Origin of the sequence: Pampinifervens navoyensis, from assembly GCF_046159715.1 — a bacterium.
In the GTDB taxonomy this organism is placed as follows: domain Bacteria; phylum Aquificota; class Aquificia; order Aquificales; family Aquificaceae; genus Pampinifervens.
The window spans coordinates 1-53,615 of record NZ_JBJXCT010000008.1; the positions used below are offsets into that span (position 1 = coordinate 1).

Here is a 53,615-nt window from a genome sequence, read left to right on the forward strand (position 1 = left end):
GCTGTTTCTAACAGGCAGGAGATAGCAAGGAGGCTCATGGAGGTGGGTAGGAGTCCAGATGAGCCTGTTGCCTTTGTAGAGAGGGGGACAACCTCTGGGCAGAGGGTTGTGATAACAAGCCTGAAGGAGCTTTCTGAGAACCCTCCTGAGGTAAAGCCTCCTGCGGTTATGGTGGTGGGAAAGGTGGTGGGCTTGAGAGATATAATGAACCTTGAGGGGTTAGCTCATTCATACACGCCCTAAAAGCCATAGAGACAGCCAGAGAGAAAAGAGAGTTCCGAGAAGCACAGGTGGTGTAAGCACAAAGCCTACCTTCATGTAATACCACCAGCCTATGTGTATGCCTCTATGCCGTAAAACATGAAGCCACAGAAGGGTTGCCAGTGAGCCTATTGGGGTGAGCTTGGGTCCTATGTTGGTTCCCACTATGTTGGCAAGGGCGAGGGCACGGGTTAGCTCCTCGCTTAGCCCAGCCTCTGATATGGCAATGTTCATGGTCATGACCGTTGGCAGGTTGTTCATAACCGCAGAGAGGGATGCAGACAAAAGGCCCGTGCCCAGAATTGCAATCAACTCTCCATAGTCTGAAAGCTCCCTTATTATCCAAGAGATGCTGTCCGTATAGCCCACCCTCTTGAAGGAATAGACCACTGCATACATACCTATTGAAAAAAACACGATGTTCCAGGGCGTAAAGAGAAAAACTTCTTTCAGTCTGACCTCTTTGTTTTTGAAAGTGGAAAGAGCAAGAAGGAGAGCACATCCCCCGAGCACTACAGAGACAGGCACCTCTATTCTAAGGAGCTCAAGGCAGAGGAAGGCAAGACCCAGAAGCCCCGTGACCACAAAGCCCATGCGAAAGATAAAGCCGTCCCTTATGGCATACCCTGGTGGAAGGCTCTGGACAACCTCCTTATCGTACGTCTTTATGAGGTCTCTGCGGTAGAAAAGGTAGAGCACCAAAAGACTAAGCAGCACGGACACTGCGTTGGGCAGAAGCATATAGAAGGCATACTCCCAGAAGCTTATGCGGAAGTAGTGGGCGGTTATTATGTTGGTGAGGTTGGATATTACAAGGGGAAGGCTTGCTGTGTCAGAGATAAAGCCTGCACCCATTATGTAGGGGAGTATGTGTCTTCTGGGAAGGTTCAGGTGCTTTATCTTGGAGTAAATGATGGGCGTGAGCATAAGGGCTGAGCCATCGTTGGCAAAGATGGCGGATATGAGGGCTCCAGGGAGCATGAGGGACAGGAAAAGGTACATTCCCTTCCCACCCCCCATATGTATGGCTTTCAGAGCAAACCACTCAAAAAAGCCAGCCCTGTCAAGGATTATGGAGATGAATATAAGAAACACAAAGGCAAGTGTGGCGTCCCACACTAGTCTGGCGATGTAGAGGATATCCTCAGGACTTATAAGACCAGAAACAAGGGCAAGACCTGCACCCAGCCATGCAGACCAGCCTATACCAATACCCCATGGCCGGGCTAATACAAGAAGGAGTGTCAGAAGAAAAATGGCAGGTGCCAGAAGTATTTCCATTCACTTCTTTTCTTCGTAAGGCTTACATCCAAGGTTGTTTATGAAAAAGCTTTTTCCATCCCTTGTGGTGCACCTGTAAACCTGATAGGCAGGGCAATCCTCTGCGGGAGTTATCACAAGTCTGCCCGCTTCCACCTTTATGTGGCACTTGCCACACACTGCAGGTCTAAGGGCATCCCTGCCGAGCACGGGCTCACAGGAGACCACATGACTGCCCTCTATCATTGAACAACCTGTGAGCGCGATGACGAAGGGAAAAAATGAAAATCTCATTATCCTTATTGTATCATAGCTCTGAAAGAGAAACCTTTTACAACCCAAGAAGACGGGGCAAGTCCCTCACAGAATCTATAAGGAAATCCGGCTTTCCCTTGGTCAGGTCCTCTGGTCTGAACTTACCAGTTTTGACAAGACATCCCTTCATGCCAAGCCTTTGAGCTCCCAGCACATCGTATTCTATGTCGTCCCCCACCATGAGTGCTTCTTCTGATGACACATCTAACTTCTCCAAAACAATCCTAAAAAAGTCTTCAGAAGGCTTCCCAAGCACCCTTGCACTCTTTCCTGAGGCGTATTCAAGAGCCTTGCAGAAGGGTCCTGCATCGAGAGAGAGCTTGCCGTCAGTGTCCATAAAGTATCTGTTTGGTGCAGAAACGAGAAGTTCTTTCCCTTCAAGGAGAAGTCTGAAGGCTGTGTTGAGGTTTTCGTATGTAAAGCTCTTATAGGCATCCGCCACGAGCACATATTTTAGGGGGTAGACTTCCAGACCTCTGAACTCTTCCATGACTTCATCTGTAGCAAGTATAAAGGCGCTGGCGCTGTTCTTCGAGAGGAATATCCTGGAGACTCTCAGAGCTGTATAAAGTTCTTCCTCTTCAACCTTAAAACCCAGAGACCGCAACCTTGTAAAGGTTGTTCTGGAAGACACCCTTGTGGTGTTGGTGACAAGGGCTACTCTAAAGTGTTTTTTTATCCTTTCAAAGGCTTCAGGTGCACCTTCTATCAGCCTGTCCCTTATACACAGAACTCCATCAATGTCAAAAAGAACCGCCTTTACCATAGTTTAATAAGACAAACCTCACATACTCTTCAATCACATTTAAAAAACACCCCCGGGAAGGGGGCAAGGCGCGGCACCTCAGAACAGGAAGCCTACCTCCAGTCCCAGCCTTGTCTGACTCTTTTTGTTGTTTGAGGTAAAGGGGTTGTCCGCCTTTACATAAGAGACTTCACCCCTTACCATGAGAGGACCCTTCTGGTAAGCAGGCGTGAGGGTAAAGGTCCATCCTTTGTTTCCATCCCCTAAACCCACAAGGTCTATGCCTCCGGCATCCGAGTTGTCCTTTACATACTCCACCCTTCCGGATAATTTAATGGGCTTTAGGTCATAAGAGAAGTGCAAACAGCCTCCGCTTGCCTTTGCCTTTGCAGGCACTCCAGCTTCAGCGTCTCTGGGCGCTTCCACATACATAAAGTCCATACCAAAGGAGAGCCTATCAAAGGTATAGGCGGCAAGAGCGTTAAACTCTCTCTTGTTGGCAGGGAAGGCGGTATCGTTGGGTCTTGAGCTTTTATCTGGGATTATAAAATTAAAAGACAGGGAAGCGTCCTTGATGGGCGTTATTCCTATACTTCCTTCAAAGGCTGGCTTTGGATGTGTTGTGCTGAGAGTATAAAAGCCATCGTTTACACCCACCTTTACCGTAAAGAGGTCTGTGCTGTAGGTGAGTCTTACACCGTTGTTTATGACGGGTTGCATGTTCCATATGAGTCCTCTCTGAACGTAGTTGTTAAGGTATGTAAAGGCAGACTCGTAGCCTATTATGGTGGGTAGCTTTCCTGCCTGAAGGGAAAGTCCCTTTATGGGTGCGTATTCAAGGTAAGCCACGGGAAGAGGACTGAACAGGTCGGTGCTGTCTGAAGTCTTTAAGAGTCCCACTCCCACTACAGGGGTCGCATAGGCACCGCCAATAAGGGTAAAGCCAAAGGGTTCTGCAGGCTTTGATATGTTTATGAGGGCTGAGCCCACATCGTAACGGGTTTTCTTTGTGTCAGAGGTGTTGTTGCTGTGGAGCATATAGCCCGTCAGGGCTCCGCTTATGTTGAGGGTGCCGAGAAAGTCGGTCTTTAGCTCAAGGGCATTGCTGAGGCTGAAGCCTCCAAGAACTGCGGTAATTAAAGCAAGCTTCTTCATGTCTATACCTCCTTATGAGATGTTGTATGCACTTTCTCCGTGCTGGGACCTGTCAAGTCCTCCAACCTCTTCCTCTTCTCCAACCTTGAGGCCGGTAAGAGCCCTGGCTATGAAGAGGATTATGGCTGTCATTACACCGCTGTATACTATGGTCACCACCACAGACCACAGCTGTATAAACAACTGTCCCGGATTTCCATAGAGAAGCCCTTTACCTGCCTCGTTTATGGATGGGTCTGCAAAGACTCCGGTAAGAACCGCACCTATTATGCCAGCCACTCCATGTATACCAAACACATCAAGGGCGTCATCGTAACCCAGCTTTTGCTTTACCTCTGCCACCATAAAGTAGCAGACAATTCCTGCGATAAGCCCTATTATGAAGGCTCCCACCACGTTCACAAAACCTGCTGCTGGGGTGATTGCCACAAGTCCTGCTATGACTCCAGAGGCGAGCCCGAGGACGGTGGGCTTTTTCCTGTGAAGCCACTCGGTGAACATCCACGCAAGGGCGGCAGTTGCGGTGGCTATGTTGGTGTTGAGCATGGCAACCGCCGCAAGCCCGTTAGCACCCACAGCGGAGCCTGCGTTAAAGCCAAACCATCCAAACCAGAGAAGGCCCGCACCAAGCACCACAAGGGGCAGGTTGCTGGGAAGAAGCACCGCATCCTTCCGCCTGCCAAGTATAAGAGCACCCACAAGACCGGCTATACCTGCATTTATGTGCACCACAGTTCCACCAGCAAAGTCAAGGGCTCCGTCCTTTGCCAGAAAGCCACCGCCCCAGACCCAGTGGGCTATGGGAACATAAACCAGGCTCACCCACAGAAACACAAAGACCACCCACGCTGAGAACTTTAGCCTCTCCACAAAAGAACCGCTGGCAAGGGCAACGGTTATGGCTGCGAAGGTCAGCTGGAACATGACAAAAAGAAGCTCGGGGATAGTCCCCTGCAGACTGCTCACTCCCACACCGCTCAGAAAGAGCTTGCTGGCGCTGCCTATTATGCCCCCAATATCCTCTCCAAAGGCAAGGCTGTAGCCGTAGGCAAACCATACAAGCGACGCAATACAGTAGGCGACAAAGGACATGGCTATGGTGTTGAGGGTGTCCTTTTTCTTTGCCATGCCTCCGTAAAAGAGGGCAAGACCGGGCAGTGTCATGAGCATGACAAGGGCGGAAGACACAAGAAGCCACGCAGTGTCTCCAGTGTCCAACTTTGGAGCCTACTCCCCTGCAAAGGAGAGGCTTACCAGAAGTAGTGGTATAATACTTCCTGCGCGACGCATTCTATCTCCTCCTTTGCCCCGCACTGAGGGCGGGGCGGTTTTTTACTTAAATGTCAAAGTAAAGCTCAAACTCTTTCGGATGGGGTATGAACCTTATCTCGTCTATCTCTTTTTTCTTGGAGCTTATCCATGTTTCTATAAGCTCCTCGGTAAAGACCCCACCCTTGAGGAGAAACTCGTAGTCGTTTTCCAGCGCCTTGAGAGACTCCTCCAGTGAGCCCGGAAGCTGAGGTATGTCCTTGAGCTCTTCTGGAGGCAGTGAGTATATGTCTTTGTCAAAGGGCTCTCCAGGATGTATGCGGTTTTCAATACCATCTATGGCAGCCATGAGTATGGCAGAGAAGGCAAGGTAGGGATTTGATGTGGGGTCTGGGAAGCGTATTTCAATTCTCTTTGCCTTTGGAGAGGGAGAGTAAGTGGGTATCCTTATGGCGGCAGAGCGGTTCCTTGCAGAGTAGGCAAGCCTTACTGGTGCCTCAAAGCCGGGCACAAGCCTGTGATAGGAGTTAATTGTGGGGTTTGTAAAGGCGGTAAGGGCTGGTCCGTGCTTGAGAACACCACCTATAGCATACAGACATATTTCTGAAACTCCTGCGTATTCAGACCCCGCAAAAAGGTTCTGACCTTCTTTCCATATGGAGAAGTGGGTATGCATACCAGAACCGTTGTCGTTGGGAAGCACTTTGGGCATAAAGGTGGCAAACTTTCCATACTTGTGGGCCACCATACGGACTATGTATTTATACAGGAAAAGCTTGTCTGCCTGATTGACTAGAGAGTCGTAGCGAATGTCTATCTCTCCCTGTCCTGCGGTTGCCACTTCATGATGATGGAGCTCAACTACAATGCCCAGCTGGGACATGATGGAGACCATCTCGTTCCTGAGTCCATGGACCTTATCCAGGGGTGGCACAGGGAAGTAGCCCCTCTTGTGGGGTATCTTGTAGCCAGAAGAGGTTATCTCTCTGTTCCACCAGCCTTCCTCTGAGTCTATCCTCCAGAAGGCATAGTTGGCAGATGTGCCAAACTCCACAGAGTCAAAGATGAAAAACTCCGCCTCAGGTCCGTAGTAGGCGGTGTCTCCTATGCCGGTTTGCTTGAGATACTGCTCTGCCTTCTGGGCAATGTAGCGTGTGTCCCTGCCATACCTTTCTCTTGTGATGGGGTCGTAGATGTCGCATATCATCACCAGAGTTTTGGGCTCCATGAATGGGTCTATGAAGGCGGTTGCGGGGTCTGGGAAGGCAAGCATGTCTGACTCATGGATGGACTGCCAGCCCCTTATAGAAGAGCCGTCAAAGCCCCTACCTTCCTCAAAGGTATCAAGGGACAGCTCGTAAGCCGGTATGGTGAGGTGTTGCCACTGACCAAAAAGGTCAGAAAACCTCAGGTCCACATACTGGACCCCTTCCTGTTCGATGAGGCTCAGCACCTCCGCTGGTGAATACTTTGGCATGTTGGACCTCCTTTATAAGATTTTCATATTGCCTGCTCTCCTCTTTCTCCCGTGCGTATCCTTATTACGTCCTCCACGGGTATGATGAATATTTTCCCGTCTCCCACCCTGCCCGTCTGTGCGGTTTTCATGATGGTTTCCACCACCTTCTCCACCTCTTCATCCCTGACTATAACCTCAATCTTTACCTTGGGCAGAAAGTCAATCACATACTCCGTGCCACGGTATATTTCCGTGTGTCCTTTCTGCTGACCAAAGCCACGCACCTCCGTGACCGTCATACCACCTATACCTATCTCTACCAGGGCATCCTTGACCTCATCCAACTTGAAAGGCTTGATTATGGCTTCCACCTTTTTCATCCTTCAACCTCCTGCAGTTTGTTATTGCAAAAAACATGCCAGCCCTGCACCGCTGGCTAAGGGTTAATTTTACTATCTTTCAGAGGGATGGGTCTCTGGAAGTTGCGTAAAATTGTTTACAAAATTGTTAAATTGTTCACTACTGCCGGGCACAGCTTCTGAGTTCTATGGTGATGTGGGCTATCTCTTCAAAGTGGGATATTATTCTGTGATAGTATTCAAGGTCATGGTTTCCATAGGTCTCAAGCCCCACTATGCAGGCATAACGGTTGCTATGGATTTTTAGAAGGTGGATGTCATAGACCTTGCTCTCACCGTCCTCCTCAAGAGCCCTTACTATATCCTGAAGGAGTGGATTTCTGCCCTCCCTGTCAAGCAGGATAGGTGCGGTTTCCTTCATAAGCCCCAGCGACCACCTGATTATGAGCCCAAAGCCCAGCAGTCCCATAAGGGGGTCCATGAACCACAGACCAAGGTATTTTCCAGCAAGCAGGCCCCCTATTGCAAGTATGGAAGTAAGGGCATCTGCAAGCACATGTAGATAAGCACCTCTCAAGTTGAGGTCATGATGTTCATGATGTTCGTGGTGGTGATGGCCACCGTGAAGTATGTAAGCACTCAAAAGGTTGATACCCAGACCCAAAAGAGCTACAAGCAGAGCTTCGTCGTATTTTGTTTCTCCTCTGCTTACAAACTTTGAAAAGGCCTCCTCAAGTATGAGAAAGGAAAGGAAGAAAAGAAGTATACTGCTTGTGTAGGCTCCCAGCACTTCCACCTTCCATGTGCCAAAGGTAAAGCTTCCCTCCCTTGCCCACCTTCTGGCAAAGAAGTAAGCCATGTAGGCTATGGCAAAGGCAAGGGCGTGGGTTGACATGTGAATTCCGTCCGCAAGGAGAGCAACGGAGTTGAAGATATAACCTGCCAGTATTTCAATTGCCATGGTTATGAGTGTGATAAGAAAGACTACAAGGACTCTCTTCTGGGCTCCTGTGCTAGGAGTGTAAAACTCGTGCTGGTGCTTGCAGACCATAGGGAAATTATAAGTTTTGAAAGAACCGTCAGCTATGAGAGAACTCAACCAAGGGAGTCATCTATCCACTTGAGATAGTCCTCGTTTCCTGCCACTATGGGAAGGGCGATAATCTCAGGCACCGTGTAGGGGTGCACTGACTTGACACCTTTAAGGAGCTCCTGAAACTTTTTTGCGGAGGTCTTTACCACCAGAAGGCTCTCTCTGTCCTTTTCTATGTTTCCCTTCCACCAGTATATGGAGTTGACCTCTGGCACCACGTTTACGCAGGCACCCAGCCTGTTCTGAATGATAAACTCCGCAAGCTCCTGCCCCTTCTCCACCGGCACCGTTATGAAAACCACATAGTAGCCCAGCATAGTTTATATTTTAAGGCATGGAAAGCAGAGGCACACTTCCTTCCCTGTCAGAAATCATGGAAAAACTGGAAAAAGGTAAAGGGGATGAGAGACAGGCCGGCTCATACCTACTTTGGAGTGGACTACGAACTTCTCTGGCGGATGGTAAAGTAGGAACCTCCAGAGCTTGGAAAGGTGGTAAAAGACATGCTTCAATCCAGTTTGCCCAGATAGGCAAGCAGCGCGGTTATTGTGGCAGGCGTTATGCCGTCAATTCTTGATGCCTGTCCCACCGTGATGGGTCTGAACTTCTTGAGCTTTTCCCTTGCCTCGTTGGTAAGACCCGGCACCCTGTCATAGTCCATATCCGGCGGGAGGGTAATACCTTCAAGCCTTTTCAGCCTTTCGTTGAGCTTCTGCTCCCGCTCTATGTAGGGCTCATACTTGAGCTGAACCTCCACCTCTTCCTTCACATAGAGGTGTTCTGGCACCTCAAAGCCGAGGTTCTTGAGGTCATCTATGGTATATTCTGCAGTGAGCAGTTGCGATGGTGTGTAGCTTTTGGTGTCAGAGCCCACCGCCACCGCCACCTTCTGAGTCCTGTAAAACTCAAGCCAGCTTTCTATCTCCTTCTGAAGTTCTCTGACAAGTCTATATTGTTTCTCTGTAAGCAGTCCGAGCTCAAAGCCCAGCTTTGAAAGTCTCAGAATGGCGTTGTCCTGCCTGAGCTGAAGCCTGAACTCTGAACGGGAAGTAAAGAGCCTGTAGGGCTCCATCACTCCTTTGGTCACAAGGTCGTCCACCATTATGCCTATGTAGCTCTCATCCCGACGCAGGTATATGGGCTCTCTTCCAAAGGCTCTCAGGGCTGCGTTTATGCCCGCAAGTATGCCCTGACCTGCTGCCTCCTCGTAGCCCGTGGTGCCGTTTATGTTTCCCGCATGGAAAAGACCCATTATCTTCTTTGTTTCCAGCGTAGGGTAGAGCTCTGTGGGTGGGACCATGTCGTATTCTATGGCGTAGGCAGGGCGTATGAGCTCCACCCTTTCAAGCCCCGGAATACTGCGATACATCTCCCACTGCACCTCTTCCGGCAGAGAGGTGGAGAGCCCGTTGGGGTATATCTCTATGGTGTCCCAGCCCTCGGGCTCAAGAAAGACCGTGTGCCTTTCTTTGTCTGCAAACTTTACCACCTTGTCCTCTATGGAAGGACAGTACCTGGGACCTATGCCCTTTATCAGACCCCCGTAGAGTGCAGTCCTGTGCAGGTTTTTGCGGATTATCTCATGGGTTTTTGGTGTGGTGTAGGTTATCCAGCACAGAGCCTGCTTTTTGCCCCTCTCAAACCAGTAAGTGCCCGTAGGCTCTGTCCAGAAGGAGAATTTGGGTGGCGGGTCGTCCCCCGGTGCTGGCTCAAGGGCGGAAAAGTCTATGGTTCTTCTGTCAAGCCTTGCGGGGGTGCCGGTCTTGAACCGCCAGAGGGGAAAGTCATGCCTTCTGTAAAAATCCGCAAGACCCGTGGAGGGAGGCTCCCATGCCCTGCCGGCGGGGAAGGTTTTGTCCCCGATGTATATAAGACCGTTGAGGAAAGTGCCGGTGGCTACCACCACCGCCTTAACTCTGTATTCCAGTCCAAGCTTTGTCCTGACTGCGACCACCCTGCCGTTTTCTACGATGATGTCCACCACCTCATCCTGCTTTATGTGGAGGTTTTCCTGAGTTTCGCAGACCCTTTTCATGTATTCCCTGTAGAGCTTTTTGTCCGCCTGAGCTCGGGGAGACCAGACCGCCTTTCCCTTGCGTGTGTTGAGCATCTTGAACTGTATGCCCGTATGGTCTATAGCTTTTGCCATCTCACCACCGAGGGCGTCAATTTCTCTGACCACTATGCCCTTGGCTATGCCCCCTATGGCGGGGTTGCAGGACATCTGACCTATGGTGTCTGCATTGAGAACAAACATGACCGTCTTTGCACCCATGCGTGCGGACGCCAGTGCCGCCTCTATGCCTGCATGACCTCCGCCGATTACCGCCACATCAAACTCGTCCACCAGCATGGAATAAAAATATAGCCCTCAGAAGTGTTCCCTGCTCTGAAGCTCCTCTACAAGATTACCATCTTTATCGTAAATCCTCATGATTGCTTTTGTGCGCCTTATTTCTACCTCACTCCTCCTTACATTATCAGCATACTGCACTACCCTCTGTCTTGTGCCGTCCTGTGTGTAGTATACCTCTGTAGTAGCCTGCGGGCCCTTTATAACCATCTTGCACCAGTTTATGTCCTCGTAGTCCACAATGCCCTCTATCTTTGCATAAGCACCCACCTGAAGCCCCTGAGGACACCAGTCCTGCACTGGTGCCGGTTTTTCTGCCTTCTGGCTTGTGCAAGAGAACAACATGGCAAGTCCCATGAGATATGTAAGCCTTTTCATGGAGAAAATTTTAACCCTTTTAGAACTCAGGAAAATAGGACCTTTCTCATAAGCCCCACGTGGTCTGTTGCCACACCATCCACACCCCTTTCAAAAAGTTCCATTACCTTTTCTGGCTCATTTACAGTCCACGCCACCATCTTAAGCCTGAGCCTGTGGGCAAAGTCCACCGCCTTCTGGGTGGCGAGGGGATACTTGGGAAGCACAAAGGTGCATCCGAGCTTTTTGGCTTCTGGAATCATCCCCGGCGGTTTTGCGTAGACCAGCCCCGTGGTTATCCTGCCCCTCACTGCCTCAAGGGCAGCGGGGTAAAAGCTTATTATGGCAGTCCAGCCTGTTGCCTGAAAGCTCTCAACCACATCCAGCACAGCCTTAGCATCCTCGGGATGTTTCACCTCAAGAAACATACCCACCCTTCCGTTTACAAGCTCAAGGGCTTCTTCCAGCCTTGCAAGTCTGTAGCCATCTCTGTGGACCTTGCTGAGCTCTTCCCAGCTGGACTCTCTCACCTTTATACTCACACCAAAGACCCTTTGAAGGTCATCATCATGGCTCAGCACAAAGACCCCATCTTTTGTCCTCTGCAGGTCCACCTCCACCACATGGGCACCCAGCTCAATGGCTCTCTGAATAGACTGAAGCGTGTTTTCCAGTTCAAGGGCTGGAATGCCCCTGTGTCCCACAAGGAACCTCTCAAGGCTTTCAAAGAGGGACATGCTACAATTTTACAGACCTGAAGGATGAATGTAAACCTCAAAGAGCTTGAAAAAGTTCAGCTTGAGTGTGCCAGAAAAGTCCTGCAGAGGGATGACTTCCAGAAGGTAGAGCTCATAGGAGGCATAGACCTCACCTTTGAAAGCATAAAAGAAAACCCCACTCGGGCGTGGGCATCCCTCGTGGTAGTCAGGTTACCGGACCTGAAGGTGGTCTATCAGAAGGTGGTGGAAGGCGTGGTGGATTTCCCTTACATCCCCACCTTTCTGGCTTTCAGAGAGCTTCCCCTTATGCTAAGTCTATACAATGAGGCGGAGTTAAAGCCGGATGTATTTTTTATTGACGGACAGGGAATAGCCCATCCCAGAGGCTGTGGGATAGCGTCCCACTTTGGGGTGGAGACTGACTCTGTGAGCGTGGGTGTGGCAAAGACAAGGCTCTTTGGCTACGGAAAGGAGCCGGAACTCAAAAGGGGTAGCTATTCATATCTTACCTACAGGGGCAGCGTGGTAGGGGCAATCCTGAGGACAAAGGACCACACAGAACCGGTATATGTCTCTGTGGGGCACAGGATAAGCCTGAAGACTGCCATTGAGCTGGTTTTGAGGACTTCCATCTACAGAATCCCCGAGCCCACAAGGCTGGCTCATAACCTTCTGCAGAGGGTGAGAAAGGAGTTAAAATAATCCCCATGTATTTTCAGGACATTATCATGACCCTGCATCGCTTCTGGGCGGAGAGGGGATGTGCAGTGTGGCAACCCTACGACATAGAAACTGGAGCCGGGACAATGAACCCTGCCACCTTCCTCAAGGTGCTGGGCAAAAAGCCCTGGAACGTGGCATATGTGGAGCCCTCCAGAAGACCGAAGGATGGCCGGTATGGAGAAAACCCCAACAGGCTCCAGCACTACTACCAGTTTCAGGTAATACTAAAGCCCGCACCGGACAACCCTCAGGAGATATACCTTGAGAGCCTCAGAGCCCTTGGCATAAAGCCAGAGGAGCATGATATAAGGTTTGTGGAGGATGACTGGGAATCTCCCACTCTGGGCGCGTGGGGGCTTGGATGGGAGGTGTGGCTGGATGGTATGGAGATAACCCAGTTTACCTACTTTCAGCAGGCGGGTGGTCTTGACCTGGAGGAGATATCGGTGGAGATTACCTACGGACTTGAGAGAATAGCCATGTATCTTCAGGATGTGGACAGCGTGTATGACATAAAGTGGAACCATTGGCTCACCTATGGGGAGGTTTTCAAGCCCTCAGAATATCAGTGGAGCGTCTACAACTTTGAAAAGTCAGACCCAAAGGTGCTCTTTGAACTCTACGAGATTTATGAAAGGGAAACAAAAAGGCTTCTGGACGAGGGACTTGTGCTTCCTGCTTACGACCAGCTTCTGAAGTGTTCCCATACCTTTAACCTGCTTGATGCAAGGGGTGTGCTTTCTGTGCAGGAAAGGGCAAGATACATAAGGAGGATGAACAGCCTGGCTCAGAGGGTTGCCAGACTGTACCTCCAGACCATGGCATGAAAGTCATCCCATACGGTGGTGCAAAAACTGTAACAGGCAGTTGCTTCTATGTGGAAGCAAGGGATGTAAGGCTTTTAATTGACTGCGGGATGTTTCAGGGGCTTGAGGAAAGGAGAAACCACGAGCCCTTTCCCTTTGACCCCAAAGAGATTGACTACCTTGTTCTCACTCATGCACACATAGACCACTGTGGAAGAGTTCCAGTTTTGGTGAAGGAAGGTTTTAGAGGGAAGGTAATCTCCACAGAGCCAACTGCAAAGCTCTCAAGGCTAATGCTCCTTGATGCCAGCAAGGTCATGTATGAAAACTACAAAACCGCCCTTAAAAAGCTCCAGAGAACAGGCAGAGTGCCAGAACCGCCCCTTTACGAAGAATACGACGTGCTGGAAGCCATGGAGTTTTTCAGGGTCAGGCTTCCTTACAATCAAGACTACAGGCTCTCAAAGGGCGTGAGTCTGAGGCTCAGAGACTCTGGGCATATACTGGGCTCCGCCTTTGTGGAGCTTGAGGTCTATGAGGATAAGAGGCACAAAAGGGTAATCTTCTCTGGAGACCTTGGAAACAAGAACAAACCCATAGTCCACGACCCAGAAAGCCCATCGCCTGCAGACTACATATTTATAGAAAGCACTTACGGAGACAGGAATCACAGGAGCTTTGAAGAATCAAAGGAAGAACTGCTTCAGGCTATCCAGTATGCCATTGGCAGGGGAGGAAATGTGATAATTCCCTCCTATGCCCTTGAGAGGGCTCAGGAGATACTCTACGTGCTGAGAGAGTTCCATGAAGAAGGAAGGCTTCCCAAGTGTGAGATATTCCTTGATAGCCCTCTTGCCATAAGCATTACAAGGCTTTTCACCTCACACCCAGAATTCTATGATAGAGAAACCTACAGAGTTTTCCTCCAGAGAAACCCCTTTGAGCTACCCAACCTCCACTATACGAAGGAGGTGGACGAGTCAAAGGCTATAAACTCTGTAGGCTCAGGTGCCGTGATAATCGCCGGCTCTGGTATGCTGAACGGTGGAAGGGTTCTTCATCACCTCAAATACAACCTGTGGCGTGAGGAGTGTGCCATAGTCTTTGTGGGCTATCAGCCTCAGGGAACGCTGGGAAGGAGGATAATAGAGGGTGCGGAGAGCGTCAGGGTCTTTGGAGAGGAGATAGCAGTCAGGGCAAGGGTCTTTACCATAAACGGCTTCTCCTCCCATGCGGACCAGGCGGGTTTGCTGGAGTGGCTTTCTTATGCTGGAAAACCCGAAAGGGTTTTTCTCATACATGGAGAGGAGGAGAAAATGAAGGTCTTCGGGGGAGCTATAAAGGAAAAACTGGGTCTTAGTTCTCATACACCAGAACTGGGTGAGGTTCTTGAGCTCTAATCAAGCACTCTGACCGCTACTATCAACCGATATATGTTTCTCAGACTGTCCCTTTCCAACAGGTTTTTATACACCGAGTTTATTTGCCATTCTGAACCATCTTCTCTTCTCAGTCTGTGCACTGCATGATACAGCACTGGTTCACCCTCTTGAAATCCTCCGTATACCATAACATGACCCTTCATAAAAAGAAGCGTCCTGAAGGGAGGCATTCTTCTAAGAGTCTCCTTAAGTTCTTCGTAGCTTTTAAAGCCTGCAGCCACAAGCCTGCCTATCTGAGCCTGCTGGGAGGAGTTTCTGGGAAGCTCAAGACCAAAAACTGCATAGAGGCTCTGCACCAGAGAAGAGCAGTCCCATCTTCCCTCCTTGCCTCCCCAGTCGTAGGCGGTGCCAAGAAGGCTTTCAAGTATTGACCTTACCCTATCCTCTCTGAAGCTCAAATAGCCCTCCTCAAGCCCCTCGTGTTTTTCAATCCAGACCCTTCTCATATCTGGAAGAAGCACCCTGTATCTGTCCCCCACTTTCTCTTCGTAGTAGAGCTTTGAACCAAGACCAAAGAAGATACCCTCAACCTCCACCCCACCCCTTGACACAACAAGAAAAGGCAGTCTGAGCACTTTCATAAGTTTTTCTCTTTCTATCAGAAGCACATCCTCCCTTCTGACCCATCCTCTCATGTAGGGAGCATGCACATAGAGCCAGTTTCCGTCTCTTGATTTGTGAAGAATTGCCAGAGGAGTGAGGGGTTCAAGAAGGGTATACTGGTTGTAATCAATCTTGGGATTTCCTCTGTGGATGACCGCATTGCTGGGATACATGCGCATGTTGCTTCTTCTGAGAGTCCAGCCAAACCTGACAAAAAGGATTTCTTCAACTGCCTCCAGATTCATGTTTCCCATCAGGGATTTGATGTCTTCATCCTTTAGCTCTCTGCCGTTTATAAAAAGCCTTCCTTCTGGTAGTCTGTCCTCTGTGAGCCATTCCCTGAGCTGCCTACCCTCCAGCACCTGGGGGAATTCCTCAATCCTTTTCATATAATCAATGAGAGCGTGGGATTGCCTGTTTATGGCTTCCACCTGCAGGGCAAAAGAAAGGCTCAAAAAAAGCATAAGGAGGAGGAATATCATACCTCTCTCCTGAACCCCCCTTTGAGAGCGAACTCCACCCATCCAAAGCATGTCCTGTAATTTTCCTCAACCTGCATCTTCAACTTCTGAAGGAAAAGAGCCAGCTCCTCCAGCTCCTCCCTGCTCATCTCGGGAAGACTTTTCATCAGTTCCTCCAGTTCTTCTCTCAAAGCCTCTGGCTTGAAGGGGTCAAGGGATAGCTTTTCCAGCCTTTTTAGTTTTTCCCTCAGTTCTTCCACGGGTATGTATTATAATAGACCGCATGAGAAAGAGTTTGCTCGGACTTGGTTTTCTTCTGTCTTTTATGACATTTCCTCTTGCCCAGCAGGTAAACCCCTTTCTCCTACCTGAGAGGGCAAACTCCAGAATAAACGCCAGCGTAGAAATCGCAAAACAGCTCAGAAATATGGGATACAACCGCATAGCGGTGGTTTACATGGAAACCTCAGACCTCTGCGCCCTTTTTTCTGCATCTCTAGTAGCCTCTCTGAAGACCCTTGGAACAGAAGCCTACTACATAAAGGGTGGAGACGGGCTTGGGGAAAGGCTCAAGCTTCTTCAGCCTTCTCATGTTTACATGGCTTACTTTGGAGAAAGACCCCCTGCAGAGGTTCAGACACAGTTCAATCAGGACCTCAAGAAGGTTCTGGAATACAGCAAAAAGCCCAGCCTCATACTTCAGCCTTCACTGCTCGCAATGGGCTTTGTAAGTGGTGTTCTTGCGGATGAAACCCTTTCCTCTTCACTTCAGGACCTTCCCATGCTCAGCTTTGTTTTTGAAGAAGGCAGGGCAAGGCCCGCAAGGGTTGTCATAAAGGACCTTGAGGTAAGGGTCTCTGTGGAAGAGCCAAAACCACAACAGCCACAAAAGCCTGCAAAACAGAGAAAGAGGTGAAACTACTTGCTCTCCTGCTTTTTATATCCCTTGCCCTCTCTCAGGAAAGGCTTTTTCACCTCATGGGCACATACGCCCTTATAGAGCTTCCCGAGGGCAGAGAATACGAAGCCTACAGGTATATGAAAAGCCTTGAGGAAAAGCTATCCGATTACATACAGACCTCTGAAGTTTCGGCGATAAATCAGAAGGCAGGGCAGGGCTGCGTGGAGGTCTCCGAAGATACCCTTGAGGTCATAAAGAAAGCCCTTGAGGTATCAAAGACAACCTACGGCTTTTTTGACATCACCGTGGGTAGCTACACCATAAACCATAGAAGAAAGAAACTTCTCGGCGAGAAGGAGGCGAGGAAGCTGATAGATTACAGAAGGCTTAAGATTGAGGCAAACAGGGTCTGCCTTCTGGAAAAGGGTATGGCCATAGACCTTGGCGGTATAGGCAAGGGTTATACGGTGCAGAAGGTTTACGAGAGGCTAAAAACCCCATGGGGCTTTGTGTCCATAGCTGGAGACATGAAGGTATGGGGGCACAGCAGGCTTCTGGCAATCTTTAATCCAGTAGACAACTCCATACTGGCACAGGGCCACAACGCAAAAGACCTCTGCCTTTCTACAGGAGGCAACTACTTCAGAAGGCACATCCTTGGAAGGGAAAACAGCCTTGTTCAGGCAACGGTAGCCTATAGCGACTGCACAATTACCGACGCACTGGAGACTGCCCTCCTTGCTATGGATGACGAAAGCAGGGAAAGGTTTTTGAGGGAAAACCCCCATATTGGAGTTCTTCTCCTCTTTAGGGATGGAAGTCTTTATGTGAACAGGGCTTTTATGGACTACTTTGATGGGCTGAGGATATACCCAGAAGCTCCCTGAATAGCTCAATATACATGTCAACGGTCTTCTCTATGGAATACTCCCGGGCTGTTTCTATTGCCCTTCTGGAAATACTCTCACATTCTTCTTTTGACAGACCAAGAGCACGCCTCATCTTTTGCACAAGCCCATGGAGGTCCCCCACAGGAACTGCAAGAGCGTTTTCACCATCTTTAACATAGTCTGCTATACCACCAGCAAGAGTTGATATTACTAGCTTTCCGCATGCCATAGCCTGCAGGACTGCACCGGCAACGCCTTCAAAATAGGAGGAAAAGACAAAAAAATCTGCCATGTTGATAAGCTCTGGCACATCTTCTCTAAAGCCAAGCCCCAGAAGTCTACCCTCAAGCCCATACCTTTTTGCGTATTCCGGGGCGTAGTCATCCGTCTGGAGACCAACGAGAAGGAGAATACAGTCACGACAGTTCAGCCTTGAGAAGGCCTCTATCAGAAGTGGCTGACCCTTGTGCTCTGGGTTCCAGTTTGCCACGTTTATAAAAACCTTCCAGTCTGGGGGGATACCAAGCTCTTTTCTCTTCTCTAAGGCCTTCTCCTTTTCCACGGGTCTGAACCTCTGAAGGTCAAGACCGCTGGGGATGTAGACGAGCCTCTCTGGAAAAAAGCCCTCACGCCTTAGTTTTTCAAGGGTTGTCCTGTCCACCACCACAATCCTGTCTGCAACTGAATACTTTAGCAGTTTGGAAACTTGGCTGGAACCCTTGCCCGTCCTCTTGTAAGCTATAACCTTTGGCTTTTTCCTTAGAAAGAGTAAGGATAGCCTCACAAAGTCAAGGGCATGGGGAGAGTTGGCAATAACTATATCAAATTCTTCCTCTTTGAGTATCTTCCAGAGCCTGTAGTAGTTTGCAAGGTTGAGGCGGGAGAGTCTGTTGTGGTTTTCAAAGAAGTGAAGCTTTACGGGATACTCTCTGAGCTTTCTCACCATAAGCTCATACTGGAAAGAGAGAGCCACATGAACCTCAATACCCCTTAGAGAAAGCTCCCTCGTTATCAGATATGTCTGTTCCTTTGTCCCTCCCCAACCAAGACCGTCCACTACCTGAAGAACCCTAATCATTCAGAAGACTTTTCTTCCCTTTTGACTATTATGGAGGCAACTACCGAAACAAAAATTGCACTGCCTATGAGAAGAAGAGAAACTTCCACCGGTATCTTGTAAATGTCCGAAAGGAGCATCTTGACACCTATAAAGCCGAGGATAAAGGAGAGTCCATAGTGCAGGTAGTGAAAGAGCGGAAGCACACCCGCAGCCGCAAAGTAAAGAGACCTGAGCCCCAGTATAGCAAAGATGTTTGATGTGTAAACTATAAAGGGGTCTCTTGATATGGCGATTATGGCTGGCACCGAGTCTATGGCAAACATGATATCCGAGCTCTCTACAAACACAAGAGCAAGAAACATAGGGGTTGCGTAGAGCTTTCCACCCTCCCTTATGAAGAACCTGCCATCTCCGTTGTGAGGTCTGAGGGGGATTATCTTCTTTGCTATTCGGTAGACAAGGGTGTGCTCTGGATGAAACTCCTTCTCTTCTGTGGTCAGAAGCTTTATGGCGGAGATGATGAGTATGACGCCAAATATGTAGACCATCCAGTGGAAGTGCTTTATGAGCTCAAGACCTGCAAAGATGAATATGGCCCTGAAAACGATGGCTCCTAAAACTCCCCAGAAGAGCACCTTGTGTCTGAATTCCTCGGGAACTTTAAAGTAGGAGAAGATGAGTATAAAAACAAAAATGTTGTCAAGGCTAAGTGCCTTCTCAAGAAGATAGCCCGTCAGATACTCCACAGTCCTGTCGTATCCCCTCGTGTAATAGACAAAGCCTGCAAAGGCAAGACCCAGGGCTATCCAGAAGGCGGAGAGCAGAAGGGCTTCCTTGAGGGATATCTTGTGGGGATGCCTGTGAAAGACAAAGAGGTCAAGAAACAGAGCAGTAAGAACCACCAGTCCAAATACGAGCCAGCCTATTTCCATAGTGAGCCTAATTATAACATGCTCCTTTTTATAAAATCTATGACCCTGACAGGTATCGGGTCCTGCCTGTATAGCTCTGCAAGGTAGAGGCTGACCCAGTCCCCGAGGTATGTGAGATACAGAAGCCTTTCCATAAGGCTTTCCCCTTTTCCTGACAACACTTTCAGAACCACGCCAAGGTCTTCAAATATCTGACGGGTTATTTCAACCCTTTTGAGAATCCTATCATTGTCCATAGGGTCATATAGTAGGGTAAAGGTGCAGAGGTTTCTTATCTGAGCATTGTCAAGACCTACCACCTCGTTGTGGTGCATCTCTGGCAGAAAGGCGTTGTAGCAGAGGGTCTTTGAGTTCTCGTTTATCTGCGTTTTCCAGCGGAAGGCTACAGGTTCAGTAAGAGGCGTTCCGTAAACTATGGGGATGTATGTAAACATGGAGCGGGCAATATCCTGAGCCTGTGACTTTATCTCTTCCCTGTGTCTGATAAGATGCTCCCTGAGCCTTTCCACAGATTCATCCATGCCAAAAAGGCACATGAGAGCTGAAAGCATAAAGCCAAGGGCATATCTCGGTGGATAGCCCTGGGGCAGTGGAATGTGCATCAGCCCTTCCCTCTCTGCTATCTCTTTAAGTCTTCCGCCAGAGCTTACACATACTGGCTTTAGCCCCCTTTTCAGGGCTTCCTGGAGTGTGCTCAGGGTCTCTTCTGTGTTTCCGCTGTAGCTGGTGCAGACAAGAAGCCAGCCCTCTTTTACGAAGGGTGGGAGGTCATAGCCCCTCAGGGACACTACAGGTCTGTCTCCTCTCAGAAAAAGCCTCATGAAGTCCCCCACTATGCCTGACCCTCCCATACCGCTGAAGACTATTCCACTGTATTCCTCAGGCTTGATGCTCTTACACTCTACCCTTCTAAACTGCTCTGGAAATTCCTCCAGCATTCTCAGGGCATCCATGGCATCCCTCCTCGCTGAAAAAATATTTTCAGACTTCTAATATAACCTGTTTTCCACCTTCCACTTTAAGCTGTGGAGTGTGTCTAAGAAGGTTTATGGAAAACTCAAGGTTGTCATAGAGTGTTATGGAGTAGTTGTCCCAGAAGACGCATGTGCCTGCAAGGCAGAAGTATCCACCGCTCGTGGGAGCGATTTGCTCCGCAATGAGGAGAGTATAGTGCCCCATGTTGGACTGGGCGGTGTCTTCTGCACGCACCACCACCTTTATGTCGGGCATGAGGGGCTTTATGGAAGCACTGCAGGCGAGCATTATGCGGTTTACTGTCACCTCGTTCTTCTCGTTCTTGTTATACCTTCTTATCTTTGAGCTAACCACAAAATACCTGTCTCCCTGATGGTTGCTCACCTCGTCGGTCACCTCGTCAGGGTTCAGCTCCATGCCAAACCTTCTTGCAAGGGTGTTGCAGGTGTCCGCTATATGGTCTTCGTTTTTGTAGTATCCAAGCAGAATTACCTTCTTACCAAGCTCCCACACCCACCTTTCCACATCCTGAGCTTCTTTTTCTGTAAAGGGAATCTCGGGGTAGTTGAAGACTATGGTGTGATATTCAGAGAGCTTTTCCCAGTTGTCAACTTCATCAACAATGAGACCTCTTTTCTCAGCCTCCCTCTGGAGTATGGAAAAGTAGTAATAGTCCGTTATGGTGAACTCCTGATGGGTTATGCTCCATGCAACCTTTGTCTTTGTCATAGCTTAATTATACCACGGGCTTCAGAAAGGCTGTGTGTATGCTCTTCCTGCCCCTTTTGAATTCCACCACCGCCTTTGAGTCCTCAAGGGCAACTATCACCCCCTCGCCAAAAAGCTCGTGCCTGACCCTTTCCCCGACCCTGAAGGTTTTTACGCTTCTGAGCTCGGGCATGTAGCTGGTTTTTTTCTTTGCAAAGGCGGAAAGGTCAAGAAGGTTTTTGGGGATGTATGATAGAAACCTGCTGGGCTTTGAGCTTTTTGTGTAGGTCATAAAGAGAAGGTCCCTTGCTCTGGTTATGGCAACGTAAAAGAGTCTCAGTTCCTCTTCAAGCTCTTCCTGACTTTCAAGAACCTTCTCATGGGGGAGTATTCCCTCCTCAAGCCTTGGCAGGAAAACCACATCAAACTCAAGGCCCTTGCTGGCATGTATGGTCATTATCTTCACAGAACCCTCCTCTTCCTCCTGACCGCTCAGAAAATCCACCTCCTCCAGCAAATCCTGAAGTCCGTAGCCTTCCGAGTGCTTCTGCCTGAGGTATCTGAGAAGCTCCTTTACGTTTTCCTCTCTCTCCTGTGCATCCTTGTAGCTTTCTCTTAAATACTCCCAGAAGTCTAAATCTCTCAGAAAATCCTCCAGCGCCTGAGGATAGTCTGCAAGATTTTTGTTTAGCCTTGAGAGTCTCTGGAGAAAGCTGTAGAGCTCCATCGCCTTTGCCTGCGGAAGGCTTTTTAAAAGGAGCTGAGACCCTGCAAGGCAGTTGCCCTTACCAGCCTGAAAGATAGCTTCAATGGTCTTCTCCCCTATGCCCCTTGTGGCAACCCCCAGAGCCCTTGAGAAGCTGAGCCTGTCCTGTGGGTTGAGTAAGACCTTTAAAAAACTCAGTGCGTCCCTGACTTCTGCCCTTTCAAAGAATCTCACCGCACCCACTATTCTGTAGGGAACCTTCATCCCAGACAGGGCCCTTTCAATGGGCTCTGTTATGTAGCCCACTCTCACCAGTATGGCTATCTGGGATGGTCTGTGGGACTGAAGTAGCCCCTTTATCTTTGTGGCTATCCATACTGCCTCTTCTTCCTCTATTTCAAACCTTTTTACCACGGGCTTTTCTCCTTCCTGCCTTGTGGGTATGAGGGTCGGTATCAGCTCTTTCCACGTGGCAGAGGAGGAAGAGAGAACTGCGTTTGCCACATGGATTATGTGTGGTGCGGACCTGTAGTTGTATTCAAGTTTTATCACATCAGGATTAAAGTCCTCCTTGAAGCGGATTATGTTGTCAGGTCTTGCATATCTCCATTCATAGATGCACTGGTTAGGGTCTCCCACAACGCATACGTTCTCTCTTGCAAAGAGCCTTATTATCTCATACTGCACCGTGTTGGTGTCCTGAAACTCGTCCACAAGCAAGAAATCAAAGCCTTCTTTTACCTCTGGGCTTTTATCAAGAAGCTCCCTCAGATAAAGCATTAGGGTGCTGAAGTCCAGAAGGTTCATCTCCTTTAAAAGCCTCAGGTATTCCTGCAGGGCAGGCTCAAGTCTCTGGTCGTAGGGTTCTCTGAGGTCTTCCAGTCTATGTGCCATGTAAGATTTGAAACTTTCTGGCTTTATTTCCATGGAATGAGCCAGCCTTTTTATAAACTGGTTCCTGTCTCCTTCGGAAAGAAGACCAAAGCCCGGGCTTATGCCCACCTTTTTGCCCTTTGTCTTTAAAAGTCTCAGAGCCACCGAATGAAAGGTGCCAGCCCAGGGAAGCTCAACTCCTGCCACCCTTTTAACCCTTTCCTTTATCTCCTTCCCCGCCTTGTTGGTAAAGGTTATAGCCAGTATCCTCTGGGGGCTTATGCCCTTTTCCCTTATGAGGAACTCCACCTTGTGGGCAAGGGTCTTTGTTTTTCCAGAGCCCGCACCCGCCACGATGAGAAGAGGCCTCCCAAAGTGCCTGACTGCCCTTTCCTGGGATGGGTTTAGTCTTTCCATTTTGCCTTTGATTATAAGGGAATAAAGGTGAGCAAGTTTCCACTGACCTATTGTATAATAGGATTTACTATGCGTAGAAAGGGGACAAAGGAAAAAATTCTTGACGCCTCTCTCAAGCTCTTCTCAGAGAAGGGTATAAGGGAGACCACCATAAAGGACATAGCAAGAGAGGTGGGTATAACAGAGGGCGCCATATACAGGCACTTTAAAAGCAAGGATGAGATAGTTCTTGGCCTTTTTGGGCTTTATTCTGAGGAGTTTTACAACAGACTTCTTTCTGCAGTTCGGTCTCCTATAAGCTACAGAGAAAAGTTCTACTTTACTGTTCATACCTTTTTGAGCTTCTGCTTTGAAAATCCCTCAGCCTTTAAATACCTTGATCTCTTTCACTATCTAAGGGCTGAGGATGTTAAAGAGTTCAGCCCCCTCCCAAAGGATGCAGTCCTTGAGCTAATAGAAGAAGGCATCAGGGAAGGCATGGTAAAGATAAAGAAAGAGTATGCACTGGCAGTCTTTGTGGGAACGCTGGAAAGGGTCTTTCTGCTGGTAGAGGCAGGGCTTTTAGAGAGAAAGGAGGGTCTTGAAGAGGAGATAGCAGGAGTGATATGGAAAGCTCTTGCTTAAAATTTTTTCTATGGAGGAGCAGATGAAGTATCTTCTCTCGGAGAGCCAGATTCCCAGAAAGTGGTTCAACATAGTGCCCTACCTTCCAAGGCCCCTTGACCCACCCATTGACCCCCAGACAGGTCAACCTGTAAGTCCCGACAAACTCCTTGCCATATTCCCCGAGCCTATAGTAGAGCAAGAGGTGTCAGACAGAGAGTGGATAGACATACCGGAGGAAGTTCTCAGAATATACAGCCTATGGAGACCTACACCCCTTCACAGGGCAAAAAACCTTGAGGAATACCTTGGAACGCCTGCAAAGATATTCTACAAGAACGAGAGCGTCTCACCGCCGGGAAGCCACAAGCCCAACACGGCAGTGGCACAGGCCTATTACAATAAGATATCGGGCGTAAAAAGGCTAACCACGGAGACGGGTGCAGGTCAGTGGGGAAGTTCCCTTTCCTTTGCAACCCAGTTCTTTGGGCTTGAGTGTGAGGTCTTTATGGTAAGGGTGAGCTACAACCAGAAACCCTTCAGAAGAATACTTATGGAGACCTGGGGTGGAAAGGTTGTTCCCTCACCAAGTCCCCTCACTCAGGCGGGAAGGAAGTTCTACGATGAAAACCCCGAGCATCCCGGAAGCCTTGGTATAGCCATAAGCGAGGCCATTGAAAGGGCCCTTTCCACGCCAAACACCAAATACTCCCTTGGAAGCGTTCTCAATCATGTGCTATTACATCAGACCATAATAGGCCTTGAGGCAAAGATGCAGATGGAGATGGCTGGCCACCACCCAGACTATGTGATAGGTTGTATAGGAGGTGGTAGCAACTTTGCGGGCCTTGCCTTTCCCTTTTTAAAGGATAAGATAACTGGAGAAAGGCCAAACCTTGAGGTTATCGCTGTGGAGCCAAAGGCATGCCCAACCTTAACAGAGGGTGAATATAGGTATGATTACGGAGACACGGTTGGGCTTACGCCCTTGATAAAGATGTACACCCTTGGTCATGATTTTGTTCCACCACCCATACATGCGGGCGGGCTAAGATACCACGGCGATGCACCACTTGTGTGCCTCTTATACAAGGAAGGCTTCATATCTGCATCAGCCTACAAACAGAGGGAGGTTTTTGAAGCCGCTTTGACCTTTGCAAGAACTGAGGGCATAGTGCCAGCCCCAGAGTCATCCCACGCCATAAAGAAGGCCATAGACATAGCCCTTGAATGCAAGAGAACGGGAGAGGAAAAGGTTATTCTCTTTAACCTTTCTGGACATGGCTACTTTGACCTTAACGCTTACGATATGTTTTTAAGAGGTGAGCTTGCAGATACATAAACCCCGCACCCGAGACGGCGGGCCTACCGTTGCTCCCTTTCGGGCCTGGCGGGGTTCAACCCTGTCCCGTTGCGGGGCTATTTATAATTATATCCTCGTTTACGAGCCTTGCCCATTCCTGCATGACCCCTATAGCCCTCTCTGCGAGCATATTTTTCCTTTCCTGCCTGTCTTTTACCTTCGCATCCAGCGGAGGCAGAAGTCCCAGCACGGGCGACATGGGCTGAAGCCTGCCATCCTTACCAGTTATGTATCTCACCAGTGAGCCAAGCATGGTCTCCTCTGGGGGAACTACAAGGGGTTTGCCCTTTGCGAGCCTTCCTGCGTTTATGCCAGCCAATATGCCCGTGGCTGCGGAGGCCACATAGCCTTCCACGCCCGTTATCTGCCCAGCAAAGAAGATGTTTTCGTGCTTTCTCATGTTGAGGAAAGGTGTCAGAACTCTGTTGGACTGGATAAAGGTGTTGCGGTGCATGGAACCCAGCTTTACAAAGACTGCATTTCTCAGACAGGGTATGAGCCTGAGGACCCTTTTCTGCTCTGAGTAGGTCATGCGGGTCTGAAAGCCCACCAGAGACAGAAGAGTCCCCTCTCTGTTTTCCTTTCTTAGCTGAACCACTGCAAAGGGCTGCCTCCCCGTTCTGGGGTCCACAAGCCCCACGGGCTTCATGGGTCCAAAAAGAAGCGTTTTGTAGCCCCTTTCTGCCAGCTCCTCTATGGGCATACAGCCTTCAAAGTAGACGAGGTTTTCAAAGTCCTTTGGCTGAACCTTTTCAGCCCTGAGAAGCTCCTCGTAAAAAACCCTGTATTCTTCTTCCGTAAGGGTGCAGTTAAAGTAGTCATCACCTCCCTTTCCATAGCGAGAAGCCCAGAAGCCCTTAGAAAAGTCCACGCTCTCCGCCTCCACTACGGGAGCGATAGCATCGTAAAAGTAAAGGTAATCAAAGCCCACGAGCTCTCTTATGTCCTCCGCAAGGGCTTCTGAGGTGAGGGGTCCAGAGGAAACTATGACGATTCTGTCCCTGGGGACCTTTTTCACCTCTTCCCTTATGAGCCTTATGTTGGGATGCTCTAATATTCTGCGTGTTATGTATTCTGAAAAGACCTCCCTGTCCACCGCCATGGCTGTCCCCGCAGGCACGTAGGCCTCCTTTGCAGCTTCCACCACCAGAGAGCCAAGAAGCTCCATCTCAGCCTTCAAAAGCCCTGCACCCGATGTGAGCTCCATACTGCCAAGAGTGTTGCTACATACAAGCTCTGCAAACCTTCCCGTTCTGTGGGCGGGCGTTCCCTTTACTGGTCTCATCTCATACAGAAGGACTTTAACACCCATGCTTGCAAGCCTGAAACTTGCCTCTGAACCAGCAAGACCTCCACCTACTACTACGACTTCCTCCATAGCCTTATAATTTTAGGCATGTGTGGGATAGTGGGCTACACAGGTTCAAACCCGGCGCTTCTCGTGCTTCTGCAGGGACTTGAAAGGCTTGAATACAGAGGCTACGACTCTGCTGGCATTGCCCTGATAGAGAACGGCGGGCTCTACGTGGAGAAGAAGGTGGGTAAGATAAGAGAGCTTGTCAGAAGCCTGTGGGGAAAAGAGCTAAAAGCCACTGCGGGCATAGGTCATACTCGTTGGGCAACTCACGGGGAGGTGTGCGAGCTCAACGCCCATCCCCACGTGGACAGCAAGGGTGAGTTTGCGGTAGTTCATAACGGTATAGTGGAAAACTACAGAGAGCTCAGGGAAGAGCTCCAGAGGCAAGGCGTAGATTACAAATCCCAGACGGACACAGAAGCCATAGTTCATCTTATCTCTCTGAATTATGAGGGCGACCTGCTCAGGGCTGTCCTGAAAGCTATAAAAAGGCTGAAGGGGGCTTACGCCTTTGCGGTAATAAGCACGAGAGAACCCGGCAGGATAGTGGCGGTAAGATACGGAAGCCCGCTAGTGGTGGGAATAGGTAAAGGAGAAAACTTCATAGCCTCAGACATTCCAGCGCTTTTGCCCTTCACAAGAGATGTGATACCCCTTAACGACGGTGAGGTGGTGGACCTAAGACCGGATGGCTTTTTCATATACGACTTTGAGGGCAACCTCCTGACAAAGGAGATAATGCACGTTCCTTGGGATGTGCTGTCTGCGGAGAAGGGGGGCTTCAAGCACTTTATGCTAAAGGAGATATTTGAACAGCCCAGAACCCTGGGAGACACCATAAGGGGCTACATATCAAGAAGCTACGAACTGCCCATAAACCTCAGAGACTACAGGAGAGTTCTGGTGGTTGCCTGCGGAACCTCTTACCACGCCGGACTTGTAGGCAAATACTGGATTGAGAAATACGCAGGAGTGCCCGTTGAGCTGGTGTATGCCTCAGAGCTGAGATACTCAGACAGCCCTGTGGGAGAGGGAGACCTTCTTATTGCCATCTCCCAGTCGGGAGAGACCGCAGACACCCGCTTTTCTTCCCTTGCCATGAAGGAAAAGGGTGCAACCCTTCTCTCTATAGTAAACGTGATAGGCAGTGCCCTTGATAGGGAGTCTGACTATAGCCTGTATACTCACGCAGGACCGGAGATAGGGGTTGCAGCAACAAAAACCTTTACCGCGCAGCTCGCCGTCCTGTATGCACTTGCGGTCAGCCATTCAGAAAAGAGAGAGAAGCTCATGGAAAACCTCCTCAAAGTGCCCCACCTTGTGGAGGAGATACTTTCAGACTCAGAAAAGGTCAGAGAAACAGCCCTCAAGTATGCGGACTACAAGAATGCCATATACCTGGGCAGGTATCTCAGCTATCCCATCGCCCTTGAAGGAGCTCTCAAGCTCAAGGAGATATCCTACATACATGCGGAAGGCTACCCAGCAGGAGAGATGAAGCACGGACCCATAGCACTCATAGACGAACGCATGCCTGTGGTTGCCATAGCTCCAAGAGACAGGGTATACGAGAAGACCATCTCCAACATAGAGGAGGTTCTGGCAAGAAAGGGCAGAGTCATAGGGGTAGGCTTTGGGGGAGATACAAAGCTAAAAGAGCTCTGCGAGAGCCTGCTGGAGGTGCCGGCAGTGGAAGGGGACTTTACACCCTTCCTCACCGTAATTCCCCTTCAGCTTTTTGCCTACTACATAGCAGACTATCTTGGGCTTGATGTGGATCAGCCCAGAAACCTTGCAAAGACGGTCACTGTGGAGTGAAGAGAAACTTCAGAAGCGCCTTCTGAGTGTGTAATCTGTTTTCTGCCTGTGTGAAGATAAAGTCAGCATAAGCCTCAAAGAGCTCTTCTGTAATCTCCTCTCCCTTTCTTGCGGGCAGACAGTGCATTACTTTCACATCGGGTCTTGCGTAGGAGAGGAGCTGGGCGTTTACCTGATAAGGTCTTAGAGCCTGGAGCTTTTCCTCCTTTCTGTCCTGGTTCATACTCACCCACACGTCTGTGTAGACCACATGGGCATCCTTCACTGCTTCCATAGGATTGGTTGTCAGGTATATGCTTCCCCCTGTTATCCTGCAGAGGTCTTCACCAGCCTGATAGTATAGACTGCTGGGCTCATAACCCTCAGGCGTTGCCACGAAGAGTTTCAGACCAAAAAGTCCTGCACCCACCAGCCATGTGTTGCATACGTTGTTTCCATCTCCCACGTAGGCTATCTTTATACTCTGCATGTCTTCCCCAAAGGTCTCATAAAGGGTAAATATATCACTCAGTATCTGGCAGGGATGTGCCATGTCTGTGAGGGCATTTATGACGGGCACCTCTGAATGTCTGGCAAACTCCTCCAGCTTTTTGTGAGAGTCAGTCCTTATCACAACTCCATCCAGATACCTTGAAAGGGTTCTTGCAGTATCCCTCAGGTCCTCACCCCTTGAAACCTGAAGGCTCTCCTCATGGAGGAATATGGAGTTTCCACCAAGCTGTGCTATGGCTACTTCAAAGGAGACCCTGGTCCTTGTAGAGGGCTTAGTAAAGTAGAGGGCTATGTTCCTTCCCTGGAGATATTTTTCTCTGTCAAACCCCCTCTTTATGTTAAGAGCATCCTGAAGTATGCTCCACCCTTCCTCAGGACTTATCTCCCAGAGGTCCACAAAGTTCCTTTTCATCTCACCTATTTTAACATAGTGTAGTATTTTTTGTAATTCCTGAAAACCCTCTCCACATAGGCACCGTGCCCCTTCGCCTTGCTTCCCTTGTTGTAGCAGTCCACTGCTAGGGAGATGTTGGAATGGATATCCATACACCTTCTTAGCACCATGGCACCGAAGTGAATGTTGTAGCAGGGTTCAAAAATCCACTCTCTGGGTATCCTGTATCTCTCAAGCCAGAAGGAGTTTATCTGCATGATGCCGTAATCTCTCGTCCCGTTTGTGTTTACATTTATAGCCCTCGGATTGAAGTTGCTCTCCGCACTGGCTATAGATATAAGAAGCACGGGGTCAAGGCCATACCTTTTGCCCGCATCAAAAAAGCAGTGGAAGAAGGCAAAGGAGCTGGAGGACAACAGAAGCAGAAAGACCAGAAGTAGCATATAATAATCATACAATTTTGTGGAGGTTAAAAAAATGGAAAAAAACTGGAATGTGGGCACTGTTTACCTCAACGACAAAACGAGAATAATAGTAATGGGTATAACCGGAAGAGAAGCTTCTCAGGTGGTGGCGGAGTCTGAAGCCCTCTACCCGGGCTTTGTGGTGGCGGGCGTCACTCCCGGTAAGGGTGGCTCTGAGGTGGCGGGCAAGCCCGTATACAACACAGTAAGAGAGGCTCTGCATAGGCATCCGGAGATAAACACAGGCATAGTATACGTGCCGCCAGCTTCTGTCAAGGACGCAGTAATAGAGCTGGTTGATGCGGGCATAAGGGTCATATTCATAATTACCGAGCACGTGCCCATAAGGGATACGGTGTATTTCTACCACTACGCTAAGGAGAGGGGAACAATCATAGTGGGTCCCACATCCCTTGGTTGTATGATCCCTTGGGTTCCTGCAAGAATCGGAGCCATAGGTGGCAAAAACCCTTCCATAGCCTATGAGAAGGGTGGTCTTGTGATACTCTCAAAATCCGGAGGTCTGACCACAACCACTGCCGAGATGTTCAAGCGCAGGGGATGGGGAGTTTACATGGCTCTTGCTCTGGGTGGAGATGTCATATCCTGCACCACCTTTGCGGACGCCCTTGAGAACATAGCGGATGACCCCAACGTTAAAGGTGTAATAATTCAGGGTGAGGTGGGAGGTTCCTACGAGGAGCAGGCGGCAGAGACCATACTGAGGCTCTGGAAAGAGGGCAGGTGGAACAAGCCCGTCGCAGCCTTTGTGGCAGGGAGGTTTCAGGAAAAGCTGGAAGGTGTTTCCTTTGGACACGCAGGTGCCATAGTGGAAAGGGGCAAGGGCAAGGCTACTGATAAGATAAGGGCTTTCAACGAGGTGGGCAAGATAACAGGGCTTGTAAAGGTGGCGGAGTTCTACCACGACCTTGTGCACTGCATAGAGGAGCTGGGGGTTCCCAGAGACTTTGAGGACACAACGCCAGAGGGAAGGGTAAAGCCACTGTATTCTACCATTGATGAGGAAACATGTCAGTTTAGAGGGTGAGTCCTTCGTGAAATTTTCGTGAAGGGGATTGCCTAGACTCCAACCTCCATTAGATTAAACTTTAGGAGGTGTAACCATGAGAAAGTTATTTTACGCATTAGTTATGGTATTAGCCTATGTATTTGGGGGTGCTGTTTATGCTGCATCTGTTGAGCCCATAGTTGTGCCAGACTGGAAATCTGGTAACGCAGGCTTTGAGTGTCAGCAGGCAACCGCATATACTGGTATACCTTACGTGTATTCATATAAGATTGACCCTCCAGCTAACGGCACATACACTGCTACTTTTCCCGACAGTCATTCAAACAACATAACCATTTCCAACTATAGCGGAACAGGTTTTGACTGGTCTGCCTCTCCAAACTCAATAGGCGCAGTTATAGTAAAGGGTGGTACTTATGCAAACATCTACAAATATGACCCGCAAGTATTCTATGACACAAACCTCATGTCTCCTATAAATCCGAGAACTGGCAGACCCTTTGAAATAAGCCACATAACCTTTTGCTGGAACCCTATGCCAAGAGCCTGCTATCAGATAGAAACAGCCTGGGCTCAGGGGACAAGGTACGTTACAAAAGGCAACTGGGCAATGTATGTATACTATACTGGTGGAACTCAGACATACAATCTCCTTGCAGCACAGACCATTAACGTGGGGACTGTAACCATATCACCCTCAGCTTCTGCGGGTTATGTGGACATAAGGATACAGCTCAACGCTGGTGTCTATTTTGCCTATGGTGATGAGTATGGTGGTCTATGGAATGAAAGCCTCCACATACAAGGCTATAGCACCACTCCTCCCGCAAGAAACCCAGCTCCGGGTCAGTTTGAGTTCAAATACAACGCAACAGGCCAGTCCTGGACTGCGACAGTACCTTACTATCCATACTACGGCATACACTTGAAGGTGGCAATACAGATACCCTGCCCCATGCCCTGAAATATCTAGTCGAGCCCGCCGTTGAGGCGGGTCCTTTCATCTTACACAGAGTCTTTGAGGTGCGGATGAAATATCAGAAGCTATCAGGGAGGTGTAAGCTGAAGGATCCTGACGCACCCTGACCATATAACACATGTCTCTCTGTAGGTGCTGCAAACACTGCTGTCCGGAGTAAAAGGTATGGTTTATACTGCAGGTAGTGCTCTGATTTAAGCTAACTGTATAAGTGCGACTCATCCAGGAACCTGTAAAACTGTCATTTCCCATGCTATTGACCGTCAGAAAAAGAACAAAACCCCTATTACCCACCTCCGCAGGAGTGAGGGGTTTCATAAGAAGGTCAGTAACAGTCCATGGACTTGTATTCTGATTTATCTGAAATTGTTTGAGGTCAAAATCCACAGCAAACTTTCCCACTGAAAAAGGCTGAACTATGCCGTTAAACCTTATGTGGCATTTATTATCAGCGTGGCAGTAAACGGTGTTAGGTTTATTTGTCTGGCTTATTGAATTAAACTGTGCAGGGTTATTATCTACACTGAGATTCTTGTCAAGTATCACTTCAAGCCTGTTGTATGTGCCCTGTGGTATATCCCCTGTGTTCAGGTATTGCATGACGTTCTCAAGCCTCTTCAGGTCAATTTCCACGCCTTGCTGGTTTGTAAACAGGTTTATCTTGCTCTGGCATGCGTTGTCTGAGCAGAGGTTGATTTCATAAATCCTGACAATCACCGATTGATAGGTATTCTCCTGAGCGTCTGTAATGTAGAGGTCAGCTCTAATGGTGGGCGAACCTCCCCCACCCCCACCACATGAGGATATAAGACTGTACGAAGCAAAGGAAACAAAAGCTTTCAGCCACAAACCTTTCATTTTAACCCTCCTCTAATGAGTGTTTTAATCTACGCTCTAAATCTGAAATCTTTATGAAATCCTCCTCCTCAACATTCTGAAAGCCATCCCACTCAAAAAAAGCACGGTTATTAGACCTATAAAAGCCAGAATAAGAATATACTTCACAGCTCTATCTCTGCGTGCCTGCTTGCGTGGCACTGGATGTTGACTGCCACCGGTAGGGAGGCTATATGGCAGGGGTAGAGTTCCACCTTTACATCCACCGCAGTAACCGTTCCACCAAAGCCCATGGGTCCCCAGCCTATCTTATTAATCTCCTCTATGAGTTCCTCTTCTATCCTTCTTGCCACCGGGTCTGAGCTCCTTTCTCCCACCGGTCTTAAAAGTGCCTTCTTTGCCAGAAGGGCACAGTATTCAAAAGTGCCCCCTATACCAATACCCACGGTGAAGGGTGGGCAGGCGTTGGGTCCCGCCAGTTTGACCGTCTCAAGAACAAACCTCTTTACGCCCTCCCAGCCGTCGGCGGGCTTTAGCATGGCGAGCCTTGAGGTGTTTTCCGAGCCTGCACCCTTTGGTGCAAAGGTGAGCTTTAGCCTGTCTCCCGGCACAACCCTGTAATGAATTACCGCAGGCGTGTTGTCCCTTGTGTTCTTCCTTTCAAAAACGGGGTCGTAGACCATGGAAGCCCTGAGATACCCCTCTGTGTAAGCCTTTCTTACTCCTTCGTTTATGGCGTCCTCAAGAGAGCCACCCACCACATGCACCTCCTGTCCAAGTTCTACAAAGACCACTGCCACACCCGTATCCTGACAGTAAGCTGCTTGCTCTTCCCTGGCAGCCCTTATGTTGAGGAGAATCTGCTGAAGGACCTCACGCCCCAGCTCAGACTCTTCCCTCCTGAGTGCGGACTGGTAGGCGAGCTCCACATCTTCAGGAAGCTCATAGTTTGCCTTTATGGCAATACGCCTGACAGCTTCAACTATCTGCTCATAGTGCACTTCTCGCATTTAAAAGCTCCTCCACGATTGCTATGTTCTTCCTTACGGACTCCACAGACTTCTTCCACATATTACGCTCTTCCTCTATCATGGGTATTTTAATGATTTCTTCGGCTCCGTTGTTGCCAAGTTTTACTGGCACACCCACGCACAGCCCCTCCGCCTCGTAATACTGCCCCACCTCACCATCAAGGTATACAGAACAGGGAAGGATTCTCTTGTTGTCGGTCACTATGGCTTCCACCATCTCCACTATGGATGCAGCGGGTGCGTGATAGGCAGATGTTCCCATAAGGTCCACTATCTCACCCCCGCCAAACTGTGTCCTTTTTATAAGTTCCTGAATCTTCTCCCTTGGAAGCATATCCTTTAAAGGTATTCCTCCCACGTTGGAGATGGATATAAGAGGAACCATCTCATCGCCGTGTCCGCCTATCACATAGGCGTTTATATCCTGGGGTGATATTCTTATCTCCTTTGATATAAAGGTTTTGAAACGTGCAGAGTCAAGCACGCCAGCCATACCCATCACCCTGTTTTTCTCAAAGCCAAGTATTCTGTAGACGGCGTAGGTCATGAGGTCCACTGGGTTTGTGACCACGATAACTATGGCTTCTGGTGCATACTCCTTTATCTTGCTGGCTATAACAGAGAGGATGGATATGTTTCTGTCCAGGAGGTCCTCTCTGGACATGCCCGGACGCCTCGGAAAGCCTGCGGTTATCACCACAAGGTCGCTGTCTTTGAGAGCTTCATAGCCTTCACCTTCGGGGGAGACTGAATAGCCCTCCACTCTTCCATCTATGTTGAGAGCGGAAAGCATCTGCTGAATATCGAGTGCTTTACCCTTAACTGGTTCAATGACCTTTTCCCCATCCCTCTTTGGCAGGTCAAACATGCGCACGTCCACATGACCCCTCAGAGCCAGAAGACTGGCAGTGTGCTCCCCCACATTCCCAGCACCTACAACAGAAACTACCTTACGCAGTTTCATAGCCTACCTCCTACAAAAGGTTGTATTTTTTTAGAAGTTCAAAAAGTTCCCTGTCCCTCTCTGCCAGCTTTTTCAGTGCATCAATGAAAACCTTCTCCTTATCTTCAATTTTTCTAACTCTATCATCAAGAGGTTTAATAGCAGTCCTTCTGTCCCATATGGCAAAGCCGATAGTGGCAACCGTTATAGTGGTAAAAACCCCACTGATTATCCACAGAAAGTTAAAAAGCATGTCTATTTTACGGTTTATCTCGTCTATTCTCTTGTTGGTTTCATCAAACCTTGTATCTACTCTCCTATTAGCTTCATCAAACCTTACATCAACGCTCTTACTCAGGGCTTTCAGCTCAGTTTCTATTTGAATAAGCCTGTCCCTGTCTTCAAGAGTAAAAGGCACCTCTTTTGATTGCACCACCGACGCAAGGCAAATTGTCAAGGCAATAAACCACACCTTCACAGCAGGTTATACCTCCACCTTTTGCTTGTTCTTTATCCAGTTAAGAAGCCCTCCTGCCAGAAGCACGGACACCTGTTTTGGGGTAAGGTTGTATCTGCACACTATCTCTTCTCCCGTGGCCCTGTTTATGACCAAAACTTCCTTCCCAGCCCTGAGCCTTTCTGCAATTTCTGGAATTTCTATCTCGTCTCCAAGGGAGAACTTGTTGTAATCTTCCTTATCCACAAACTCAAGGGGCACTATGCCAAAGTTTACAAGGTTTGCGTGGTGAATTCTTGCAAAGGACTTGGCAATGACCGCACGCACCCCAAGGAATCTGGGAGCCAGAGCCGCATGCTCTCTGGAAGAGCCCTGTCCGTAGTTTTCTCCGCCCACTATGATGCTAGCCTTGCCCTTCTCATCCCTTACCTTCTTTGCCCTTGAGACGAACTCCGGGTCCACATAGTGATACACATACTCGCTTATGGCGTATATGTTAGACCTGAGAGGAAGTATCTTTGCACCTGCAGGCATGATGTGGTCTGTGGTGATGTTGTCCCCCACTATAAGGCTTACCTCTCCCATTATGCCCTCGGGCATCTCATCAAACTCCGGAAGGGGCTTTATGTTTGGACCTCTGTATATTTCTACCTCTCTTGCCTCCTCCTCCGGTAGTGGCGGTATAAAGGCTTCATCTCCGTATGGGAACTTTTCGGGCATTTCCACCCTGACCCACTGAATGCCCTCCCTCTCTGCCAGCCTTCTGGGGTCTACTATCTCTCCCGCGATGGCCGCAGCCACGCATACCTCTGGAGATGCCAGATAGACCTTTGCGTCGGGCGTGCCAGACCTTCCCTCAAAGTTCCTGTTAAAGCTACGCACAGAAACACCCCCGCTTGGTGGAGCATAGCCCATGCCTATGCAGGGGCCGCAGGCACTCTCAAGGATTCTCGCTCCTGCTTTGAGAAAGTCCAAAAGCACCCCGTTCTGAGTTATGAGTTCAAGAGCCTGCTTTGAGCCGGGTGCCACAGCAAATACCACGTCCGGATGCACCTTTTTACCTCTGAGCATTAGCCCTGCCCGTGTGAGGTCCACAAAGGAAGAGTTGGTGCAGGAGCCTATGACCACCTGGTCTACCTTTGTGCCCTCCACTTCTCTGACGGGCAGGACATTGTCGGGAGAGTGTGGACAGGCTATGAGGGGCTCAAGCTCCGAAAGGTTTATCTCAATAACCTCGTCGTATTCTGCATCTGGCTCTGGCAGAAGCCCCATCCAGTCTCCCTCTCTGCCCTGGGACCGCAGGTAAGCTCTGGTAATTTCATCAGAGGGAAAGAGAGATGTGGTTGCTCCAAGCTCTGCTCCCATGTTGGTGATGGTGGCTCTCTCAGGCACAGAGAGCTCCTTTATACCCTCTCCAAAGTATTCAAAAATCTTTCCCACTCCACCTTTGACGGTAAGTCTCCTCAGAAGTTCAAGGATTATGTCCTTTGCAGTAACCCATGGGGGCATCTTACCCGTTAGCTTTACACCTACTATTTTCGGCATTTTCAGGTAAAAAGGCTCACCTGCCATGGCGGCAGCCACATCAAGTCCCCCTGCACCTATGGCAATCATACCCACACCACCGGAGGTGGGTGTATGCGAATCTGAGCCAAGCAGGGTTTTGCCGGGCTTTGCAAATCGCTCCACATGCACCTGATGGCATATGCCGTTGCCGGGCTTTGAAAGCCATATGCCGTAGCGTTTTGCCACGCTCATGAGATACTTGTGGTCATCGGGATTTTTAAAGTCCGTCTGGAGCATGTTGTGGTCTATGTAGCTTACAGAAAGCTCTGTCTTTACCCTGTCCACTCCCATTGCCTCAAACTGCAGGTATGCCATGGTACCCGTGGCATCCTGAGTGAGCGTCTGGTCTATCTTGATGGCTATCTCCTCTCCGGGGATAAGCCTTCCGCTCACGAGGTGGTTCTGAAGTATTTTATAAGCCACCGTTCCCTTTGCCATGCGTGCCTCCTGTCAAAAAGTGATGATTTATATTATAACCTTCTGACTACTGTTGAAGATACCTTGCCACCTCCTGTCTGACACTGGGATTGATGCCCAACCTTTTGAGTGTTCTGTCGTCAGCTTTCAGAAATTCGTAAAGGTTTTCAAAGTTTCTGTATATGAGTTTTTTCTTCGCCTCTCCTATGCCCTTTATTCTGTCTAACACATCGCTGATGCCTTCCCTGAGTCTTAACTTTCTGTTGTAGGTGAGGGCAAAGCGGTGGGCTTCGTCTCTTATAAGACCAAAGACCCTGTAGAGAACAGGATACTGTGATAGCCTTATTTCCTTCCCTTCCTCAGATATAAGAATCTCTTCCTCCTTTGCCAGAGCGTAGACCTTTATGGGAAGTGAGAACCTGTCTCTGACCCTTACCGCCACTCTTAGCTGTCCGTAGCCTCCATCTATCAGCCAGAGGTCTGGCATCCTCTCTTCGCCCTCTCTGAGCCTCCTTGCCCTTCTTGTGAGCACCTCCTCCATTGCCCTGTAGTCGTCGATGCCCTCAAAGTTCTTGACCCTGTATCTTCTGTAGCCCTTTTTGTTCATCGCCCCCATCTCCCACACCACGCAGGAGCCCACAGTGTATTCTCCGTAAAAGTGAGATATGTCAAAGCCTTCAATCCTCTCGGGCAGTGGAATGCTGAGAATTCTGTGAAACTCATCTCTGAGAACCGCCGGGTCAAGGTGTTCTCCAAGGTTTTCCTCAATAAGCTCCTCAAGCTCTTGGTCTATATCTCTCTTCAGCTCAAAATTCCCCCTCTGCGATAGCCACCAGAGGGCTTCCTCAGAGAGCTCAAAGTTTACCACAAGGCTCTGAGGCAGAGGGCTTGAGTAGTAAAAACCAAGGATAAATTCCTCAAGCTCCTCTTCCTTCTCCAGAGTTATGACCTGCTTGTCTACAAGCCTGCCTGACCTTATGAGGAATATGCCAAGAACCCTGCCTATGGTGTATAGTATGTCTGCACTGCCATAAGCCAGACCAGAAACCTTCTGACCCTTTGAAAGGTTTTCAAGAGCCTGTATCTGGTCTCTCAACATGGCACACCTTTCAAAGTTGAGCGAATGCATTTCCTTCTCTATTCTCCAGTAGAGCTCTTCCAGAACTCCGCTCACCTCCCCCGAAAGGAGAGCTACAGCAGACCTTACAGAAAGCCTGTAAGCGTCCCTGTCTATAAGACCACAGCAGGGTGCTGAGCAGAGTCCAAGGTGATAGTCCATGCAGGGCTCTTTTCTTATGGGCATGGGGTCGCAGGTGCGGAGCTTAAAAACCCTGTGGATAAGTCTCTTCACCCTCTTTGCCTTTGATGGGCTAAAGAAAGGTCCAAAGAGCTGTCCTGCGTGTTCTGTGCCTCTGACTACCCTTACGGTGGGGTAGGCATCCTCCGTTATGAGAAGTAGAGGGTATCCGCCTCCATACTTGTGTAGCACGTTGTATCGGGGTTTGTGGAGCTGTATGAGGTCTACCTCAAGGGTGAGGGCTTCAAAGGTGTTTCTGGTTATTACCCACTCCACACTGGTAGAGTTCTCTATTATGGCTCTTTCTTTGCTGTCCTTCTCCGCCAGTCTGTAGTGCTGGACAAGTCTGTCTCTCAGGCTTTTTGCCTTTCCTATGTATATGGGCTTTTTTCCCTTCTTAAAGATGTATACACCAGGCTTTTCGGGAGCTTTCTGGAGCTCTTCAAGGCTCAGCATCAGAGTAAATATATAGCTCTCTCAGGAGCTTTTCCACTGCCCTCTCCTTCTGCTTTGCCTCCAGCACAAGGTCAATCCTGTTGCCACCAAACATGTGCACAAGGCTGAGAAAGTCCTCAAGCCTGACCCAGTCGCCGTGCTCGCCAAAGCGGTGTTTCCCCTCAGGTCTGGAAGAGAGGTGAAACTCAGGCACTCGCCCCCTCCAGCTACTGAGCACCTCCTGAGGGTCAAACTCTGAGGGGTTGAGGGTGTGATGATAGTAGTCAAAGACTATGGGCAGTCCAAGCTCTGCATCCAGAAGGTCTCTCACCGTGTAGTGCCTCTCGTCGTTTTCAACGGCGAGCCTCCTGTGGAGCCAGGGGTTTTCCCTCAAAAGCCTTCTAAACCTGTGCAGACTTTCCTCCTTACTGCCGTATACTCCACCCACATGAGCTACCACCACACCCTCCTCTCCAACCCCCAGCCTATCAAGAAGCCAAAAGTGATACTCCAGCTCCCTCAGTGATGCATCCACCACCTCTTTTCTTGGAGAGCTCAGCACCACAAACTGCCCCGGGTGCATGGTTATTCTTATTGGGTATTCCTCTAAAACCTCTGAGAACTCCTCCAGCCTTTCCCCTATGGGCTTTAGCCACTCCCTTTTGAAGAAGGGGTGGGAGGCAAAGGGCACTATATCCGAGCCAAGCCTGAATATACCACAGCCGAGAGACAGGGAGAGGTCAAGAAGCCTTTTGAAGTCTTCAAGGTTTTTCTCCACAGCATCCATTACCCTCTCGTAGCTCAGGTTTGCAAGCCTGAACTTTCTGTTGGTGGTTATCTTTCCATCTGCGGTGGAGCAGAAAAAGCCAACTCTAAAACCGTTGAGTTCAAACACAGGGGAATTATACTTTTTCCCTATGTTCGTTGACAGGGTGAAAATTCACGTTAAGGCAGGAGATGGTGGCAATGGAGCGGTCGCCTTTCTGAGGGAAAAATACAGACCCTTTGGAGGACCGGCGGGTGGCGATGGCGGGAAGGGTGGAGATGTGGTTCTGCTTGCCACTTCCAGAAAGCACACTCTGTATGACTTTAAGTTTCAGGCACACTTTAAGGCCCAGCGAGGGGAGCACGGCAGGGGTAAAAATCAGAAGGGAAGGGACGGAGAAGACCTGATAATAGAGGTGCCCGTAGGCACCGTGGTGATGGATGCGGAGACGGGGCAGGTGCTCTGCGACCTCCTCATGGACGGGCAGAGGTGCGTGGTGGCAAAAGGTGGAAGGGGTGGAAGGGGCAATGCCCACTTTGCCACTCCCACAAACCAGACGCCAAGGTATGCAGAGAAGGGGGGAAGGGGAGAAGAAAGATGGCTTGTCCTTGAGCTAAAGCTCATAGCGGATGTAGGTCTGGTGGGCCTTCCCAATGCAGGCAAATCCACCCTCATCTCAAAGCTCACAAGGGCAAGACCGAAGATAGCAGACTATCCCTTCACTACCCTGTCTCCGGTGCTCGGTGTGATGGATCTGGACGAGGAAAGGCATGTGGTGCTGGCAGACATTCCCGGTCTGATAGAGGGTGCAAGTCAGGGCAGGGGGCTGGGTCATGAGTTTCTCAGACACATAGAAAGGACGAGGCTACTGCTTCACCTTGTGGACATATCGGATGGAAGGACCGAAGACCCCATAAGGGCTTTTGAAGCCGTCTGCAAAGAGATGGAGAATTACAGCCCTGAGCTCATGAAAAAGCCGCAGCTGGTGGTGGGAACCAAAGTAGATGGTCTTTCGGACCGGTCTTACCTTGATATTCTCAGAAGGGAATTTGAAAAAAAGGGCTATCCCTTCATAGCCATATCTGCTGTGACCGGTGAGAACCTCAATGAGCTAAAATACCTGATAGGCAAAAATCTGGAGGATATGGAATATGAAAGTTCTGGGAAAATACAGAGTATCCCTGAGCCCCCAGCAACCGCAGGAGGTGGAACCAGTTGAGATGGAGGAGTCAGAACAGTTTGCCGACTTTGCAGAGGAGCCAAAGGTATATGAGGGCTATTTGCCTGAGAGCTTCAGCCTTGTGTTTATAGATGGTGTGAGACGCACAGAGTGCCTTGCCTACATAAGAGACGAAGAAACGGGAGAGAGCTTCGAAGGTGCCTTTCTATCACTGGGTGCAGGTGCCTTGAGGATAGAATACGGAAGAATGAACCTGCTGAGAGAAGCCCTTTTACTTAGCAAAATAGAGAGGCTACTGGTCCACAAAAAGGGTGCCCTCCTGCAAGAAGTGCTCGGCTTCAGACCATACCCTGTTGAAGGTGAGATATCTGTGGAAGTAAACAGATACATGAAGGAAGAGCTTGAGGCAAAACTGGCTCTTCATGTTTACAAAAGGGTTCAGGACAGCCTTGTGGTGTGTGATGGCACGCTTAGCTACAGGTTGAAGAACACTCCCTTTCTTGGTTTTGTAAAGGGCATGAAGAGACTTTACATGGAAAGCTCCTACCTACCTCTTCTTTACTCCCTCCGCCCAGGGCAGAGGAGCCCCATAATAAAGACTCATTACCAGCAGAAGCAGGAAGAGAAAGAAAAGGTGGATAAATACACATGGTATGTAAAGCTCAGTGAGCACGAGGGAATACATGGACTTGCCAGAGTAGAAGTCTTTAGAAGAGACTTTGACGAGGTGAAAAGACTTGCAGACCTCTCGGCAGGGGTTCTTCCCCTCTTTGCCAGTCAGTCCTTTCAGGACAGAAGGTCACCCCAGAACCTCCTGCCCATAGGAAGACTTGAGAAGTTTCTCAGGCTTCACCTCGGACCCTACCGCATAATAAGGAGGCAGATAGAGAGCTTTTTCTATGCTTGAGGTCTTTTTGACTGTGAGCCTTGCCTACACGCTCAAAAGGCTTGGGCTTTTTTCAGAGGAGCACTCAAGGGTTCTGGTCAACTACGTGCTTTACTTTGCCCTTCCACTTCTTAGCTTCAAGACCGCCCACAGCCTGGGGCTCTCCAGAGAGGTGTTCCTTGTGGGAGCTGGTGCATGGCTTGTGATAGCCTTTTGCCTTCTTTCTTCTTACGCGCTTGGCAGATTGATGAGGCTTGATGGAGTCAACCTGAGAACTCTTATGATGGTCTCCGCCTTTGGGAACACAGCCTTTCTGGGATATCCCTACAGCTTTTCATACTTTGGAGAGGAAGGTCTCAAGTATGCGGTCATATACGACAGCGTGGGTTCTTTTCTGGCTGTATCCTCTGTGGGCTTTCTCATAGTGAGCGGAAAGGTTGACATAAAGTCTATAGTCCTTTTCCCGCCCTTTCTGGGGCTTATTTCTGGCTTTGCCCTGAGAGGCTATGATTTGCCTGCGTCCCTGTGGAAGTTTGTGGACTTTTCTGTGGCATCTTTGCTTCCTGTTGTCCTCTTTTCCCTAGGCCTATCTCTTGAGTTTTCACGCATGGGCAGAGACCTGAAACTTCTTGGGATTGCCATGGGCACTAAAATGCTCCTTTCTCCCCTCTTTGCCCTTCTTGTGCTGAAGTTTTTTCCACTGAGCGAGACCGCCTACAGGGTCTCAGTGCTTGAGTCCGCCATGCCCACCATGATAACCGCCAGCGTGCTGGTCCTGAAATACGGTCTTAACCACAACCTCGCCTTTGCCAGCGCAGGACTGGGAATTATAGTTAGCTTTTTGGGCGTGCCCCTGTGGGCCTACCTTCTACAGAGGCTCTAAAAGAGCCACACCACCTCCTTCTGAAGAACTTCTCTGTAAAACCTTGTGTCTTTCAGTTTGTCCAGCTCTCCTTCTGTGTAAACCAGCAGGTCAGCCGGAACTGGAAGCTCTGTGGTATCAAAGGCGAGAGGTCTTCTGATGAAGGGCTCTTTGCTTTCAGAGACCACAAGCAGAAGGTCCACATCGCTTCCTACTCCCCAGTTTCCCCTCGCATAAGAACCAAAGTATCCCACCCTGAGCACCTCTGGGTGCTCTGACCTCACCTTATGAGCCCATTCTCTGAGAGTCTTCTCAACCTCTTCTTTAGAGACCCATCTGATGACGGACGAACTCAAGGATCTTACTGGCATGCTCTATTGCCTCCCTTGCCTGCCTTTCTGTGAAATGTTCGTAAGGTGCACTGTAATTTTGCAGAAATTCTGCAACAACCCTCTTGTTTGCGGGACATAGCGGGACATAATGGGACATAGCGGGAAAGCCTTAATTATCAAGCACTTGAAAGCAATGTTAATATAATCTGCTGAGGCTGTTGCAGAATTTTTGAAAAATTTTGAGAGTGTGTGGGGGTGTTGCAAGTATATTTCTAAGTATAGGTTTTTCCGTTGTTTTTAGAAGTGGAGTTTTTCAGAAATTCTGCAACACTCCCGCATTTTCTGAAAGCCTTGCTATTCCTTACTTTTCTGCTTTCTATGACTTTTTTAGGTCTGGCAGATTATATTAACAATTTCACAAAAGCTTTGTCTCTCAAGGATTTTAGAAAGTGAGGCTGTCTCTGGCAGATTATATTAACAATCTCAAAGAATACAAAAAAGTCGCACAATGCGACAAATTTGTATTTTCCCTCCCCCCACCAACCCCCCCTCTCGCATTCTCAAAGATTATGCAAAATTACAATCATTGCAAAAATGCATATTCTCCCTCCCACCCTCTCGTGAGGCTCTGTGGTCAAAAATCCGACCCCATCTGCTATTTTATTTTCTGACCGTTGAACCATATGCCGTCATTTCTTACTATAAGAACAGCATAACCACTTGAGTCATAGAAAGCCAGACCGTTGCCAGAGGGGGCTATACTCCAGCCGTTTGGAAACACGATATGAGGTGATCTGAAATAGTAGTGCACTATACAGCTATATATATGAGCTTCATACGACACATTTATGTTCGTGGTATTGATGTTGGATGAAGACAGTGAGCTACTTGCATTAAGATTGTTTACAGAAAGTGTCTGTGCGGTAATATTGTTTACAGAAAGTGTCTGTGCGGTAATATTGCTTGAAGATACGTTCTGTGAGCTAATGTTATCTATCGATGCTGTCTGTGAGCTAATGTTATCTATCGATGCTGTGTCTGTCTGCATACTTTCACATATAATCGTTTGAGTTTGTATCTGCTGACCTGATATGTTTTCTGTGGAAACCTCCCGACTCTGCAGGCTATCCGCTTGCACATTTTCAGCAGACACCACCTTTGTGTAAAGCGCCTCCCATCTGTTATTTTCTAAACCAAGCGTTGCTTGCGGTATTGGAAGTATTGTTGACATGATTGACAATGCGTTGCAGTCTATATGATGACAGAAGACCGTATCCCACCTTCTGCCATCCTCTCCAAGTTTACTGTTTCCCGAGGGCTTTATATTTTTTGTTTCTGCGTCTACGTTTATTTTAAGCATCTCTTAACCTCCTATTGTAATTTCACTGCCAGCTATTTTTGTAGTCTCTCCTGCGACTACTGTTACGGTTTCTCCTGTGACAACAACTTCTGTAGCTTTTATCTCTACCTTGCCGGTGACGTGTATCTTGAGGTTGTGTGAAGTTCTGTCATACTCTATCCTTGTGCCGTCTTTAAACTCTATTACAAACTTGTCTCTTGTTTGTGAAGGTGGTTTATCTTTGTCGTTGTAGATGCTTCCAAGCACAAAGCCCGTATCCCAGTCGTCTTCATAAAAGCCACAGACAACAAGCTCGCCTATATCTGGTAGCCAGTAGTGTTTGTCGTGTTGTGTCTTTTGATGGACTACTGGGAGCCAGTAGGTTATGACTGCATCTGCGTCTTCTATCTGCACTCTGACTTTTGCGTTTTTGTCGTCAACTTCCACTACCTTGCCAACTCTTATCATTTTTTCTCTCCAGGTGCAAGTAATAGCTCTAATTCTGTAATATAGCCATCTCTGGTAATCGTGTGTGTGGCACATTGGATGTAATACTGTCTGTCAAATCTACCAAAGCCAGATATTTCCACCCATTCTCCTGCGTGAAGTTCTGGAATGCCTACGCACTCTACCCTTGCCTGTAGTTCTTTCATGTCATTGAGTGTTGCTTGCTTTTTGGCTATGGTCTCTGCCTGTCTCTGGTTCTCTACTCTCCGGTTTATCTTCTGTGTGTCTCCACTTTTGACTTTACTCTGTTTTTTGTCCTGTGTTGTCTCTTTCTTATTCGGGTCAAGATAGATTACTTCAGAGGTTTGTTCATACAGGCTTGAGACTTCAAAGCTGGCAGAGATGATGTTGTCTCTGGTGAGTTTGTAGATGCCTACCGGCTCTTCAGGATCTATTATCACAAGCCTTTTGTTTGATACTTTACATGTTTTACCGTAGAGCCTGCAGAGTTCTGCGAGAAACTCAAGGTCTCTTTTTTGGTTCTGAGTAAGCCTGGTGAATTGAATGTCCTCGCCCTTGAAGTGTAGACTGTAGCCGTGTCTCTGGGCTATCTCTTCTGCTATTTGTTTTAGGGTTTTGTTCTCAAAGGCGGTTGTCTTTATGGTGCGATAACTTGATTTTACATCTTTTGCAAGGGCTTTGATGGTAAATGTGTCTCCATCTCTGCTGACTGAGTAGGTGTAGCTGTCTATGAAAAACACGCCTGCGTTTCTGATCCTATCTGTGTAGCCGAATTTGACTTTCAGGGCTGAGCCTCTTGCTGGTGGATTTTCTCTGAAAAAGCCTTCTGGGTCATGCAGTTCTATCTCTATGTCATCGCTCTCTTGCTTTTGTAGTCCGTCGTTGTCAATATATCTGAAAGAAATGAGAAAGGGTGTTATATGTGTGGTGATATCTGTGTTATTTAACTCCACATACAGATATGGCTGTGGCACTAATCTGTCTGCCATGGCGGTGCTACCTCGGTAATATCTTCTTCATATTCAAGCTCTGGCACTGTTAACTCTATGCCCGCTGGAAGCACTGGCATGTGGCTGTATTGTGGGTTGTATAGCAGGAGAGCATCATAGACATATGGGTCTCCATAGAGCCTGTATGCTATCAAATCCCATCTGTCTCCATCTTTTGTGATGTATCTCATTTTGTGGCTCCTTCTCTGGTGATTAGGGCTTTAGGTTGTTGTCTGGTCTGTGTCTGGCTATTGGTTTTCTTTTGTCTGGCTTGTTGTCTTCTTGCGTTCTGTGTTTTTTGTAGCTCTTTCTTTGTAAATTCGGTAAGCTCCAGGGTAAGTTCTATAGCTACAGGTTGTCCATGCACGTTGGTCTGCGTGTATTCTGCGCTTATACGGTCTATAACAAATTCTCCGAGCACTTGCTGGGCTATTATGAGTTTCTGGGGCTCGCCTTTTTCTGCAAGTTCTTTGAGCTTCTGGTATGCAGACTGAGGGTCTCCCAACATCCAGTGGAGCTTGAGCTTGAGGTTTATTTTTCTGAGCTCTTTACCAAACCATTGCGTTGTGGACGGTGGTTGTATGGTCTGGGGTCGTGCATAGATGTAACTATTGTCTTCTGTGTGTGCGTAGTATTGATGCACTTCAAAAATCACATCTCCAAGTGAGCCGTATTGCATTAGTATCTCCTCCTGAAGTGTTCGTTTTCTATGCGTCTGAGGACTTCTCTTATCTGTTTTTCCAGCTCAATGGCAACGTCTTTGCTATGTGCGTTTATGGTGATGTTTATGTGGAAGTTTCCTGAGGATGCCATAGCGGGCTTTCCTGATATGCCTGTGGCGCTCTGAAGTGTGTGTCTCATAGCATTCACAAGTGGCGTGGGTTTTATACTCTCTGCTATGGTCTCCACAAGCCTTATCCTGTGAATGTCTCTGAGTGGTCCTTCCTTTGCCGGGCTGAATGGTAGCATGTTTCTTATCTTCTGCACGATTTCTCTGAAGGCTTCCACTGGCTTGTTTGATAGTGATTTTATGCCCTGCCATAGTGTGCTGACAAGCCTTGCACCTGCATCAAAGAGGTTAACCCCAAAGAGCTTTTTCACAAGATTGTTAACCGCTACGATTATCTGATAGAAGGGGTTTACAGACATTAAAAAGCTTGCGAGTCTCTGCCAGTTTTGTTTAAGCCAGTTCCATGCTGATGTCAAAAGTCTTGTCACTCTGTCCCAGTTTTTCCACAGAAGCCATGCGATGCCGGCAAGGGCAGAGACTATGGCTATTATTGCAAGTCCAACTGGGTTAAAGGCTACGAGAGATAGCATAGCAACTCTTGCAAAGAGGATTGCTCCTTTCAGCACGTTGAAGGCTATTGCAAGTGCTTTAATCACAGTTCCTACAACAGACAGGATGCCCATGGAAAAGCTTATGAGCTTGAGAAAAGAGGCAAGCACTAAAGAGACTGTCCCTATTACAGCTCCGAACACCGCAAGCCCTGCTATGGGGTAGGCTATGGCTTTTGCAAGGCTCTGGTTTTTCTGTATCCATTCTATTATTGGCCCAAGCACGTTGTTGTTGATGGTGTCAAATATATTTTTGAGAGGCTCTGCAAAGAGAGAGCCTGCCACTCCCATAAGGCTCTCAAGGGTGCCAAAGAAGGACTCTTTGACGTTTTTCCACGTGTTCATGGTTTTGTTTATTCTGTCCTGAAGGCTTGCCTGTTCGTCCATTGCCTTGCGCATGCCCTCAATTCCTGTAAAGCCTCCTTCTTCTATCTGCTTTCTAAGTTTTTGATATTCTTCAGGGTCCATAGTGTTTTTTAGGGCTTCGAGGTAAGCCAGAGCTTCTTCTTTGTTCTTTGCAAGCAAGGCGGACACTGCACGCATACCTTCGTCGTCAAAGAGTTGTTTCATCACTTGCATCCTCTTGAGTGGGTCTTGCACTTTCTCAAGCTCTTGTCTTAAGGCAATAAGAAACTCTTCAAGCTTAAAGCCCTCTTCTGTCATGAAGTCTTTTGCCCGAAGGGAAATCTGCACACCCTTCAGTTTTTGCACATTTTCGTCAAAGCTCATTATTCCTTTAAACATGCCTGCTATGGCAGTTCCTGCGGTCTCACCCTCCAGTCCTACCTGCCTAAGCGTGCCGAGCAGGGGAAACATGAGATCTACCGCTTTCATGCCTGTTATTCCAAGTTGTTGCAGGTAGTTCGAGAAGTATTTTGTTGAGTAGGCTATATCAGAAAGCTCCATCCCTGATGCAAATTTTAGTCTCTGTAGTTGGTCTATGAATTGAGTAAACTGCTTTGGGTCTATTTTGAAAGCGTTTGCAAACTTTGTTGCCATGTCTGCCATCTTTCTGGGGTCTGCTTCGTCCTTGAAAAGCACCCATGCCTTTGCAGTGCCTTCCAGTATCCCTCCTGCGATGTCTTTTGCGGAAAGCCCTCCAGATTTAAGCGCGGTAGACATTTCATAAAAATCCTTTGTGGCACCCGGCAGTTCAGCTCCGAGTTTTTCCACCTGCTTTGTTATTTTTTCTAACTCTTCAGGCAGTCCCGTTTTTGTCATAAAAGCAACTTCCATACGCACCCGTGCATCTTCAAGCTCCTCAAAGGAGTTCATAGCCTTCGTAAGAGTTGCCAGAGGCATGGCTACTGCCTGCGCAGACTTGAGAGAGATGTCCTCAAGTTTCTCGCTGAAGTTATGTATGCTTTCCTGCAGTTCTCTGAATTTGCCTTTTGTCTGCTCTACGTTTTTTGCCAGTTCTCTGACCGCCTGCGTCGCCTGGAAAAGTCCTCTGGTAGCGTTGTCCACAAGTTGCAGGCTTATAGCAATGGCAAAGCTTTCCATTTCCTGCCTCAGTGGAATATGTTATATGTATGGTCTGGCTTGGACTGGTAGCACTTCTTTATTTTCTCTTCCCCGCCTTTTTTGCCCTCTATGTCCTGCTTGCACCTCTTTTCTATGTTCTGCTCTTTGCCTTTCTGGTTTACCTTGCTGTGTGGGGAATTCTGCGCTTTGTCAATCATCGTCGTCAGCAGAGAGCTCTTCGTAAAATTGTTCAAGACTACGTAGCCAGAAGGAGAGCTGAGATATCCGCATCCTACAAAGCTCCTCATAGCTAAAGCCGTGTTTCATCATGCTGAGGATGGCTTTTGGGCTTGGAAAGGGCTTACCAGTTTTCCCACCTCGTTGAGCAGTGTAAGGGCGTCTGCTATGGGCATGTTTTCAAGCTCATCCTCGCTCATGGGTTTGCCATCTATCTCCACAAGCCTTACAGTTAGCAGTTTTATTATCTCGTTCTGGCTATTGGCATGCTCCATAGCCCAGAAAAGGTCTTTACCTTTCCCTTCTTTTATCCTTGCGGTTCTCCCGTCAGAAAGCTTTATCTCCATGCTTAACCTCCAAGAGCCTGTCTGTATTCAGATAGCTTGTCCTCGCCGTTGACTTTGAGGATGTTGTTAAACACATCTATCTCGTAGATCTCTTTGTCATCTACCTCAAGCTTGTAGTAGATGACTGCCATACTTGCCTCCGCCTCTGCATTGTCGCCTTTTTTTAACTTGCCTGTGTCAAACTCTTTGAAGTAGCCTTTTATCTCTGCTCTGAGTGGTTTGACGGTCACGCCGTGCTGGTCGTAAACCTGCACAGTCGCTCTTACTATCACCGTGTGCACTTTTGTGGGGTCTGATGCGTAAGCTATGAAGTCAGGGTATACGCTGTTAAACTTTATGCGTGCCTCCATCTTGTCCACTATGGTATGTAGCTCTGTTTCTCCCACAAGCCCAAGAGCCTTCAGCTCTGTGGTTTTATACTTTACCTTTGGAAGGTCTACCTCCTCTGCACGGGCTATGAAGTCTGTGCCGTCTATCCATACCCTTGCGTTTGTGACTCTGTTGATGCTGATCATGAGAGCACCCCCAGTTTTGCTTTTAGTTCTGATTGTTCTTTCAATAGCTCTGAGCTTCTATAAAGGTTCTGGAGAAGCCTTGAGTTAAGCTCCTGAAGTTCTGCGGTCTTTGCGGTCAGGGTGGGCAGGAAGCTTTGTGGGTCAAGGACATAAGCCTTCTCTTTTATGCTCTTTATGAGCTCCTCTCTTTCCCTTCTGAGAGCTTCAAGCTCCTCTCCTATGTCGTAAAGCCTTGCCTTTAACTCAACCATGTTTTAACCTCCGACTACTTTCTTGAGAAGGTCTATGTCTATAACCTCGAGGAAGGTTATCCTTTCTGCTGGTGGTGGTGGCATTATATGGTAGGCAAAGGTGAGGTGTCCGCTGGCAAGTTCACTGGGTGGGTTTTTGTCCTTTGGGAAGTAGCAGTATCCATCCACCAGTGCTCCTCTGCCTACAAGGGTTCTGATGAAAGCGTTAACTCCAGAAAGGACACCATCTATTGCCACCTGCACTGGTTTATCAAGCCATTGCAGGGCATAGTATTCGAGGCTTTCTGCGATTATGTCTGCAGTTCTCTGAATGTTTATAAAGTTCAGTGGGTCTGTCTTTGATGGAAAGGCGGAAGACCTGTTGCCCCATACACGGTAGCCTGTGCCGAAGTTGTTAAAGACGGTGACTATGCCAGCTGCGTTTAGCTGGTTGGCTTCTGTGTTTGGGTCGTTGACAGAGGCGGTTATTTGTCTTTCTATCCCTATTATTCCCTGCAGTTCCTGGTTGGAAGGCGACCACCAGTAGCCTTTCTCATGGTCTGTTCTTGCGATAACTCCTGCAAGCCTTGCGGATAGCGGCTCAAGCCTTTCTGTGTTTTTAGTTGTATCCCACACTTTCACGTGCGGGTAGCATATTACCGCTCTATAATCCGAATAGTTAAGTATCCCTCCTGCTCCTCTTGCGTTTATTGCCTGCTGGACTGTGTAGCCTACTGGTGCATCTATCAGTGCCATAGCTCTGACTGATTTCAGGTTTGCTTTTGCTATCATCTCCGTGGCAACTGCTGGTATTGTGGAAAAGCCCGGTGCAATTATAAGTTTTGCGGTAAAGCCGAACTGAGAAAAGAGAGTATCCACAAGTTGAAGTCCTGTCCTCCTGCCTGTTGAGCTTACAGAGCCTATTACATCAGAAGGCTGGACTGCAGAAGGGTCTGGCTGACCGCTGGCATTCTTGTGCACTCTCGGGTCAAAGACATTTACCGCTATGATTACTGTGCCTCCGTGGTCAAAGATGGCATCAAGGGCATATGGTATGGTGTATCCGGGCGTAGGCTGTCCAAAGTATTTTGCTCCGTCTTCTCTTGAAAGGATAAGAAGGGGACTGTTTACAACTTGCTCATACCAGTCCTCTTCTGACATGCCCTGTGGCACTGTGGTATGCACGGGTGCAGTGCCAACCAGAAAGACTACTGCGGACTTTACCTCTCTTACAGGAACTGGTCCTTTTGTGAGCAGGATTGTCTCAACACCATGCAGAAAATCAGCCATTTGACGCCTCCTTCTTTGACCTCTTTGTATTTTCTTCCTTTAGCACTCCCATTTCAAGCAAAGATTTCACCTGCTCTGTCTCTTCAAGCTCTACAAGCATGCCTGTGCTGAGCAGAATATCCTGCACAGGCAAAGGGAAGTCCGCTTTCAAGACTCTGTAGCTTTTTTTCATCTCTATACCTCCTCAAAGTCTATTCTTCTTGTAAGCACTTCCTCTTCGCTATAGAGCACTTCTCTGCCTTCTGCTCTGAAGGAAACTTGAAAGACAAACTCAGAGGTGTCCGTAAGCAAAAGCTTGGCCCCTGCAGGCATAAGCTTATAGCCTTCTATTACTGTGTTATTCAGCCTGTATAGCCTGTCTATTATTGCGTATGCTCCCGTGCCGTCATCTCTGAGGCTTCTGAAAAAGACAAGCACAGAAAGGTCAAAGACGCTTTCAAAGCCAGCGTTGAAAAGGTCAAGAGGGGTAAGCTCATGTTTTTCTATTACAACTCTCAGGGCTGGATATGTGGCAGGTCTTTTAAGCAGGTCTTCAGGCTTGCCAGACCATAGCTGAACATTTTCAAAGCCGAGGTTCTTTATAGCCTGCACAATGCCGTTTTCAATCTTCTGCCACATCAGAGAGCCTCCTCAAAGGCACTTCTGAAAATCCTCGATAGGGCTTTACCAGACAGATACTCTGCCACAGGCTTCATAAAGGGTCTTGCGGGCATTTTCTTTGTGCCATACTCGTGGTATATGGCATACTTGACTGGAGTGCCTATTGTTGCAGAGTAGTCATTCACTTTCGAGTTAAAGCTCTGTCTGAGCGTGGTTGTCCTGTGCAGGACTTTCTCTGAAAAGCCTTTCTTGAGCTTCCAGCGCAGGTATTTTTCTTTGAGAGGAGGCCATTCTACGCTAAGAGACTTACCTTCTGTTTTGAAAAGTTCTGAAAGCTTGCTAACTCCCTCTGCTCCTGCTCTCTCAAGGGCGAGTCTTACCGATTGTCTTATCCTCTGTGGCAGTTCTTGCATGTAGCTTTCAAGTCTTCTTATATCTCCTTCCATACCATTGCCCCCTTCGGGGTTATGTTCAAAAGCCTTTCTACTTCTCCTGCGAGCTCCTTAGTTCTGACTATCTCAGTGTTTCCTTGCCCTCTATAGTAGAGGTTTATGTGTGGGGCAAGCTCAAGCACTGCGAGGTATATGAGAGCTTGTCTGTGTTCTTCTTTCTGTGGGTCTGGGGCACTGTTTGTCAGTTTTACAAATCTGCCGTAGGCTCTGTTTATTGCTTTCTGGATGAGCTCTTCGGATATGTCAGCTTGCTTGAGAAACTCTCTTACCTCTTGCACGCTTATCATCCGTCTTCTCCTCAAGTCTTTCTGCGAGGGATAGGTTCATCAAAAGCTCTGCTACATGCTCTTCAAGCTCCTGCACTCCTTCCTGCACTCTGTAGAGCCTGCCGTTTATCCGCACCTCTTGTGGTCTGAAAACTCTGACTTTCATCAGTTGCTCTCAACCCTTACTATCGCAGGCTCATACAGACGCTTTATCGCAAAGTATGCCTTCCAGCCCAGCGTCTTCACTCTTCCAAGCCTGTCCACGTTAGTCTGCACCATCCTCAGAGACGTGCCATCCAGGTCAACTATGCCATAGGCATCTTTGCCGAGGACAAGGGTCTGGTAGACCGTTGCAGGTGGCGTTCCTCCGTTTGAAACAGTTGGCAGTGTAGTGGACACATAAAACTTTACACCTGCAAACTGTCCTACAAAGCCTTTTTCAAAGGCGGACATGTTGGCGCTGGCGAGTTGTAGTAGTTCACTGTCTGTAAAGAGGTCAAGGATTTTGTCTGGATGTATGAGGCATACATAGTAGCCGTCTTCAAATGGTGGGATGTTTTCTCTCTGCAGTAGGTTTACCGCTTTTCTTATTTCTGTCTTGGAGAGTTTTTGTATGCCTGTAAGCTCAGACCTTGCGTTTACTCCTCCTGCGTATAAAACATTTGTTCCTGACACAAGCTCGTTCATGGCTATGGTGTCAAGGCTTCTCTGCGCCTGGTCTGCAAGGATGTCAGTGGCATAGTCCACAAGGGGAACAAAAGAAGTGAGGTCTGCAAACTCATACAGGTCTATGCTGTCTCCGTATTCCTGCACGGTGACCTGTATAGGAGTGAGGTTAGGAAGGGCGGTTGCCTGAGGTGTGGGCTGGTCGGTTATGGGAGTGGTGATAACAGGCTTGGGGTTTGCCCTGTAGAACTCTATGGTTCTGCCCGAGTTAGCAGGCAGGCTTCTTTTCTGTCCGAACTTTAGCGCAACGAGGTTGGCTTTTACATACTCAAGCAACTTCCTCTCGTAGTAAAGAGGGAAAAGCTCGGGGTGTGTAGTCCTGCTTACTGTGCTCATTTTTGGACCTCCTCATAGAGTTTTGTTCTGAGCTTTAAAAGCTCCTGATAGTCAGCTTTCTCAAGCCAGTCTTTTGAGAACGTTTCTGGCTCTTGAGACTGCTGGACTGAAGAGCTTCTGAACTTTTCTTTTGCTCTTTCTTGATAATCATCAACTACAGCCTTGAGAGTGTCCGCATCCGCTCTGTCTATGAGCTTGAGAAGGGGTGCGTTGTCTCCATCTACGGCACGCACAAGCCTGACCGCTTCTGCTTTGAGATGTTCGTAATACTTCTTGCCAAGCTCTGCAAGCTCTTTTAGCTCTTGTTTTTCTTTCTCCGCAAGCTCCAGTTTAGCCTGCAGAGTCTCCACAGTCTCCTGAAGCTCTTCTTTGCTGAGCGTCAGTATAACTTCTTTTGTGAGCTTCTCCATATTTAACCTCCTTGACAGTGTTTTTCATAAAGCCTTTTTGCTCTGTCGTAAATCTGCCTGTGTCCATGAAGGCTTGACAGTTGCATAGCAGCCTTAAGTCTCTCACAGGAAATCTTCCCTTCCCATGTTTTGTATGGATACCTGCGAGAAGAGGGGTCTAAAAAGTAGTCCTGAGGAGCTTTGTCTCTTAGCTCTGGGTCATCCCACCATTCAGCGGTGGAAAGCGTGATGTCTTCATACTTGGAAAGCAGTCTTGC

The 53,615-nt window shown here is 48.5% G+C and carries 61 protein-coding genes, 1 other RNA gene and 3 pseudogenes (1 of these 65 running past the window's edge); 16 read left to right on the plus strand and 49 right to left on the minus strand.

The window, feature by feature from the left end; genetic code table 11:
* Positions 1 to 243: pseudogene (locus ACKRDP_RS06745) on the plus strand (uroporphyrinogen-III C-methyltransferase); the annotation flags it as partial.
* Here ACKRDP_RS06745 and arsB read toward each other — a convergent pair.
* The 9 genes and pseudogenes from arsB to cutA form a co-directional block, all read right to left on the minus strand.
* Positions 229 to 1,542, minus strand: a complete 1,314-nt coding sequence (gene arsB, locus ACKRDP_RS06750; protein WP_409154014.1) for an arsenical efflux pump membrane protein ArsB — start codon at positions 1,540 to 1,542, stop codon at positions 229 to 231. The pseudogene ACKRDP_RS06745 and the gene arsB sit on opposite strands and share 15 nt — an antisense overlap.
* Complete coding sequence (locus tag ACKRDP_RS06755) at positions 1,543 to 1,767, minus strand: hypothetical protein (protein WP_409154015.1); 225 nt, start codon at positions 1,765 to 1,767, stop codon at positions 1,543 to 1,545. It lies immediately after the preceding gene.
* 85 nt (positions 1,768 to 1,852) lie between these two features.
* A complete protein-coding gene (locus ACKRDP_RS06760; protein ID WP_409154016.1) occupies positions 1,853 to 2,602 on the minus strand; it encodes a TIGR01458 family HAD-type hydrolase in 750 nt (249 codons plus the stop codon).
* A 78-nt stretch (positions 2,603 to 2,680) separates the two neighbouring features.
* Complete coding sequence (locus ACKRDP_RS06765; protein ID WP_409154017.1) at positions 2,681 to 3,736, minus strand: porin; 1,056 nt, start codon at positions 3,734 to 3,736, stop codon at positions 2,681 to 2,683.
* A 12-nt stretch (positions 3,737 to 3,748) separates the two neighbouring features.
* A pseudogene (locus tag ACKRDP_RS06770) lies at positions 3,749 to 5,026 on the minus strand (ammonium transporter).
* Between the two features lie 46 nt (positions 5,027 to 5,072).
* The gene (glnA, locus tag ACKRDP_RS06775) at positions 5,073 to 6,482 is read right to left on the minus strand and encodes a type I glutamate--ammonia ligase (protein WP_409154018.1); all 1,410 of its coding nucleotides are present in this window, start codon (positions 6,480 to 6,482) and stop codon (positions 5,073 to 5,075) included.
* Positions 6,483 to 6,505: 23 nt separating this feature from the next.
* Positions 6,506 to 6,844, minus strand: coding sequence for a nitrogen regulator P-II GlnB (gene glnB / locus ACKRDP_RS06780; RefSeq protein WP_409154019.1), 339 nt, complete (start codon positions 6,842 to 6,844; stop codon positions 6,506 to 6,508).
* A gap of 139 nt (positions 6,845 to 6,983) precedes the next feature.
* Positions 6,984 to 7,874, minus strand: a complete 891-nt coding sequence (gene dmeF / locus ACKRDP_RS06785) for a CDF family Co(II)/Ni(II) efflux transporter DmeF (RefSeq protein ID WP_409154020.1) — start codon at positions 7,872 to 7,874, stop codon at positions 6,984 to 6,986.
* A gap of 44 nt (positions 7,875 to 7,918) precedes the next feature.
* Complete coding sequence (cutA, locus tag ACKRDP_RS06790; RefSeq protein ID WP_409154021.1) at positions 7,919 to 8,233, minus strand: divalent-cation tolerance protein CutA; 315 nt, start codon at positions 8,231 to 8,233, stop codon at positions 7,919 to 7,921.
* Here cutA and ACKRDP_RS06795 point away from each other — a divergent pair.
* Positions 8,219 to 8,386, plus strand: coding sequence for a HepT-like ribonuclease domain-containing protein (locus tag ACKRDP_RS06795; RefSeq protein ID WP_409154100.1), 168 nt, complete (start codon positions 8,219 to 8,221; stop codon positions 8,384 to 8,386). The two genes, cutA and ACKRDP_RS06795, sit on opposite strands and share 15 nt — an antisense overlap.
* 38 nt (positions 8,387 to 8,424) lie before the next feature.
* On the opposite strand, the gene mnmG is transcribed toward ACKRDP_RS06795, so the two are convergent.
* From mnmG to ACKRDP_RS06810, 3 genes are read right to left on the minus strand one after another with little or no spacing between them, the layout of a single operon-like run.
* The gene (gene mnmG, locus ACKRDP_RS06800) at positions 8,425 to 10,269 is read right to left on the minus strand and encodes a tRNA uridine-5-carboxymethylaminomethyl(34) synthesis enzyme MnmG (RefSeq protein WP_409154022.1); all 1,845 of its coding nucleotides are present in this window, start codon (positions 10,267 to 10,269) and stop codon (positions 8,425 to 8,427) included.
* A gap of 18 nt (positions 10,270 to 10,287) precedes the next feature.
* Positions 10,288 to 10,647 (minus strand): hypothetical protein, encoded by a 360-nt coding sequence (locus ACKRDP_RS06805; RefSeq protein WP_409154023.1) that lies wholly within the window; start codon positions 10,645 to 10,647, stop codon positions 10,288 to 10,290.
* 26 nt (positions 10,648 to 10,673) lie between these two features.
* Positions 10,674 to 11,363: a glycerophosphodiester phosphodiesterase gene (locus ACKRDP_RS06810; RefSeq protein WP_409154024.1), complete on the minus strand. Its 690-nt coding sequence runs from the start codon at positions 11,361 to 11,363 to the stop codon at positions 10,674 to 10,676.
* A gap of 24 nt (positions 11,364 to 11,387) precedes the next feature.
* On the opposite strand from ACKRDP_RS06810, the gene ACKRDP_RS06815 reads away from it, so the two are divergent.
* Genes ACKRDP_RS06815 through ACKRDP_RS06825 form a run of 3 tightly spaced genes read left to right on the plus strand, consistent with a single transcriptional unit; the run spans position 11,388 to position 14,274 of the window.
* The gene (locus tag ACKRDP_RS06815; protein ID WP_409154025.1) at positions 11,388 to 12,047 is read left to right on the plus strand and encodes an endonuclease V; all 660 of its coding nucleotides are present in this window, start codon (positions 11,388 to 11,390) and stop codon (positions 12,045 to 12,047) included.
* 5 nt (positions 12,048 to 12,052) lie between these two features.
* Positions 12,053 to 12,895 (plus strand): glycine--tRNA ligase subunit alpha, encoded by an 843-nt coding sequence (locus ACKRDP_RS06820; protein ID WP_409154026.1) that lies wholly within the window; start codon positions 12,053 to 12,055, stop codon positions 12,893 to 12,895.
* Positions 12,892 to 14,274, plus strand: coding sequence for an MBL fold metallo-hydrolase RNA specificity domain-containing protein (locus ACKRDP_RS06825; RefSeq protein ID WP_409154027.1), 1,383 nt, complete (start codon positions 12,892 to 12,894; stop codon positions 14,272 to 14,274). The genes ACKRDP_RS06820 and ACKRDP_RS06825 overlap by 4 nt, the downstream gene beginning before the upstream one ends.
* Here the strand turns inward: ACKRDP_RS06825 and ACKRDP_RS06830 are convergent.
* Together ACKRDP_RS06830 and ACKRDP_RS06835 are read right to left on the minus strand one after the other, a co-directional pair.
* Positions 14,271 to 15,401, minus strand: coding sequence for an SH3 domain-containing protein (locus tag ACKRDP_RS06830; protein ID WP_409154028.1), 1,131 nt, complete (start codon positions 15,399 to 15,401; stop codon positions 14,271 to 14,273). The two genes, ACKRDP_RS06825 and ACKRDP_RS06830, sit on opposite strands and share 4 nt — an antisense overlap.
* A complete protein-coding gene (locus ACKRDP_RS06835; RefSeq protein WP_409154029.1) occupies positions 15,398 to 15,640 on the minus strand; it encodes a hypothetical protein in 243 nt (80 codons plus the stop codon). The genes ACKRDP_RS06830 and ACKRDP_RS06835 overlap by 4 nt, the downstream gene beginning before the upstream one ends.
* A gap of 23 nt (positions 15,641 to 15,663) precedes the next feature.
* On the opposite strand from ACKRDP_RS06835, the gene ACKRDP_RS06840 reads away from it, so the two are divergent.
* Positions 15,664 to 16,296: a hypothetical protein gene (locus ACKRDP_RS06840; protein WP_409154030.1), complete on the plus strand. Its 633-nt coding sequence runs from the start codon at positions 15,664 to 15,666 to the stop codon at positions 16,294 to 16,296.
* Complete coding sequence (locus tag ACKRDP_RS06845) at positions 16,293 to 17,168, plus strand: FAD:protein FMN transferase (protein ID WP_409154031.1); 876 nt, start codon at positions 16,293 to 16,295, stop codon at positions 17,166 to 17,168. The genes ACKRDP_RS06840 and ACKRDP_RS06845 overlap by 4 nt, the downstream gene beginning before the upstream one ends.
* Here ACKRDP_RS06845 and ACKRDP_RS06850 read toward each other — a convergent pair.
* The 5 genes from ACKRDP_RS06850 to ACKRDP_RS06870 are packed head-to-tail and all read right to left on the minus strand — an operon-like array spanning position 17,122 to position 22,842.
* Complete coding sequence (locus ACKRDP_RS06850; RefSeq protein ID WP_409154032.1) at positions 17,122 to 18,249, minus strand: glycosyltransferase family 4 protein; 1,128 nt, start codon at positions 18,247 to 18,249, stop codon at positions 17,122 to 17,124. The genes ACKRDP_RS06845 and ACKRDP_RS06850 overlap by 47 nt on opposite strands.
* A complete protein-coding gene (locus ACKRDP_RS06855; protein ID WP_409154033.1) occupies positions 18,246 to 19,163 on the minus strand; it encodes a TerC family protein in 918 nt (305 codons plus the stop codon). Before ACKRDP_RS06855 ends, ACKRDP_RS06850 begins: the two co-directional genes overlap by 4 nt.
* Positions 19,164 to 19,174: 11 nt before the next feature.
* Entirely contained in the window at positions 19,175 to 20,116 is a 942-nt protein-coding gene (locus ACKRDP_RS06860; protein ID WP_409154034.1) for a bifunctional phosphoglucose/phosphomannose isomerase, read from the minus strand.
* A 28-nt stretch (positions 20,117 to 20,144) separates the two neighbouring features.
* Entirely contained in the window at positions 20,145 to 20,867 is a 723-nt protein-coding gene (locus ACKRDP_RS06865) for a hypothetical protein (protein ID WP_409154035.1), read from the minus strand.
* A gap of 7 nt (positions 20,868 to 20,874) precedes the next feature.
* Positions 20,875 to 22,842, minus strand: a complete 1,968-nt coding sequence (locus ACKRDP_RS06870; RefSeq protein WP_409154036.1) for an ATP-dependent helicase — start codon at positions 22,840 to 22,842, stop codon at positions 20,875 to 20,877.
* Between the two features lie 69 nt (positions 22,843 to 22,911).
* Here ACKRDP_RS06870 and ACKRDP_RS06875 point away from each other — a divergent pair, with 69 nt between their 5' ends.
* Both ACKRDP_RS06875 and ACKRDP_RS06880 read left to right on the plus strand, forming a co-directional pair.
* Positions 22,912 to 23,466 (plus strand): TetR/AcrR family transcriptional regulator, encoded by a 555-nt coding sequence (locus ACKRDP_RS06875; protein ID WP_409154037.1) that lies wholly within the window; start codon positions 22,912 to 22,914, stop codon positions 23,464 to 23,466.
* A 22-nt stretch (positions 23,467 to 23,488) separates the two neighbouring features.
* On the plus strand, positions 23,489 to 24,787 hold the full coding sequence (locus tag ACKRDP_RS06880; RefSeq protein WP_409154038.1) for a TrpB-like pyridoxal phosphate-dependent enzyme: 1,299 nt from the start codon (positions 23,489 to 23,491) through the stop codon (positions 24,785 to 24,787).
* Here the strand turns inward: ACKRDP_RS06880 and ffs are convergent.
* Both ffs and trmFO read right to left on the minus strand, forming a co-directional pair.
* Positions 24,776 to 24,873, minus strand: an RNA gene (ffs, locus tag ACKRDP_RS06885) — signal recognition particle sRNA small type. The genes ACKRDP_RS06880 and ffs overlap by 12 nt on opposite strands.
* Positions 24,870 to 26,186 (minus strand): annotated as a pseudogene (gene trmFO / locus ACKRDP_RS06890) (FADH(2)-oxidizing methylenetetrahydrofolate--tRNA-(uracil(54)-C(5))-methyltransferase TrmFO); the annotation flags it as partial. The gene ffs and the pseudogene trmFO, both read right to left, overlap by 4 nt.
* Before the next feature lie 18 nt (positions 26,187 to 26,204).
* Here trmFO and glmS point away from each other — a divergent pair.
* Positions 26,205 to 27,983 (plus strand): glutamine--fructose-6-phosphate transaminase (isomerizing), encoded by a 1,779-nt coding sequence (glmS, locus tag ACKRDP_RS06895; protein WP_409154039.1) that lies wholly within the window; start codon positions 26,205 to 26,207, stop codon positions 27,981 to 27,983.
* Here glmS and argF read toward each other — a convergent pair.
* Complete coding sequence (argF, locus tag ACKRDP_RS06900) at positions 27,970 to 28,887, minus strand: ornithine carbamoyltransferase (RefSeq protein WP_409154040.1); 918 nt, start codon at positions 28,885 to 28,887, stop codon at positions 27,970 to 27,972. The two genes, glmS and argF, sit on opposite strands and share 14 nt — an antisense overlap.
* 5 nt (positions 28,888 to 28,892) lie before the next feature.
* A complete protein-coding gene (locus tag ACKRDP_RS06905) occupies positions 28,893 to 29,312 on the minus strand; it encodes a lytic transglycosylase domain-containing protein (protein WP_409154041.1) in 420 nt (139 codons plus the stop codon).
* 34 nt (positions 29,313 to 29,346) lie between these two features.
* Between ACKRDP_RS06905 and ACKRDP_RS06910 the strand changes: the two genes are divergently transcribed.
* Positions 29,347 to 30,381: a succinate--CoA ligase subunit alpha gene (locus ACKRDP_RS06910; RefSeq protein ID WP_409154042.1), complete on the plus strand. Its 1,035-nt coding sequence runs from the start codon at positions 29,347 to 29,349 to the stop codon at positions 30,379 to 30,381.
* A gap of 76 nt (positions 30,382 to 30,457) precedes the next feature.
* Positions 30,458 to 31,327, plus strand: coding sequence for a hypothetical protein (locus ACKRDP_RS06915; protein ID WP_409154043.1), 870 nt, complete (start codon positions 30,458 to 30,460; stop codon positions 31,325 to 31,327).
* A gap of 36 nt (positions 31,328 to 31,363) precedes the next feature.
* Here the strand turns inward: ACKRDP_RS06915 and ACKRDP_RS06920 are convergent, their stop codons facing one another.
* From ACKRDP_RS06920 to uvsE, 7 genes are all read right to left on the minus strand, one after another.
* Positions 31,364 to 32,200: a DUF4382 domain-containing protein gene (locus tag ACKRDP_RS06920; RefSeq protein WP_409154044.1), complete on the minus strand. Its 837-nt coding sequence runs from the start codon at positions 32,198 to 32,200 to the stop codon at positions 31,364 to 31,366.
* Positions 32,201 to 32,343: 143 nt separating this feature from the next.
* Positions 32,344 to 33,189, minus strand: a complete 846-nt coding sequence (locus ACKRDP_RS06925; RefSeq protein WP_409154045.1) for a fumarate hydratase — start codon at positions 33,187 to 33,189, stop codon at positions 32,344 to 32,346.
* A complete protein-coding gene (locus ACKRDP_RS06930) occupies positions 33,170 to 34,174 on the minus strand; it encodes a malate dehydrogenase (protein WP_409154046.1) in 1,005 nt (334 codons plus the stop codon). The genes ACKRDP_RS06925 and ACKRDP_RS06930 overlap by 20 nt, the downstream gene beginning before the upstream one ends.
* Before the next feature lie 10 nt (positions 34,175 to 34,184).
* Entirely contained in the window at positions 34,185 to 34,631 is a 447-nt protein-coding gene (locus tag ACKRDP_RS06935; protein ID WP_409154047.1) for a hypothetical protein, read from the minus strand.
* Positions 34,632 to 34,637: 6 nt separating this feature from the next.
* Positions 34,638 to 36,614 carry an aconitate hydratase gene (locus tag ACKRDP_RS06940; protein WP_409154048.1) on the minus strand — a complete coding sequence of 659 codons (1,977 nt, stop codon included), beginning with the start codon at positions 36,612 to 36,614 and terminating at the stop codon, positions 34,638 to 34,640.
* Positions 36,615 to 36,660: 46 nt separating this feature from the next.
* Positions 36,661 to 38,346, minus strand: coding sequence for an excinuclease ABC subunit UvrC (gene uvrC, locus ACKRDP_RS06945; RefSeq protein WP_409154049.1), 1,686 nt, complete (start codon positions 38,344 to 38,346; stop codon positions 36,661 to 36,663).
* A complete protein-coding gene (uvsE, locus tag ACKRDP_RS06950) occupies positions 38,333 to 39,220 on the minus strand; it encodes a UV DNA damage repair endonuclease UvsE (protein ID WP_409154050.1) in 888 nt (295 codons plus the stop codon). Before uvsE ends, uvrC begins: the two co-directional genes overlap by 14 nt.
* Before the next feature lie 22 nt (positions 39,221 to 39,242).
* On the opposite strand from uvsE, the gene obgE reads away from it, so the two are divergent.
* From obgE to ACKRDP_RS06965, 3 genes are read left to right on the plus strand one after another with little or no spacing between them, the layout of a single operon-like run.
* Positions 39,243 to 40,310, plus strand: a complete 1,068-nt coding sequence (gene obgE, locus ACKRDP_RS06955; protein WP_409154051.1) for a GTPase ObgE — start codon at positions 39,243 to 39,245, stop codon at positions 40,308 to 40,310.
* A complete protein-coding gene (locus ACKRDP_RS06960; protein ID WP_409154052.1) occupies positions 40,243 to 41,178 on the plus strand; it encodes a DNA double-strand break repair nuclease NurA in 936 nt (311 codons plus the stop codon). The genes obgE and ACKRDP_RS06960 overlap by 68 nt, the downstream gene beginning before the upstream one ends.
* Positions 41,171 to 42,040: an AEC family transporter gene (locus tag ACKRDP_RS06965; protein ID WP_409154053.1), complete on the plus strand. Its 870-nt coding sequence runs from the start codon at positions 41,171 to 41,173 to the stop codon at positions 42,038 to 42,040. The genes ACKRDP_RS06960 and ACKRDP_RS06965 overlap by 8 nt, the downstream gene beginning before the upstream one ends.
* Here the strand turns inward: ACKRDP_RS06965 and ACKRDP_RS06970 are convergent.
* The 7 genes from ACKRDP_RS06970 to ACKRDP_RS07000 form a co-directional block, all read right to left on the minus strand.
* Positions 42,037 to 42,390: a nucleotidyltransferase domain-containing protein gene (locus ACKRDP_RS06970; protein WP_409154054.1), complete on the minus strand. Its 354-nt coding sequence runs from the start codon at positions 42,388 to 42,390 to the stop codon at positions 42,037 to 42,039. The genes ACKRDP_RS06965 and ACKRDP_RS06970 overlap by 4 nt on opposite strands.
* A 616-nt stretch (positions 42,391 to 43,006) precedes the next feature.
* Positions 43,007 to 43,711 (minus strand): hypothetical protein, encoded by a 705-nt coding sequence (locus ACKRDP_RS06975; RefSeq protein ID WP_409154055.1) that lies wholly within the window; start codon positions 43,709 to 43,711, stop codon positions 43,007 to 43,009.
* Positions 43,712 to 43,714: 3 nt separating this feature from the next.
* A complete protein-coding gene (locus ACKRDP_RS06980) occupies positions 43,715 to 44,158 on the minus strand; it encodes a phage baseplate assembly protein V (RefSeq protein ID WP_409154056.1) in 444 nt (147 codons plus the stop codon).
* On the minus strand, positions 44,155 to 45,147 hold the full coding sequence (locus ACKRDP_RS06985) for a phage late control D family protein (RefSeq protein ID WP_409154057.1): 993 nt from the start codon (positions 45,145 to 45,147) through the stop codon (positions 44,155 to 44,157). The genes ACKRDP_RS06980 and ACKRDP_RS06985 overlap by 4 nt, the downstream gene beginning before the upstream one ends.
* Positions 45,132 to 45,338 (minus strand): tail protein X, encoded by a 207-nt coding sequence (locus ACKRDP_RS06990; RefSeq protein WP_304092612.1) that lies wholly within the window; start codon positions 45,336 to 45,338, stop codon positions 45,132 to 45,134. Before ACKRDP_RS06990 ends, ACKRDP_RS06985 begins: the two co-directional genes overlap by 16 nt.
* Positions 45,335 to 45,826: a phage tail protein gene (locus tag ACKRDP_RS06995; RefSeq protein WP_409154058.1), complete on the minus strand. Its 492-nt coding sequence runs from the start codon at positions 45,824 to 45,826 to the stop codon at positions 45,335 to 45,337. The genes ACKRDP_RS06990 and ACKRDP_RS06995 overlap by 4 nt, the downstream gene beginning before the upstream one ends.
* Positions 45,826 to 47,988, minus strand: a complete 2,163-nt coding sequence (locus ACKRDP_RS07000; protein ID WP_409154059.1) for a phage tail tape measure protein — start codon at positions 47,986 to 47,988, stop codon at positions 45,826 to 45,828. Before ACKRDP_RS07000 ends, ACKRDP_RS06995 begins: the two co-directional genes overlap by 1 nt.
* 29 nt (positions 47,989 to 48,017) lie before the next feature.
* Between ACKRDP_RS07000 and ACKRDP_RS07005 the strand changes: the two genes are divergently transcribed.
* The gene (locus ACKRDP_RS07005; protein ID WP_304092608.1) at positions 48,018 to 48,263 is read left to right on the plus strand and encodes a hypothetical protein; all 246 of its coding nucleotides are present in this window, start codon (positions 48,018 to 48,020) and stop codon (positions 48,261 to 48,263) included.
* Between the two features lie 12 nt (positions 48,264 to 48,275).
* Here the strand turns inward: ACKRDP_RS07005 and ACKRDP_RS07010 are convergent, their stop codons facing one another.
* The 12 genes in view from ACKRDP_RS07010 to ACKRDP_RS07065 are tightly spaced (at most 3 nt apart) and all read right to left on the minus strand, a layout consistent with a single transcriptional unit that may run on beyond the window.
* Entirely contained in the window at positions 48,276 to 48,533 is a 258-nt protein-coding gene (locus ACKRDP_RS07010; protein WP_304092606.1) for a hypothetical protein, read from the minus strand.
* Positions 48,534 to 48,535: 2 nt separating this feature from the next.
* Positions 48,536 to 49,048 carry a phage major tail tube protein gene (locus ACKRDP_RS07015; RefSeq protein ID WP_304092604.1) on the minus strand — a complete coding sequence of 171 codons (513 nt, stop codon included), beginning with the start codon at positions 49,046 to 49,048 and terminating at the stop codon, positions 48,536 to 48,538.
* On the minus strand, positions 49,045 to 49,299 hold the full coding sequence (locus ACKRDP_RS07020; RefSeq protein WP_304092602.1) for a hypothetical protein: 255 nt from the start codon (positions 49,297 to 49,299) through the stop codon (positions 49,045 to 49,047). Before ACKRDP_RS07020 ends, ACKRDP_RS07015 begins: the two co-directional genes overlap by 4 nt.
* Positions 49,300 to 49,302: 3 nt before the next feature.
* The gene (locus tag ACKRDP_RS07025) at positions 49,303 to 50,568 is read right to left on the minus strand and encodes a phage tail sheath subtilisin-like domain-containing protein (RefSeq protein WP_409154060.1); all 1,266 of its coding nucleotides are present in this window, start codon (positions 50,566 to 50,568) and stop codon (positions 49,303 to 49,305) included.
* Positions 50,561 to 50,740, minus strand: coding sequence for a hypothetical protein (locus ACKRDP_RS07030; protein WP_304092598.1), 180 nt, complete (start codon positions 50,738 to 50,740; stop codon positions 50,561 to 50,563). Before ACKRDP_RS07030 ends, ACKRDP_RS07025 begins: the two co-directional genes overlap by 8 nt.
* A gap of 2 nt (positions 50,741 to 50,742) precedes the next feature.
* Complete coding sequence (locus tag ACKRDP_RS07035) at positions 50,743 to 51,186, minus strand: hypothetical protein (protein WP_304092595.1); 444 nt, start codon at positions 51,184 to 51,186, stop codon at positions 50,743 to 50,745.
* Positions 51,186 to 51,614, minus strand: coding sequence for an HK97-gp10 family putative phage morphogenesis protein (locus tag ACKRDP_RS07040; protein WP_304092593.1), 429 nt, complete (start codon positions 51,612 to 51,614; stop codon positions 51,186 to 51,188). The genes ACKRDP_RS07035 and ACKRDP_RS07040 overlap by 1 nt, the downstream gene beginning before the upstream one ends.
* Positions 51,599 to 51,907 carry a hypothetical protein gene (locus ACKRDP_RS07045; protein WP_304092591.1) on the minus strand — a complete coding sequence of 103 codons (309 nt, stop codon included), beginning with the start codon at positions 51,905 to 51,907 and terminating at the stop codon, positions 51,599 to 51,601. Before ACKRDP_RS07045 ends, ACKRDP_RS07040 begins: the two co-directional genes overlap by 16 nt.
* Positions 51,864 to 52,052, minus strand: coding sequence for a hypothetical protein (locus tag ACKRDP_RS07050; RefSeq protein ID WP_304092590.1), 189 nt, complete (start codon positions 52,050 to 52,052; stop codon positions 51,864 to 51,866). Before ACKRDP_RS07050 ends, ACKRDP_RS07045 begins: the two co-directional genes overlap by 44 nt.
* Positions 52,052 to 52,948, minus strand: coding sequence for a N4-gp56 family major capsid protein (locus ACKRDP_RS07055; protein WP_409154061.1), 897 nt, complete (start codon positions 52,946 to 52,948; stop codon positions 52,052 to 52,054). Before ACKRDP_RS07055 ends, ACKRDP_RS07050 begins: the two co-directional genes overlap by 1 nt.
* On the minus strand, positions 52,945 to 53,358 hold the full coding sequence (locus ACKRDP_RS07060) for a hypothetical protein (RefSeq protein ID WP_304092586.1): 414 nt from the start codon (positions 53,356 to 53,358) through the stop codon (positions 52,945 to 52,947). The genes ACKRDP_RS07055 and ACKRDP_RS07060 overlap by 4 nt, the downstream gene beginning before the upstream one ends.
* A 2-nt stretch (positions 53,359 to 53,360) precedes the next feature.
* Positions 53,361 to 53,615: the end of a hypothetical protein gene (locus tag ACKRDP_RS07065; protein WP_409154062.1), read on the minus strand. The gene runs 432 nt beyond the window's last position; the window shows 255 of its 687 coding nt (coding positions 433-687); its start codon lies off the right edge, out of view; the stop codon is at positions 53,361 to 53,363.

Bases quoted from the DNA above. Each gene is read 5' to 3' on its own strand.
- ACKRDP_RS06995 (WP_409154058.1), bottom strand. From the start codon at position 45,826: ATGCAATACGGCTCACTTGGAGATGTGATTTTTGAAGTGCATCAATAC.
- glmS (WP_409154039.1), top strand. From the start codon at position 26,205: ATGTGTGGGATAGTGGGCTACACAGGTTCAAACCCGGCGCTTCTCGTG.
- ACKRDP_RS07050 (WP_304092590.1), bottom strand. From the start codon at position 52,052: ATGAAAGTCAGAGTTTTCAGACCACAAGAGGTGCGGATAAACGGCAGG.
- ACKRDP_RS06975 (WP_409154055.1), bottom strand. From the start codon at position 43,711: ATGCTTAAAATAAACGTAGACGCAGAAACAAAAAATATAAAGCCCTCG.
- ACKRDP_RS06925 (WP_409154045.1), bottom strand. From the start codon at position 33,189: ATGCGAGAAGTGCACTATGAGCAGATAGTTGAAGCTGTCAGGCGTATT.
- obgE (WP_409154051.1), top strand. From the start codon at position 39,243: ATGTTCGTTGACAGGGTGAAAATTCACGTTAAGGCAGGAGATGGTGGC.
- ACKRDP_RS06855 (WP_409154033.1), bottom strand. From the start codon at position 19,163: ATGGAAATAGGCTGGCTCGTATTTGGACTGGTGGTTCTTACTGCTCTG.
- ACKRDP_RS06940 (WP_409154048.1), bottom strand. From the start codon at position 36,614: ATGGCAAAGGGAACGGTGGCTTATAAAATACTTCAGAACCACCTCGTG.
- ACKRDP_RS06840 (WP_409154030.1), top strand. From the start codon at position 15,664: ATGAGAAAGAGTTTGCTCGGACTTGGTTTTCTTCTGTCTTTTATGACA.
- ACKRDP_RS07035 (WP_304092595.1), bottom strand. From the start codon at position 51,186: ATGTGGCAGAAGATTGAAAACGGCATTGTGCAGGCTATAAAGAACCTC.
- ACKRDP_RS06990 (WP_304092612.1), bottom strand. From the start codon at position 45,338: ATGAGATACATCACAAAAGATGGAGACAGATGGGATTTGATAGCATAC.
- ACKRDP_RS06905 (WP_409154041.1), bottom strand. From the start codon at position 29,312: ATGCTACTTCTGGTCTTTCTGCTTCTGTTGTCCTCCAGCTCCTTTGCC.
- ACKRDP_RS06920 (WP_409154044.1), bottom strand. From the start codon at position 32,200: ATGAAAGGTTTGTGGCTGAAAGCTTTTGTTTCCTTTGCTTCGTACAGT.
- ACKRDP_RS07055 (WP_409154061.1), bottom strand. From the start codon at position 52,948: ATGAGCACAGTAAGCAGGACTACACACCCCGAGCTTTTCCCTCTTTAC.
- uvrC (WP_409154049.1), bottom strand. From the start codon at position 38,346: ATGCTGAGCCTTGAAGAGCTCCAGAAAGCTCCCGAAAAGCCTGGTGTA.
- ACKRDP_RS06870 (WP_409154036.1), bottom strand. From the start codon at position 22,842: ATGGAAAGACTAAACCCATCCCAGGAAAGGGCAGTCAGGCACTTTGGG.
- ACKRDP_RS06820 (WP_409154026.1), top strand. From the start codon at position 12,053: ATGTATTTTCAGGACATTATCATGACCCTGCATCGCTTCTGGGCGGAG.
- ACKRDP_RS06830 (WP_409154028.1), bottom strand. From the start codon at position 15,401: ATGATATTCCTCCTCCTTATGCTTTTTTTGAGCCTTTCTTTTGCCCTG.
- ACKRDP_RS06760 (WP_409154016.1), bottom strand. From the start codon at position 2,602: ATGGTAAAGGCGGTTCTTTTTGACATTGATGGAGTTCTGTGTATAAGG.
- ACKRDP_RS07015 (WP_304092604.1), bottom strand. From the start codon at position 49,048: ATGATCAGCATCAACAGAGTCACAAACGCAAGGGTATGGATAGACGGC.
- ACKRDP_RS07040 (WP_304092593.1), bottom strand. From the start codon at position 51,614: ATGGAAGGAGATATAAGAAGACTTGAAAGCTACATGCAAGAACTGCCA.
- ACKRDP_RS07000 (WP_409154059.1), bottom strand. From the start codon at position 47,988: ATGGAAAGCTTTGCCATTGCTATAAGCCTGCAACTTGTGGACAACGCT.
- ACKRDP_RS06910 (WP_409154042.1), top strand. From the start codon at position 29,347: ATGGAAAAAAACTGGAATGTGGGCACTGTTTACCTCAACGACAAAACG.
- ACKRDP_RS07025 (WP_409154060.1), bottom strand. From the start codon at position 50,568: ATGGCTGATTTTCTGCATGGTGTTGAGACAATCCTGCTCACAAAAGGA.
- ACKRDP_RS06965 (WP_409154053.1), top strand. From the start codon at position 41,171: ATGCTTGAGGTCTTTTTGACTGTGAGCCTTGCCTACACGCTCAAAAGG.
- ACKRDP_RS07045 (WP_304092591.1), bottom strand. From the start codon at position 51,907: ATGATAAGCGTGCAAGAGGTAAGAGAGTTTCTCAAGCAAGCTGACATA.
- ACKRDP_RS07030 (WP_304092598.1), bottom strand. From the start codon at position 50,740: ATGAAAAAAAGCTACAGAGTCTTGAAAGCGGACTTCCCTTTGCCTGTG.
- ACKRDP_RS07060 (WP_304092586.1), bottom strand. From the start codon at position 53,358: ATGGAGAAGCTCACAAAAGAAGTTATACTGACGCTCAGCAAAGAAGAG.
- ACKRDP_RS06805 (WP_409154023.1), bottom strand. From the start codon at position 10,647: ATGAAAAGGCTTACATATCTCATGGGACTTGCCATGTTGTTCTCTTGC.
- ACKRDP_RS06850 (WP_409154032.1), bottom strand. From the start codon at position 18,249: ATGATTAGGGTTCTTCAGGTAGTGGACGGTCTTGGTTGGGGAGGGACA.
- cutA (WP_409154021.1), bottom strand. From the start codon at position 8,233: ATGCTGGGCTACTATGTGGTTTTCATAACGGTGCCGGTGGAGAAGGGG.
- ACKRDP_RS06810 (WP_409154024.1), bottom strand. From the start codon at position 11,363: ATGTCCCTCTTTGAAAGCCTTGAGAGGTTCCTTGTGGGACACAGGGGC.
- ACKRDP_RS06825 (WP_409154027.1), top strand. From the start codon at position 12,892: ATGAAAGTCATCCCATACGGTGGTGCAAAAACTGTAACAGGCAGTTGC.
- ACKRDP_RS06930 (WP_409154046.1), bottom strand. From the start codon at position 34,174: ATGAAACTGCGTAAGGTAGTTTCTGTTGTAGGTGCTGGGAATGTGGGG.
- ACKRDP_RS06755 (WP_409154015.1), bottom strand. From the start codon at position 1,767: ATGATAGAGGGCAGTCATGTGGTCTCCTGTGAGCCCGTGCTCGGCAGG.
- ACKRDP_RS07020 (WP_304092602.1), bottom strand. From the start codon at position 49,299: ATGGTTGAGTTAAAGGCAAGGCTTTACGACATAGGAGAGGAGCTTGAA.
- ACKRDP_RS07010 (WP_304092606.1), bottom strand. From the start codon at position 48,533: ATGGAGATAAAGCTTTCTGACGGGAGAACCGCAAGGATAAAAGAAGGG.
- glnB (WP_409154019.1), bottom strand. From the start codon at position 6,844: ATGAAAAAGGTGGAAGCCATAATCAAGCCTTTCAAGTTGGATGAGGTC.
- ACKRDP_RS06875 (WP_409154037.1), top strand. From the start codon at position 22,912: ATGCGTAGAAAGGGGACAAAGGAAAAAATTCTTGACGCCTCTCTCAAG.
- ACKRDP_RS06915 (WP_409154043.1), top strand. From the start codon at position 30,458: ATGAGAAAGTTATTTTACGCATTAGTTATGGTATTAGCCTATGTATTT.
- dmeF (WP_409154020.1), bottom strand. From the start codon at position 7,874: ATGGTCTGCAAGCACCAGCACGAGTTTTACACTCCTAGCACAGGAGCC.
- ACKRDP_RS06980 (WP_409154056.1), bottom strand. From the start codon at position 44,158: ATGATAAGAGTTGGCAAGGTAGTGGAAGTTGACGACAAAAACGCAAAA.
- ACKRDP_RS06865 (WP_409154035.1), bottom strand. From the start codon at position 20,867: ATGACAAAGACAAAGGTTGCATGGAGCATAACCCATCAGGAGTTCACC.
- argF (WP_409154040.1), bottom strand. From the start codon at position 28,887: ATGAAAAGGAACTTTGTGGACCTCTGGGAGATAAGTCCTGAGGAAGGG.
- glnA (WP_409154018.1), bottom strand. From the start codon at position 6,482: ATGCCAAAGTATTCACCAGCGGAGGTGCTGAGCCTCATCGAACAGGAA.
- mnmG (WP_409154022.1), bottom strand. From the start codon at position 10,269: ATGCTGGTGGACGAGTTTGATGTGGCGGTAATCGGCGGAGGTCATGCA.
- ACKRDP_RS06860 (WP_409154034.1), bottom strand. From the start codon at position 20,116: ATGGATGCCCTGAGAATGCTGGAGGAATTTCCAGAGCAGTTTAGAAGG.
- ACKRDP_RS06985 (WP_409154057.1), bottom strand. From the start codon at position 45,147: ATGGCAGACAGATTAGTGCCACAGCCATATCTGTATGTGGAGTTAAAT.
- ACKRDP_RS07005 (WP_304092608.1), top strand. From the start codon at position 48,018: ATGGTCTGGCTTGGACTGGTAGCACTTCTTTATTTTCTCTTCCCCGCC.
- arsB (WP_409154014.1), bottom strand. From the start codon at position 1,542: ATGGAAATACTTCTGGCACCTGCCATTTTTCTTCTGACACTCCTTCTT.
- ACKRDP_RS06765 (WP_409154017.1), bottom strand. From the start codon at position 3,736: ATGAAGAAGCTTGCTTTAATTACCGCAGTTCTTGGAGGCTTCAGCCTC.
- ACKRDP_RS06970 (WP_409154054.1), bottom strand. From the start codon at position 42,390: ATGCCAGTAAGATCCTTGAGTTCGTCCGTCATCAGATGGGTCTCTAAA.
- ACKRDP_RS06815 (WP_409154025.1), top strand. From the start codon at position 11,388: ATGAATGTAAACCTCAAAGAGCTTGAAAAAGTTCAGCTTGAGTGTGCC.
- ACKRDP_RS06960 (WP_409154052.1), top strand. From the start codon at position 40,243: ATGAAAGTTCTGGGAAAATACAGAGTATCCCTGAGCCCCCAGCAACCG.
- ACKRDP_RS06880 (WP_409154038.1), top strand. From the start codon at position 23,489: ATGAAGTATCTTCTCTCGGAGAGCCAGATTCCCAGAAAGTGGTTCAAC.